Annotated in this window: 48 protein-coding genes (2 of these 48 running past the window's edge); 22 read left to right on the top strand and 26 right to left on the bottom strand. The window is 72.6% G+C overall.

Annotated features, from left to right (window positions below):
- The 3 genes from UIS43_RS25150 to aceB all read right to left on the bottom strand — a co-directional run.
- Positions 1–179: the 5' end (the start) of an FAD-binding oxidoreductase gene (locus UIS43_RS25150; protein WP_013151733.1), read on the bottom strand. Its footprint begins 1,021 nt before the window's first position; the window shows 179 of its 1,200 coding nt (coding positions 1–179); the start codon lies at positions 177–179; its stop codon lies off the left edge, out of view.
- A gap of 35 nt (positions 180–214) precedes the next feature.
- Positions 215–1,696 (bottom strand): FAD-linked oxidase C-terminal domain-containing protein, encoded by a 1,482-nt coding sequence (locus tag UIS43_RS25155; RefSeq protein WP_117199036.1) that lies wholly within the window; start codon positions 1,694–1,696, stop codon positions 215–217.
- A 147-nt stretch (positions 1,697–1,843) separates the two neighbouring features.
- The gene (aceB, locus tag UIS43_RS25160; protein WP_370011928.1) at positions 1,844–3,448 is read right to left on the bottom strand and encodes a malate synthase A; all 1,605 of its coding nucleotides are present in this window, start codon (positions 3,446–3,448) and stop codon (positions 1,844–1,846) included.
- A gap of 330 nt (positions 3,449–3,778) precedes the next feature.
- On the opposite strand from aceB, the gene hflX reads away from it, so the two are divergent.
- The gene (gene hflX / locus UIS43_RS25165) at positions 3,779–5,317 is read left to right on the top strand and encodes a GTPase HflX (RefSeq protein WP_013151736.1); all 1,539 of its coding nucleotides are present in this window, start codon (positions 3,779–3,781) and stop codon (positions 5,315–5,317) included.
- Between the two features lie 447 nt (positions 5,318–5,764).
- The gene (locus UIS43_RS25170) at positions 5,765–6,973 is read left to right on the top strand and encodes an amidohydrolase family protein (RefSeq protein WP_013151737.1); all 1,209 of its coding nucleotides are present in this window, start codon (positions 5,765–5,767) and stop codon (positions 6,971–6,973) included.
- 42 nt (positions 6,974–7,015) lie between these two features.
- On the opposite strand, the gene holA is transcribed toward UIS43_RS25170, so the two are convergent.
- The 5 genes from holA to UIS43_RS25195 all read right to left on the bottom strand — a co-directional run bounded on the left by holA (position 7,016) and on the right by UIS43_RS25195 (position 13,993).
- A complete protein-coding gene (gene holA, locus UIS43_RS25175; RefSeq protein ID WP_013151738.1) occupies positions 7,016–7,978 on the bottom strand; it encodes a DNA polymerase III subunit delta in 963 nt (320 codons plus the stop codon).
- A gap of 172 nt (positions 7,979–8,150) precedes the next feature.
- Complete coding sequence (locus tag UIS43_RS25180) at positions 8,151–10,496, bottom strand: ComEC/Rec2 family competence protein (protein WP_370011930.1); 2,346 nt, start codon at positions 10,494–10,496, stop codon at positions 8,151–8,153.
- 6 nt (positions 10,497–10,502) lie between these two features.
- Positions 10,503–11,429, bottom strand: coding sequence for a helix-hairpin-helix domain-containing protein (locus tag UIS43_RS25185; RefSeq protein ID WP_370011931.1), 927 nt, complete (start codon positions 11,427–11,429; stop codon positions 10,503–10,505).
- 993 nt (positions 11,430–12,422) lie between these two features.
- Positions 12,423–12,692, bottom strand: a complete 270-nt coding sequence (rpsT, locus tag UIS43_RS25190; protein ID WP_013151741.1) for a 30S ribosomal protein S20 — start codon at positions 12,690–12,692, stop codon at positions 12,423–12,425.
- Positions 12,693–13,018: 326 nt separating this feature from the next.
- Positions 13,019–13,993 carry a hypothetical protein gene (locus tag UIS43_RS25195; RefSeq protein WP_117199089.1) on the bottom strand — a complete coding sequence of 325 codons (975 nt, stop codon included), beginning with the start codon at positions 13,991–13,993 and terminating at the stop codon, positions 13,019–13,021.
- A 265-nt stretch (positions 13,994–14,258) separates the two neighbouring features.
- On the opposite strand from UIS43_RS25195, the gene lepA reads away from it, so the two are divergent.
- Positions 14,259–16,100, top strand: a complete 1,842-nt coding sequence (gene lepA / locus UIS43_RS25200; RefSeq protein ID WP_013151743.1) for a translation elongation factor 4 — start codon at positions 14,259–14,261, stop codon at positions 16,098–16,100.
- Between the two features lie 99 nt (positions 16,101–16,199).
- Here lepA and UIS43_RS25205 read toward each other — a convergent pair whose 3' ends face one another.
- From UIS43_RS25205 to UIS43_RS25220, 4 genes are all read right to left on the bottom strand, one after another.
- Positions 16,200–17,105 (bottom strand): sugar ABC transporter permease, encoded by a 906-nt coding sequence (locus UIS43_RS25205; RefSeq protein ID WP_013151744.1) that lies wholly within the window; start codon positions 17,103–17,105, stop codon positions 16,200–16,202.
- On the bottom strand, positions 17,105–18,712 hold the full coding sequence (locus UIS43_RS25210; RefSeq protein ID WP_358168771.1) for an ABC transporter permease subunit: 1,608 nt from the start codon (positions 18,710–18,712) through the stop codon (positions 17,105–17,107). The genes UIS43_RS25205 and UIS43_RS25210 overlap by 1 nt, the downstream gene beginning before the upstream one ends.
- A gap of 2 nt (positions 18,713–18,714) precedes the next feature.
- Complete coding sequence (locus UIS43_RS25215; protein ID WP_071623148.1) at positions 18,715–19,956, bottom strand: maltose ABC transporter substrate-binding protein; 1,242 nt, start codon at positions 19,954–19,956, stop codon at positions 18,715–18,717.
- A gap of 683 nt (positions 19,957–20,639) precedes the next feature.
- Positions 20,640–22,241: a glycoside hydrolase family 13 protein gene (locus tag UIS43_RS25220; RefSeq protein WP_013151747.1), complete on the bottom strand. Its 1,602-nt coding sequence runs from the start codon at positions 22,239–22,241 to the stop codon at positions 20,640–20,642.
- A 96-nt stretch (positions 22,242–22,337) separates the two neighbouring features.
- Between UIS43_RS25220 and UIS43_RS25225 the strand changes: the two genes are divergently transcribed.
- Both UIS43_RS25225 and hemW read left to right on the top strand, forming a co-directional pair.
- The gene (locus UIS43_RS25225) at positions 22,338–23,411 is read left to right on the top strand and encodes a LacI family DNA-binding transcriptional regulator (protein ID WP_071621567.1); all 1,074 of its coding nucleotides are present in this window, start codon (positions 22,338–22,340) and stop codon (positions 23,409–23,411) included.
- Positions 23,412–23,601: 190 nt separating this feature from the next.
- Positions 23,602–24,834, top strand: a complete 1,233-nt coding sequence (hemW, locus tag UIS43_RS25230; protein WP_370011932.1) for a radical SAM family heme chaperone HemW — start codon at positions 23,602–23,604, stop codon at positions 24,832–24,834.
- Between the two features lie 78 nt (positions 24,835–24,912).
- Here the strand turns inward: hemW and UIS43_RS25235 are convergent, their stop codons facing one another.
- The 3 genes from UIS43_RS25235 to UIS43_RS25245 form a co-directional block, all read right to left on the bottom strand.
- Positions 24,913–25,545, bottom strand: a complete 633-nt coding sequence (locus UIS43_RS25235) for a DUF4870 domain-containing protein (RefSeq protein WP_013151750.1) — start codon at positions 25,543–25,545, stop codon at positions 24,913–24,915.
- Between the two features lie 47 nt (positions 25,546–25,592).
- Positions 25,593–25,922, bottom strand: coding sequence for a DUF4870 domain-containing protein (locus UIS43_RS25240; RefSeq protein ID WP_041553046.1), 330 nt, complete (start codon positions 25,920–25,922; stop codon positions 25,593–25,595).
- 1,161 nt (positions 25,923–27,083) lie between these two features.
- Positions 27,084–27,923: a DUF3097 domain-containing protein gene (locus tag UIS43_RS25245; protein ID WP_370011933.1), complete on the bottom strand. Its 840-nt coding sequence runs from the start codon at positions 27,921–27,923 to the stop codon at positions 27,084–27,086.
- A 181-nt stretch (positions 27,924–28,104) separates the two neighbouring features.
- On the opposite strand from UIS43_RS25245, the gene hrcA reads away from it, so the two are divergent.
- The 3 genes from hrcA to UIS43_RS25260 are packed head-to-tail and all read left to right on the top strand — an operon-like array spanning position 28,105 to position 30,996.
- Positions 28,105–29,118, top strand: a complete 1,014-nt coding sequence (gene hrcA, locus UIS43_RS25250) for a heat-inducible transcriptional repressor HrcA (RefSeq protein WP_013151753.1) — start codon at positions 28,105–28,107, stop codon at positions 29,116–29,118.
- Positions 29,119–29,122: 4 nt separating this feature from the next.
- Complete coding sequence (gene dnaJ, locus UIS43_RS25255) at positions 29,123–30,262, top strand: molecular chaperone DnaJ (protein WP_013151754.1); 1,140 nt, start codon at positions 29,123–29,125, stop codon at positions 30,260–30,262.
- Positions 30,259–30,996 (top strand): 16S rRNA (uracil(1498)-N(3))-methyltransferase, encoded by a 738-nt coding sequence (locus UIS43_RS25260; protein ID WP_370011934.1) that lies wholly within the window; start codon positions 30,259–30,261, stop codon positions 30,994–30,996. The genes dnaJ and UIS43_RS25260 overlap by 4 nt, the downstream gene beginning before the upstream one ends.
- Positions 30,997–31,134: 138 nt before the next feature.
- Here the strand turns inward: UIS43_RS25260 and UIS43_RS25265 are convergent, their stop codons facing one another.
- Positions 31,135–31,887 carry a hypothetical protein gene (locus UIS43_RS25265; RefSeq protein WP_370011935.1) on the bottom strand — a complete coding sequence of 251 codons (753 nt, stop codon included), beginning with the start codon at positions 31,885–31,887 and terminating at the stop codon, positions 31,135–31,137.
- Positions 31,884–32,414 carry a SigE family RNA polymerase sigma factor gene (locus UIS43_RS25270; RefSeq protein ID WP_013151757.1) on the bottom strand — a complete coding sequence of 177 codons (531 nt, stop codon included), beginning with the start codon at positions 32,412–32,414 and terminating at the stop codon, positions 31,884–31,886. The genes UIS43_RS25265 and UIS43_RS25270 overlap by 4 nt, the downstream gene beginning before the upstream one ends.
- 325 nt (positions 32,415–32,739) lie before the next feature.
- On the opposite strand from UIS43_RS25270, the gene UIS43_RS25275 reads away from it, so the two are divergent.
- The 6 genes from UIS43_RS25275 to era all read left to right on the top strand — a co-directional run bounded on the left by UIS43_RS25275 (position 32,740) and on the right by era (position 37,878).
- The gene (locus UIS43_RS25275; RefSeq protein ID WP_013151758.1) at positions 32,740–33,090 is read left to right on the top strand and encodes a histidine triad nucleotide-binding protein; all 351 of its coding nucleotides are present in this window, start codon (positions 32,740–32,742) and stop codon (positions 33,088–33,090) included.
- A gap of 282 nt (positions 33,091–33,372) precedes the next feature.
- Complete coding sequence (locus UIS43_RS25280) at positions 33,373–34,482, top strand: PhoH family protein (RefSeq protein ID WP_013151759.1); 1,110 nt, start codon at positions 33,373–33,375, stop codon at positions 34,480–34,482.
- A gap of 194 nt (positions 34,483–34,676) precedes the next feature.
- On the top strand, positions 34,677–35,165 hold the full coding sequence (ybeY, locus tag UIS43_RS25285; RefSeq protein WP_013151760.1) for an rRNA maturation RNase YbeY: 489 nt from the start codon (positions 34,677–34,679) through the stop codon (positions 35,163–35,165).
- Complete coding sequence (locus UIS43_RS25290) at positions 35,162–36,559, top strand: hemolysin family protein (protein WP_013151761.1); 1,398 nt, start codon at positions 35,162–35,164, stop codon at positions 36,557–36,559. Before ybeY ends, UIS43_RS25290 begins: the two co-directional genes overlap by 4 nt.
- On the top strand, positions 36,556–36,900 hold the full coding sequence (locus tag UIS43_RS25295; protein ID WP_013151762.1) for a hypothetical protein: 345 nt from the start codon (positions 36,556–36,558) through the stop codon (positions 36,898–36,900). The genes UIS43_RS25290 and UIS43_RS25295 overlap by 4 nt, the downstream gene beginning before the upstream one ends.
- A gap of 9 nt (positions 36,901–36,909) precedes the next feature.
- A complete protein-coding gene (era, locus tag UIS43_RS25300; protein WP_013151763.1) occupies positions 36,910–37,878 on the top strand; it encodes a GTPase Era in 969 nt (322 codons plus the stop codon).
- Positions 37,879–38,013: 135 nt separating this feature from the next.
- On the opposite strand, the gene UIS43_RS25305 is transcribed toward era, so the two are convergent.
- Positions 38,014–38,748, bottom strand: a complete 735-nt coding sequence (locus UIS43_RS25305; protein ID WP_019606907.1) for an IclR family transcriptional regulator — start codon at positions 38,746–38,748, stop codon at positions 38,014–38,016.
- 285 nt (positions 38,749–39,033) lie between these two features.
- Here UIS43_RS25305 and UIS43_RS25310 point away from each other — a divergent pair, with 285 nt between their 5' ends.
- Together UIS43_RS25310 and allB are read left to right on the top strand one after the other, a co-directional pair.
- Positions 39,034–40,338 (top strand): aldolase, encoded by a 1,305-nt coding sequence (locus tag UIS43_RS25310; RefSeq protein WP_013151765.1) that lies wholly within the window; start codon positions 39,034–39,036, stop codon positions 40,336–40,338.
- A 5-nt stretch (positions 40,339–40,343) separates the two neighbouring features.
- The gene (allB, locus tag UIS43_RS25315) at positions 40,344–41,693 is read left to right on the top strand and encodes an allantoinase AllB (protein WP_071621570.1); all 1,350 of its coding nucleotides are present in this window, start codon (positions 40,344–40,346) and stop codon (positions 41,691–41,693) included.
- 60 nt (positions 41,694–41,753) lie between these two features.
- Here allB and alc read toward each other — a convergent pair whose 3' ends face one another.
- The 6 genes from alc to uraD form a co-directional block, all read right to left on the bottom strand.
- Positions 41,754–42,881 carry an allantoicase gene (gene alc / locus UIS43_RS25320; protein ID WP_013151767.1) on the bottom strand — a complete coding sequence of 376 codons (1,128 nt, stop codon included), beginning with the start codon at positions 42,879–42,881 and terminating at the stop codon, positions 41,754–41,756.
- Between the two features lie 88 nt (positions 42,882–42,969).
- Positions 42,970–43,896, bottom strand: coding sequence for a LysR family transcriptional regulator (locus UIS43_RS25325; RefSeq protein WP_013151768.1), 927 nt, complete (start codon positions 43,894–43,896; stop codon positions 42,970–42,972).
- A gap of 108 nt (positions 43,897–44,004) precedes the next feature.
- Complete coding sequence (locus UIS43_RS25330; RefSeq protein WP_013151769.1) at positions 44,005–45,513, bottom strand: nucleobase:cation symporter-2 family protein; 1,509 nt, start codon at positions 45,511–45,513, stop codon at positions 44,005–44,007.
- A gap of 428 nt (positions 45,514–45,941) precedes the next feature.
- A complete protein-coding gene (gene pucL, locus UIS43_RS25335) occupies positions 45,942–46,838 on the bottom strand; it encodes a factor-independent urate hydroxylase (RefSeq protein WP_013151770.1) in 897 nt (298 codons plus the stop codon).
- Between the two features lie 234 nt (positions 46,839–47,072).
- Positions 47,073–47,411, bottom strand: coding sequence for a hydroxyisourate hydrolase (gene uraH, locus UIS43_RS25340; RefSeq protein WP_013151771.1), 339 nt, complete (start codon positions 47,409–47,411; stop codon positions 47,073–47,075).
- The gene (uraD, locus tag UIS43_RS25345; protein WP_013151772.1) at positions 47,408–47,956 is read right to left on the bottom strand and encodes a 2-oxo-4-hydroxy-4-carboxy-5-ureidoimidazoline decarboxylase; all 549 of its coding nucleotides are present in this window, start codon (positions 47,954–47,956) and stop codon (positions 47,408–47,410) included. The genes uraH and uraD overlap by 4 nt, the downstream gene beginning before the upstream one ends.
- A gap of 411 nt (positions 47,957–48,367) precedes the next feature.
- Here uraD and UIS43_RS25350 point away from each other — a divergent pair, with 411 nt between their 5' ends.
- The 6 genes from UIS43_RS25350 (at position 48,368) to leuA (ending at position 56,163) form a co-directional block, all read left to right on the top strand.
- Positions 48,368–49,165: a hydroxypyruvate isomerase family protein gene (locus tag UIS43_RS25350; protein ID WP_013151773.1), complete on the top strand. Its 798-nt coding sequence runs from the start codon at positions 48,368–48,370 to the stop codon at positions 49,163–49,165.
- A gap of 68 nt (positions 49,166–49,233) precedes the next feature.
- Positions 49,234–50,124 carry a 2-hydroxy-3-oxopropionate reductase gene (locus UIS43_RS25355; RefSeq protein ID WP_013151774.1) on the top strand — a complete coding sequence of 297 codons (891 nt, stop codon included), beginning with the start codon at positions 49,234–49,236 and terminating at the stop codon, positions 50,122–50,124.
- A gap of 202 nt (positions 50,125–50,326) precedes the next feature.
- Positions 50,327–52,042: a glyoxylate carboligase gene (gene gcl, locus UIS43_RS25360; protein ID WP_071621574.1), complete on the top strand. Its 1,716-nt coding sequence runs from the start codon at positions 50,327–50,329 to the stop codon at positions 52,040–52,042.
- Positions 52,043–52,269: 227 nt separating this feature from the next.
- Positions 52,270–52,620 carry a hypothetical protein gene (locus UIS43_RS25365; protein ID WP_013151776.1) on the top strand — a complete coding sequence of 117 codons (351 nt, stop codon included), beginning with the start codon at positions 52,270–52,272 and terminating at the stop codon, positions 52,618–52,620.
- 337 nt (positions 52,621–52,957) lie between these two features.
- Positions 52,958–54,019, top strand: a complete 1,062-nt coding sequence (locus UIS43_RS25370; RefSeq protein ID WP_041552305.1) for an alkene reductase — start codon at positions 52,958–52,960, stop codon at positions 54,017–54,019.
- A gap of 443 nt (positions 54,020–54,462) precedes the next feature.
- Positions 54,463–56,163 carry a 2-isopropylmalate synthase gene (gene leuA, locus UIS43_RS25375; protein WP_013151778.1) on the top strand — a complete coding sequence of 567 codons (1,701 nt, stop codon included), beginning with the start codon at positions 54,463–54,465 and terminating at the stop codon, positions 56,161–56,163.
- Positions 56,164–56,230: 67 nt separating this feature from the next.
- Here the strand turns inward: leuA and UIS43_RS25380 are convergent, their stop codons facing one another.
- On the bottom strand, positions 56,231–56,941 hold the full coding sequence (locus tag UIS43_RS25380) for a DUF2625 domain-containing protein (protein WP_358455250.1): 711 nt from the start codon (positions 56,939–56,941) through the stop codon (positions 56,231–56,233).
- A 234-nt stretch (positions 56,942–57,175) separates the two neighbouring features.
- Positions 57,176–57,671: the 3' portion of a CAP domain-containing protein gene (locus tag UIS43_RS25385; RefSeq protein ID WP_071621577.1), read on the bottom strand. 371 nt of this gene lie beyond the right edge of the window; 496 of the gene's 867 nt are visible here — the last part of the coding sequence; its start codon lies beyond the right edge, outside the window — the gene reads right to left on this strand; its stop codon occupies positions 57,176–57,178.

The raw sequence follows: 57,671 nt of genomic DNA on the forward strand, positions 1-57,671 counted from the left end.
CCCCCGCCGCGCGCGACGACGGTCAGCCCCTCCCGGGCGGCGGACGCCATGACCCGGGCCAGGCCCCGGGTGTCGGCGGGACGCGCCACGCGTGCGGGGACCAGGCCGCCCACCGCGTCGGCGTCGGTCCCCTCCCGCAGGGCCCCGTCCCGGGCGTTCGGCCCCTCGACGAGCGTCACGCGTTCTCCCCCCGTGTTCGTGGTCCGTCCGCGCCTCAGAACTGCTCGGCCCTTCCCGCCTCCACCAGCGGGTGCACCCCCGTGCGCACCCCGGGCCGCTCACCGCACAGGCGCGGGGTGGGCAGCAGCTTGTCCGGGTTGGCGATCCCGTCCGGGTCCAGGGCCCGGCGGAACAGGTCGAAGGTGGCCAGGTCGTCGGGGCCGTACATGCGCGGCATCTTGCACGCCTTGTCCACGCCCACCCCGTGCTCGCCGGTGATGGAGCCGCCGTGCTCGATGCACAGGTCGAGGATGGCGCCGGAGACCTCCTCGGCCCGCTCCGCCGCGCCCGGCTCGGCGTCGTCGAAGAGCACGAGCGGGTGCAGGTTGCCGTCCCCGGCGTGGAAGACGTTGGCGACGCGGATGCCCGAGGCGGCCGACAGTTCGGTGATGCGCCGCAGCACCTCGGGCAGGGCCGTGCGCGGGACGACGCCGTCCTGGACGATGTAGGCGGGGCTGATCCGGCCGACGGCGGCGAAGGCCGACTTGCGGCCCTTCCAGATCCGGGCGCGTTCGTCGGCGTCGCTGGCGGTGCGGGTCTCGAAGGCGCCCGCCTCCGCGCACAGCCGGACGACCTCGGCGAGCTGGGCCTCGACCTCCGCGGCGGGCCCGTCCAGCTCCACGACCAGCACGGCCGCGGCGCCCGCGGGGTAGTCGCAGGCCACGGCCCTCTCGGCGGCCTCGATGGCCAGCGCGTCCATCATCTCCACGGCCGAGGGCAGCACCCCGGCGGAGATGATGGAGCTGACCGCACGGCCTCCCGCGTCCATCGAGGCGAACGCCGACAGCAGGGTGACGGTGCGTTCCGGCGACCGGGTGAGGCCGACGGTGATCCGGGTGGCCACGCCCAGGGTGCCCTCGGAGCCGACGAAGGCCCCGACGAGGTCGTAGCCGTGCGCGCCGGGGTTCTTGCCGCCCAGGCTCACCTGCTCGCCGGAGGGGGTGACGATGTCCAGGCCGCGCACGTGGTTGACGGTGAACCCGTACTTGAGGCAGTGGGCGCCGCCGGAGTTCTCGGCGACGTTGCCGCCCACGGAGCACACCTGCTGGCTGGAGGGGTCGGGCGCGTAGTAGTAGCCGTGGGGCGCGGCGGCGCGGGTGACGTCCAGGTTGGCCACACCGGGTTCGACGACCGCGCACTCGTTCTCGACGTCGATCTCCAGGACGCGGCGCATGCGCGAGGTGACCAGCAGGACGCCCTCGGTGTGGGGGAGCGCTCCCGCGGACAGGCCGGTGCCCGCGCCGCGCGGGACGAAGGGCACGCCGTTCTCGGCGCACAGGCGCACGACGGCGGCGACCTGGTCGGCTGTGGTGGGCAGCACCACGACGCCGGGAAGGGCGCGGTGGTGGGGCAGCCCGTCGCTCTCGTAGGTGCGGCGCTGGGCCGCGTCGGTGAGGACACCGTCCTCGCCGCAGATCCGGCGCAGCCGCGGGACGAGCCCGGCCACGGCCGCCTGCGCCGTATCGGTCTCGGACATGGGCGCCTCCCGGTTCCACCTGCGCGGACACGGACGGTCCCGCCCGCTGGCGGACGCGACCTCGCAAGGTGAACGTACGACTGCACCCCTCGCCTAGGCAAGGGGTGCAGTGGAAGTTGCCTTCCGTCTTATGAAATCAATGCCGGGCTACGGCATGCGCTCGTAGGCGGGCAGCGTCAGGAAGTCGACGTACTCGTCGGCCAGGGCCACCTCGGTGAACAGCTCGCCGGCCTGCTGGTACAGGTCCTCGTCGAAGTCCGCGCCCAGCTGTTCGCGGATGGCGGCGAGCTCCTCGTCGATGATCCCCCGGACCAGGTCGGCGGTGACCTTGGGGCCGTTGTCGAGCGTGATGTCGTTGTGCAGCCACTGCCAGACCTGGGAGCGCGAGATCTCGGCGGTCGCGGCGTCCTCCATGAGGTTGTGGATGGCCACCGCGCCGTTGCCGCCCATCCACGTCGCCAGGTACTGCAGGGCGACGTTGACGTTGCCGCGCAGGCCCGCGAGGGTGACGCCGCCCGGGGTCCTGTCCACGGCCAGCAGGTCCTCGGCCGAGACCTCGACCTCGGGGCGCTGCTTGTCGATCTGGTGGGGGCGCTCGCCCAGGACGCCGTCGAAGACCTCCATGGCCACCGGGACCAGACCCGGGTGGGCGACCCAGGAGCCGTCGAAGCCGTCGCCGGACTCGCGGGACTTGTCGTCGCGGACCTTGGCGAAGGCGGTCCTGTTGACCTCCTCGTCCCTGCGGGAGGGGATGAAGGCCGCCATGCCGCCGATGGCGTGGGCACCGCGCTTGTGGCAGGTCTTGACCAGCAGTTCGGTGTAGGCGCGCATCATCGGCGCGGTCATCGTGACGGCGTTGCGCTCGGGCAGCAGGAACCTGCGGCCGCGGGTGCGGTGCGTCTTGATGATGCTGAACAGGTAGTCCCAGCGGCCCGCGTTGAGGCCCGCGGAGTGCTCGCGCAGCTCGTAGAGGATCTCCTCCATCTCGAACGCGGCCGGGATGGTCTCGATGAGGCAGGTCGCGCGGATGGTGCCGCGCGGGATGCCCAGGCGCTCCTGGGCCAGGACGAAGACGTCGTTCCACAGGCGCGCCTCGAGGTGGCTCTGCATCTTGGGCAGGTAGAAGTAGGGTCCCCTGCCCTTGGCGATCTGGCGCTGGGCGCAGTGGAAGAAGTAGAGGGCGAAGTCCAGCAGGCCGCCGCTGACGCGCTGGCCGTCCACGAGGACGTGCTTCTCGTCCAGGTGCCAGCCGCGCGGGCGCACGACGACGGTGGCGAGCTCGCCGTCCTCCTTCAGGGCGTAGGTCTTGCCCTGGGGGGAGGTGAAGTCGATGGTGCGGTCGAGGGCGTCGCGCAGGTTGAGCTGGCCCCCGATCATGTTCTCCCACAGCGGGGTGTTGGCGTCCTCGAAGTCGGCCAGCCACACCTTGGCGCCGGAGTTGAGCGCGTTGATGGTCATCTTGCGGTCGGTGGGGCCGGTGATCTCCACGCGGCGGTCCGTGATGCCCGGGGCGGGAGGGGCGACCCGCCAGCTGTCGTCCTCACGGATGTGCTTGGTCTCGGGGAGGAAGTCGAGGTCGGCCCCGGCCGAGATCTGCTCCTGCCTGGCCGCCCGGGCTTCGAGGAGCTCCTGGCGGCGCGCCTCGAAGGCGCGGTGCAGCTCGGCGACGAGGGCGAGGGCGTCCTCGGTGAGGATCTCGTCGAACCGTTCGTGGAGGGGGCCGGTGATCTCGACCCCGTGCGTGGCGCCCATGGAAAACCTTCCGCAATACGAAATAAGCTTTTGGTATGTGGAAAACGAAGCTACCGTCCGGTTCGCGGACGGTCAACGTCGCGCGTGTCTCACTGACCGGGGAGTTTCCCTGGTTGGGAAGGTCGCAAAAACTTCTCCCGCGACTTCGGCGCCCGTCGTCGGGACGGACACGGGATCCGGCCCCGATCCCGTGGAGTGTCGTGCCCGCCGTGCCCTGCGATAATTCAGGTGCCCTCGCGAAGGTGAGATGCCACCATCGTCAGGGCGCCCGCCACCGCCCGGTCGCGGGAAGAATCGCGGCGGCGGCCACGTTGACCCACCTGGAGGGATATGAATACAGCTGACACCCGCGGAAGCGTCCACGACGGCCACGAGGCCGAGGACGCGTTCCGCGAGGCGATCACCGTCGGGGACGGGGTCGACGCACACGACGCGTCCCGCGAGGCCAAGGCCACCGGCGGCGACCGCTACGACGACCCGGACAACGCCCCCGACCAGGGCGAGATGGAACTCGCCGAGCGCCACGCGCTGCGCCGGGTTCCGGGACTGTCCACCGAACTCACCGACGTCACCGAGGTCGAGTACCGCTCCCTGAGGCTGGAGCGCGTCATCCTCATCGGCGTGTGGACCAGCGGCTCACAGGCCGACGCGGACAACTCGCTCACCGAGCTCGCCGCCCTGTCCGAGACCGCGGGCGCGCTCGTGCTGGAGGGGGTCACCCAGCGTCGGTCCAAGCCCGACCCCGCCACCTACGTCGGCAAGGGCAAGGCCGCCGAGCTGCGCGACATCGTGGAGGCCACCGGCGCCGACACCGTGATCTGCGACGGGGAACTCACCCCCGGCCAGCTGCGCCAGCTGGAGGACGTGGTCAAGGTCAAGGTGATCGACCGCACGGCCCTGATCCTGGACATCTTCGCCCAGCACGCGCGCAGCAGCGAGGGCAAGGCCCAGGTCGAACTCGCCCAGCTCAGCTACCTGCTGCCGCGACTGCGCGGCTGGGGTGACGCCCTGTCCCGTCAGGCGGGCGGCTCCGGCGGCGGTGGCGCGGGCGGCGGCGTGGGCCTGCGCGGCCCGGGTGAGACCAAGATCGAGACCGACCGCCGGCGCATCAACGACAAGATGGCCAAGCTGCGCCGCCAGCTCGCCCACATGCGCACCGCCCGCGACGTCAAGCGCGACGTCCGGCGCACCCGCTCGGTGCCGTCCGTGGCCATCGCCGGGTACACCAACGCGGGCAAGTCGAGCCTGCTCAACCGGCTGACCGGCGCCGGAGTCCTGGTCGAGAACGCCCTGTTCGCCACCCTGGACCCGACCGTGCGCCAGGCCCGCACGCCCGACGGCCGCGGGTTCACGCTCAGCGACACCGTCGGCTTCGTCCGGCACCTGCCGCACCAGCTCGTGGAGGCCTTCCGCTCCACCCTGGAGGAGGTCGCCGACTCCGACCTGGTCCTGCACGTGGTCGACGGGTCCCACCCCGACCCCGAGAGCCAGATCAGCGCGGTCCGGCACGTCTTCGCCGACATCGACGCCGGTGACGTGCCCGAGCTCATCGTGGTCAACAAGGTGGACGCCGCCGACCCCGACGTGCTCAAGGCGCTGCGTACCCGCTACCCGGACATGGTCGAGGTGTCGGCCCGTACCGGCGAGGGCGTTCCCGCGCTGGTGGAGGCGGTCGCCGCGGCGCTGCCCGAGCTGGCGCACGAGGTGCGGGCGCTCGTCCCGTACTCGCGGGGCGACCTCATCGCCCGGATCCACGAGGAGGGGCGCATCCTCAGCGAGGAGCACACCGCCGAGGGCACGGCGATCCACGCCTTCGTGCCGGCCCTGCTCGCAGGCAGACTCGACGAGTACACGCCCAGCACGGCCTGAGGCACGCGCGGTCCGCCGCGCACGGCCGGGGCGCTCCCCACGGGGCGCCCCGGCCTCGCCGTGTCCGGGGGGCGGGTCCCGACGGCGCACGAACGCGCCCCGGTGAGGCGGGCATACGCGAACACCCAGCTCACCGAGGTCGCCGGTGGCACCGATCACCCGGTGTGCCCGTGACCTTTGTTGGGAGGGCGTCCTATTAGTCCTCCCGGGGAGGTGTACACGGAGTCCGCGGATGGACTACGGTTTTGGAGCACTGGCCGACAGTGGCCGCTGTCCCGCGACAGCCGACCCCTCTGCCACTGTCACGGCACCGCGGCGGCCGCAGGCCGCTCCCCACCGGCTCTGTCGGACCGCTCCAGATACGAGGTCGCCATGTCCGCCCGTGTATCCCACGACCGTGTCCCGCAGCCGCACCGGCGGACCTGACCGGCGAGGGCGGACGACCCCATGACGGCGGTACTCCTCAGCAACATCGGTCGGCTGTGGACCGGGAGCGAGCTGATCACCAAGGCCGCGCTCCTGATGGACGACGACCGGGTGGCCTGGGTCGGGCCCGCCGCCGAGCTCCCCCAGAGCATTCCGGGCGTGGTGGACGACCTCACCGACGTCGACGACGTCGTCAACATCGGCGGCGGCATGATCACCCCGGGGCTGATCGACGCCCACTGCCACCCGGTGTACGCGGGGGACCGCTACGCCGAGGTCAACATGTGGGCCAAGGGCGCCTCCAAGGGGGACATCTTCGCGGCCGGGGGCGGTGTCTCCACCACCGTCACCATCACCCGGGGTACCGATCCCTGGACCCTGTGCAATGCGGTCCGCGAACGGCTCCGGCACTGGGTGCTGACCGGCACCACCACCGTGGAGGCCAAGACCGGCTACCACCTGACCAGGGACGGCGAACTGGCCGACGTGCGCCTGCTGCGCTCCCTGGAGGAGGAGCCGGGCATGCCGCGCCTGCACGTCACCTTCTTCCCCGCGCACGGGGTGCCGCCCGAGTTCTTCGGCAGACCCAGGGAGTACGCGGCCACCGCCGCCTCCTGGCTCAGCGACGCCGCGCTGGCCGGTGCCGACGGGGTGGACGTGTACTGCGACAACCAGCAGTTCACCACCGAGGACGCCCGCATGCTGCTGGGGGTGGGCCAGTCCGCGGGGCTGCGCACCACCCTGCACGCCTGCTCGCGCCCCCGGCACGGCGCCGTGCGCATGGCCGCCGAGATCGGCTGCTCCTCGGTGGACCTGCTGCACGAGACCGACGAGCAGGACGTCCTGGCGCTGGCCGCCACCCGCACACCGGTGGTGGCCTGCCCGACGACCTCGCTGCACGAGCGCCGCACCCCGCCGGTGCGGGCGCTGCTCGACCACGGCGTGCCCATCGGGCTGGGCACCGACCACAACCCCGGCCAGTCGGGCACGATGTCGATGCCGCTGGTGATCTCGCTGGCCATCTCCATGTTCGAGATGACCGTGCAGGAGGCCCTGTACGCCGCCACGGTGGGCAGCGCACGCGCCCTGGGCCTGACCGACCGGGGCGTGCTCGCGCCCGGGAGCCTGGCCGACCTCGTCCAGTGGGACGCCGACCACGAGGGCGCCTTCGCCTGGTCGATGGGCCTCAACACCCTGCGGGTGTGGCAGGGCGGCAGGACCATCCGCTGAGGCGTCGCCGCCGGCGCCCGAAGCGGCCCTTCGAGCCTGCCGCTAACGCGTGCCGCGGGCCCGGGCGATCTCGATGACGGCCCGCTCCAGCGCGTACTCGGGGTCGCGTCCGGCGCCCTTGATGAGGGCGTCGGTCTCGGCGACCACCGCCATGGCCCGGGTGACCCCCGCCGGGCTCCACCCCCGCGCCTGCTGACGCAGGGTCCGCAGCTTCCACGGCGGGACCTTGGCGCGCTTGGCCAGATCCGCCTCGGACATGCCGCGCGGCGGCTGGGCGGCCACGGCTATGCCGCGCACCGCACCGGCCAGCGCGCTGTTGATGAGCACCGGGGCGGTACCCACCGCCAGCGACCAGCGCAACTGCTCCAGCGCCTCGGGCAGGCGCCCCTCCACGGCGCGGTCGGCCACGGTGAACCCCGAGGCCTCCGCCCTGCCGGAGTGGTACCTGGCCACCGCCGCGGCGTCCACCCGGCCCTCGGTGTCGGCGATCAGCTGGGTGCAGGCCGCCGCGATCTCGCGCAGCTCACTGCCGACCGCGTCCACCAGCGCCTGCGCGGCGTCGGCGGTGATCTGGCGCCCCGCCTGGGAGAACTCGCCCTTGACGAAGGCCACCCGTTCGGCGGGCTTGCTCGGCCCCTTGCAGTCCACACGGTGGGCGCCCGCCTTGACCGCGGCCTGGAGCAGTGCCTTGCCCTTGTTGCCGCCCGCGTGGGTGAGCACGAGGTTGACGTCGTCGGCAGGGTCCCCGAGGTAGTCGGTGACGGTCGCCGCCAGGTCCTTGGTCAGGTCCTGGGACGAGCGCAGTACCACCACCCGCCGGTCGCCGAACAGCGAGGGCGAGGTCACCTCGACGAGTGTGGACATCCCCACCTGGGCGGGCACCAGGTCGTGGACGTCCACGCCGGGATCGGCCTCGCGGACCGCCGCGACGACGGAGGCGACGGCACGGTCGACGAGGAGTTCCTCGTCCCCGACGATGATCGTGAGCAGGGCGGGTGCAGGCATACACAGAGGATGCCACGCCCCACCGACCAGCCGTGCGCCCGTCGCGCGGTCGGCGGACGCGCTACCGCCCCCTCGTCCGCACCGCCCGTGACCGGTGAGCCCCGTACCCGGCTCCTCCCGTGGCCCCCTACCGTGCTGTCCTCCGCCGCGCTGCTTTCCACGGCTCCGTCTCCTACCGTGCGGGGTCGGGCCCGCGCACCACGGCCTGCCCGGGCCCGGAACCGCCGCCGTCCAACACGGCCACGTCCCCGTCCCGGTCGGTGCGCAGGTTCACCCGCGCCACCCGTTCCAGGATGTTCCACGTGAACGGCGCCGGATGCCCGTAGGTGTTGTCCGCGCCCACCGAGGTCACCGACACCACCGGGTCGGTGGCCTCCAGAAAGGCCGGTTCCTGGCTCCCCGCCCCGTGGTGGGGCACGGCCAGCACGGTCACCCGCAACAGGTCGGCGTCCGGTCCCTCCAGCAGCCTTCCCTGCGCCTCCTCCTCGATGTCACCGGTCAGTAGCACCGTCAGCGCCGTCCCGTCCGCCCGGACCACCACCGAGGAGTCGTTCACCGAACCCGTGAAGCCGGGCTCGGGCCACAGCACGCGCAGCAGCCACGGCCCCACCCGCAGCCGCTGACCCCGCGCGGCCTCCAACAACCGCACCCCGGCCTCGGCCAGCAGCCGCCCCGTGCCGCTCTCCCCGAACCCCGGCGGCGCCAGCGCGGCCCCCACGCTCCGGTGCCGCAGCACCCCGGGCGTTCCGTCCACGTGGTCGGCGTGGTCGTGGCTCAGGATCAGCAGCGCGACCTCGCGCACTCCCAGCCGCCCCAGGCAGTCGTCCACCCGGTCCGGGTCCTCGCCGGTGTCGGCGACCACCGCCGAGCCCGGGCCCGCCGACAGCACGAACGCGGTGCCCTGGCCCACGTCGCACGCCACCAGGGCCCACCCCGGGGGCGGCCATCCGCCCGGCACGCACCGCGCGGCCAGGGCCAGCAGCAGCACGGCCGCCACCACGGCGGCCACGACACGGCGCAACCGCCCGTGCGTGAACACCAGCGCCGCCAGCACGGCGGCCAGGACCAGCCCTCCCACCAGGTCCGACCGCCACGCCAGCGCGCCGTGCGGCACCCGCGCGCCCGCACCGGCCACCGCCGCGATCCACGACACCCCCAGCCCGGGCAGGTGCGCGGCCACCGCCGCCGCCCCCGGCCACACCACCGCCAGTGCCGCCACCGCCGTCCCCGCCACCGTCACCGCCGCGACCACCGGAGCGGCCAGTACGTTGGCCGGAACCGCGATCCACGACAGCTCGCCCGAGAGCAGGACCAGCACGGGCGAGACCGCCACCTGCGCGGCCAGGGCCACCGCCAACGCCTCCGCCACCGGACGCGGCAGGCGCGCCGACCACGCCCGCGTCCACGGCGGCACCAGCAGCAGGATGCCCGCGGTCGCCAGCACCGACAGCGCGAACCCGAAGGAGGCGGCCAGCCCCGGCGCGACGAACAGCACCCCGACGACCGTGACGGCCAGCGCACCGAGCCCCGCGTGGGCGCGCCCCGTGGCCAGCGCCAGCAGACCCAGCGACCCCATGAACGCCGCGCGTACCACGCTCGGCTCCGGGCGGCACACCAGGACGAACACCCAGATCACCGCCGCGCCGCCCGCCACCGAGCACCACGGGGGCGTCCGCAGCAGCCGGGTGAGCGCCAGCACGAAGCCGGTCAGCACCGCCAGGTTGGCCCCCGAGACGGTCAGCAGGTGCGTCATCCCGGTCTCCCGGAAGTCCTCGGCGGTCTCCGGCGGCACCCCGGACGCGTCGCCGACGATCAGCGCGGGAAGGAGCCCGGCCTCGGGCTGGGACAGCCCCGAGGAGGCCTCCCGCAGCCGCTCCCGCACCAGACCGGCGAAGCTCTGCAGACCCCCGGGCCGCCCCACCTCCTCCGGCGGCCCGCGCACCAGGACCAGGGCGGCGGTGAGGGGATCGTCCTCCGTGCCGAGGAAGACGCCCCGCGCCCGGAAGGTCTGCCCGGGCAGCAGTTCGCGCCACTCCTCCTCCGAGGCCAGGACCACCACCGGCGCCGCGGACGCCCGCTCGGTCCCCCCGGACCGCACCCACGCGGTACGGGCGTCGATCACCCAGCCCGCCCTGCCCGGCCGGGGAGTCCCCGACCGCGGGCGCGGATCGGACGTCACCACGGCCTCGAACTCCGCCTCGCGCCCCTGCTCCGCCGCCTCCCCGGCCGCGCTCCGCTCCACCCGGTGCACCTGCACACCGGCCACCGCCGCCACCGTGGCCGCACAGGCCAGCGACGCCGCGGCGGTGAGCGCCACCGCCTCCAGCGGCGGACGCGCCGCCGCCAGGAGCACCACCGCCGCACCGGCCCCCGCGACCCCGGCCAGGGACCACGCGGCCCACGGCGGGGCGGAGAGCGCCGCCAGCGCGGCCAGCCAGGCCGTCGCCGCGGGCGCCAGCAGGCGCAGGTCGGGCGGCTCGTCCAGCCCGTAGGCGTCCGTCCCCAGCCATGTCGTCACCGCCGCTCACCCCACCGTCACGTGGGGTTGGAGGTCGGCGAGGGTCTTGTCGCCGATCCGGTCCACGTTGAGCAGGTCGTCGACGCTCCGGAAGGGGCCGTGCTCCTCGCGGTAGGAGACGATGTTGTCGGCGATCACCGCGCCGATCCCGGGCAGGGTCTCCAGTAGGGCCCGGTCCGCCCGGTTGATGTCCACCAGCCCTCCGGCCCCCTGGGGACCGCTCCCGGTGACGCCCGCGCCCGCGGGCACGGGGACGCCCACCAGGACCTGTTCACCGTCCACCAGCGGACGGGCCAGGTTGAGCAGGTCGAGGTCGGCGTCGGGCAGCGCGCCACCGGCCTCCTCCACGGCGTCGGCCACCCGCGACCCCGACGGGAGCGTGTACAGCCCGGGGTCGGACACCTCACCGCCCACGTGCACCACGAGGTCATCCTTCGGCGCCGCGTCCCCGGCCGCTCCGGTGTCCGCGTCCCCGGCCTGCGCCCCCGCCTCCAGCGCAGGGGACCGAGCGCCGTCGCCCTCCGCCGCGGGCACGGGCGCGGCACGGGTGACCATCTCGGGTGCGGGCACCGTGGTCGGCCGGTGGTACAGCGTCAGCACCAGCACGACGGCCAGGGCGCCCAGCACGGCCAGGACGATCACCGCCCGACGGGACAGCGCCGCCCGCGGCGGCCATCGCAGTGCCAGCCGTTCCAGGAGCGAGCCGGACGGCTCGGGGTCGAACTCCGCGTACCCCGACGGCGGGCGCTCCGGGCGCCGGTGCCGTCCTTCTGCCGGGTCGGGCCACGGCTCCGGACCGGGTGCGCCCTCCGACGTGCCGGCACGTCGGGCGGACAGGGCGGTCCCGGGGGCCGGCTCCTCCCCGGTGTCCCGCTTGACGGGCCCTGCGGTCCTCGCGCCCCGGTTCTCCCCCGAGGTCCGCGGTGCGGGCACGGTCGCCTCCCCCTCCCGGTTCACCACGCAGGGCCGGGGCGCGGTCGCCGTGGCCTTCCCGTTCCGGTTCCCTTCCGAGGTCCATGGGCCGGGCAGGGCCGCCTGTCCGCCCCGGTTCTCCCCCGAGGTCCGCGGGACGGGTACCGTCGCCTCTCCAGTCCGGCTCCCCTCGGACGGACCCCGCACGGCCGCAGACCTGCCCGGGGCGGAACGAGGGGGAGCGGTCACGCCGAGCAGGTCGTCGGGGTGGCGCTCGGGCCAGGCCTTCGAGGGCACGGGACCCGTGCCGGGAGCGGGCGGCGCGTCCGGAGGCCGATGGGTATCGGCCTCGGCGCTTCCCGGGGGCCGACGCCTTCCAGCCTGATCCGGGGCGGACCGGGCCGAGAACCGGCCTTCTTCCCCGGCGGCGGTCGTCCCCGGGGCGACCGGCCTGGCCTGCCTCCGGCCCGGGCGGTCACCGGAGGCGCTCCCGCCCCGCTGGCCCGGGCTCGGAGACCAGGTCACGGCGCCCTCGTGGGCCTCCGGCCGCTGGGGGCCGGTGACCGGACCTCGGCGGGGCGCGGCCTCGGAACGGCCTGTGCCCTCCGGGCAGGGTGCGCCGCCAGACGCCGCCGGACGGTACGGGGCGTGCGTCCCGGCCACCGCGTACGGCGCGCTCGGGATCGCCGGGACACCACGGGGAGGCGGCGCGGGCTGCGCGTGCGAGCGGGGGATACGCGCGCGCAGGCGCCGGGCGGCCGGTGAGGCGTCCAGGGTGAGCGCGCGGAGTCGGTCCTGCTGGTCGGTCGAGGGGGAGTGGCGCCGGTTGCGGCGCTGAACAGTCATAAGACCACGTTAGGAAGCCGGAAACGCTGTGTCAGCAGCCGATTCCAAGCTGTGGACAACTCCCGCCCGGGCCTCCTCGACCTGCGCGGACGGCGGTGGGCGGCATCGTCCGGCGCACGAAAAAACCCGGCCCGGTGCGTGCGCACCGGGCCGGGTCGAGCCTCAGTCTCAGGCGGACTGCAGGGAGTGCAGACGCTTGGCGATCGCGCTCTTGCGGTTCGCGGCCTGGTTCTGGTGGATGACGCCCTTGCTGGTGGCCTTGTCCAGCGCGCGAGCGGCGGCGCGCTGGGCGACGGTGGCCTTCTCGACGTCCCCGGCCTCGGCAGCCTCACGGAACTTGCGGACGGCCGTCTTCAGCGAGGAGCGCACCGCCTGGTTGCGGACACGAGCCTTCTCGTTCTGCCGAATGCGCTTCTTCTGCGACTTGATGTTCGCCATGCGAAAACGTGCTCCAGTTGATCTTGGTCATCGCGCCGACCGGACCAGGCGGCCCGACCCGCGGGCAGCCGTTCCGCGAGGGGCCGGCGTGGGCGCCGACGCAGGGTGTGTGAGTCCACAGGGCCCGAGGCCAATGTGGAAGTCCGAGACACGGACTTCCAGTATGCCTCACACGGGATACCGCTCGTGCCCTCAAGTGCCCTCAAATGCCCTCGGAGGACCTCACCAGCCCCGGGCTTTCGCGGCAGGGGCCTGCAAGCTTTACCTGTGGTCACTCCCGCGGCCTCTTGTTCTCAGCGGCCCTCAAGCCCCGCCGTCGTCTTTCCCTAGGACAGCAGCCACCCCTCCGTGTAGGCCGTCACGTCCTCCTCGGTCGCCTCGTCCCCCAGGTAGAAGGCCACCCCCAGGGTCATCCCCTCCGGCGGATCGGCCTCGGTCACGCCCAGCCGGACGGCCTCCAGCGCGGTCGCCAACGATTCGTCCGCCTCCTCCGGCGCCCACTCGCCACCGCCGTACGTGGGCAGCCCGAACCGCACCGCCACGCCCTCACGCGCGCGCAGGGCGGTCACCGCCTCGGTCACCTGCCGCACCATGAACCCGCCGTACAGCGCGTCGCCGGGCATTCCCGCCCCCACACCCGGCAGCACGACCTCGTCGGCGTGCTCGGTCACCCGGTCCAGGTAGCCCTTGGACCAGTACCTCTCCTCGCGCTCCATGACGAAGGAGGGCACCCGACCGCCCGGCACCAGCTCCACGTGGTGGGCCTGCACCGACAGCACGGGTTCCCCGCCCAGCTCCTCGCGCACCATCGACATGAGCGCGGGGATCGACGGGTCGTTGACGGTCACCGGGCGGATCTCCAGGTGCACGCCCGCGAACCCGTCCGAAGCCACCCCGGCGACCGCCGGGGCGAGCGCCGCGCGGGCCTGTTCGTCGAGCCGGTCCCGCAGCAGCGAGGACCCGCTCTCCACGTGCCGCAGCCACGCCAGCGCGCGCACGTCGGGGTACTCCCGCTCCAGCCAGGACAGCAGGGAACCGGTGTCCTCCACCCGCTCGACCGCGCCCTCGGCGTCGATCTCGCCCGCGTACACGTACACCGTGTCCACCCCGCCGGTGTCGAGCACCCGCGCCAGGGGACCGGTGTCCTCCCAGGAGCCCACCCAGGCCGCGTCGGAGCCCCGGGAGACCGCCCACGGCGCCGGTTCACCCGAGAACTGGAAGGCCAGCAGGGCCCCCGCGCCGGCCACCACGACCGCGATCGCGGCCACACCCGCCAGCAACCGTGTCAACAGCCACTTCAACCGCCCGCTCCTCCCACGTCCCCGACCGCGGGCGCTCCCCGCCCGCCCGGTGCCTGCCAGCACGGCCCGTTCCCGGTCCCGGGTCACATAATCTGGACACCAGACCCGCGCCCGCGCCCCATACTGCCCCACGGGCCGCTGCCGTCACCGAGAGAGGGCACCCGGCCGCCGTGGGATGATGGACGACGCCGTCGGCCTCCGCCGCGGCGGGGCGACACCGCCGCGAGGCGCACACGACCCGGACCCGACCTGTGAACGGAGCACGGTGGCACAGCCGAACTGGACCGATCCCGCGCTGATCCGCAACTTCTGCATCATCGCGCACATCGACCATGGCAAGTCGACGCTGGCCGACCGGATGCTCCAGATCACCGGTGTCGTCGAGGACCGCCAGATGCGCGCCCAGTACCTGGACCGCATGGACATCGAGCGCGAGCGCGGCATCACCATCAAGTCGCAGGCGGTGCGCATCCCCTTCACCGCCGTCGACGACAAGACCTACACGCTCGACCTCATCGACACCCCCGGGCACGTCGACTTCACCTACGAGGTCTCGCGCTCCCTGGCCGCCTGCGAGGGCGCGGTCCTGCTGGTGGACGCCGCGCAGGGCATCGAGGCGCAGACCCTGGCCAACCTGTACATGGCCCTGGAGAACGACCTCACCATCATCCCGGTGCTCAACAAGATCGACCTCCCGGCCGCGCAGCCGGAGAAGTACGCCGAGGAGCTGGCCGGGATCATCGGCTGCGAGCCCTCCGACGTGCTCAGGGTCAGCGCCAAGACGGGCGAGGGCGTCGAGGAGCTCCTCAACGAGATCGTCAACCAGATCCCGCAGCCCGTCGGCGACGCCGACGCCCCGGCCCGCGCGATGATCTTCGACTCGGTGTACGACACCTACCGCGGCGTGGTCACCTACGTCCGGGTCATCGACGGCAAGCTCAGCCCGCGCGAGCGCATCCAGATGATGTCCACCCGCGCCTCGCACGAGATCCTGGAGATCGGCGTCAGCTCGCCCGAGCCCACCAAGTGCGACGGGCTGGGGGTGGGAGAGGTCGGCTACATCATCACCGGCGTCAAGGACGTGCGCCAGTCCAAGGTCGGTGACACCATCACCGCCCTCAACCGGCCCGCGACCGAGATGCTGTCCGGGTACCGCGAGCCCAAGCCCATGGTGTTCTCGGGTCTGTACCCGATCGAGGGCACCGACTACCCGGTGCTGCGCGACGCCCTGGAGAAGCTCCAGCTCAACGACGCCGCCCTGGTCTTCGAGCCGGAGACCTCCGCCGCCCTGGGCTTCGGCTTCCGCTGCGGCTTCCTGGGCCTGCTGCACCTGGAGATCACCAGGGCCCGCCTGGAGCGCGAGTTCAACCTCGACCTCATCTCCACCGCGCCCAACGTCGTCTACCGGGTGGACATGGAGGACGGCACCGAGCACGTGGTGACCAACCCCAGCGAGTTCCCCGCCGGAAAGATCGACTCCATCTACGAGCCGATGGTCAAGGCCACCGTGCTCAGCCCCGCCGACCACATCGGCCAGATCATGGAGCTGTGCCAGGAGCGGCGCGGCGACCTCCAGGGCATGGACTACCTGTCCGAGGACCGCGTGGAGATGCGCTACACGCTTCCCCTGGCCGAGATCGTCTTCGACTTCTTCGACCACCTCAAGTCCCGCACCAAGGGCTACGCGTCACTGGACTACGAGCCCACCGGGGAGAAGGCCTCCGACCTGGTCAAGGTGGACATCCTGCTCCAGGGCGAGGCCGTCGACGCCTTCTCCGCCATCGTGCACAAGGACAAGGCCTACGCCTACGGCGTGGAGATGACCAAGAAGCTGCGCGAGCTCATCCCCCGGCAGCAGTTCGAGGTGCCCATCCAGGCCGCCATCGGCGCCCGGGTGATCGCCCGCGAGAACATCCGCGCCATCCGCAAGGACGTGCTCTCCAAGTGCTACGGCGGCGACATCAGCCGTAAGCGCAAGCTGCTGGAGAAGCAGAAGGAGGGCAAGAAGCGGATGAAGATGGTCGGCCGGGTCGAGGTGCCCCAGGAGGCCTTCATCTCCGCGCTGTCCACCGACACCGGCGGCTCCGACGACAAGAAGAAGAAGTAGTAGCAGCAGCCCCGCCCCCACGTGCTCGCACGTAGGGGAAGCGGAAGGGGGGCGCCCCGAGCCGGGGCGCCCCCCTTCCGCGTTCTCCCCGGTACCGCCTCAGCCCTTGACCGCTCCCGCGGTCAGGCCCTCGGTGATGTAGCGCTGGAGGAACCAGAACACCGCCAGGGTGGGCAGGGACAGCATGATGGCGCCCACCGCGAACATCCCGAAGTTCGCGTTGCGCTGCGAGGCCACCAGCTGGTACAGCCCCAGGCCCAGCGTCTTGGCGTCGGTGTCGCGCAGGAACACGCTCGCCATCAGGAACTCGTTGATGGTGGAGATGAACACCAGCAGGCCCACGATCGCCAGCACCGGTGTGACCAGCGGCAGCATGATCCGGAAGAACACCTGCGCGTGCGAGGCCCCGTCCATCTGCGCGGACTCGTCCAGCTCCTTCGGCACGGTGTCGAAGAAGCCCTTCATCAGCCACGTGTTGATGCTCAGCGCGCCGCCCAGGTAGACCAGCAGCAGCCCCCACCGGGTGTCGAAGCCGATCGCCGGGTAGTACTCGCCGATCGTGGAGAACATCAGGTAGATCGCCACGATCGCCAGGAACTGCGGGAACATCTGGATCACCAGCAGCCCGATCAGCCCCACCCGGCGGCCCCGGAAGCGCATGCGGCTGAACGCGTACGCGGCCAGTGCCGACAGCAGCACCGTCACGGCGGCGTTGGTGAAGGCGAAGAACAGCGAGTTCGCGTACCAGGTGGTGAACGGGGTGTTGCTGAACAGGTCGACGGCGTTGTCCAGACTGGCCCCGGTCGGCCACAGCTGCGCGCTGGACAGCGTGCCCAGCGGGTTGAGCGCCGCCGACACCACGAACAGCACAGGGAAGAGCGCGAACGCCACGACCACCAGCATCACCACGTGGCGCCAGCCGTACCTGCGGGCCCACAGGCCCAGACGGACTCCGGTACCGCGCCGGTGGGGGGCGCGTACCGCGTCCGGGGTTGCGACCGCCATCAGTCCACCTCCTTGAGGGCCTTGCTCCTGCTGAGGCTGACCACCGACATCACCGACACGATCAGGAAGATCATCACCGACAGCGCCGCCGCGTACCCGTACTGGGCGGTGGCCTCGTTGAAGGCGAGCCGGTAGGTGTAGGTGATGAGCAGGTCCGTGGCACCGGCCGTCGGGCTCTCCGGGGAGAAGGGGCCGCCCTGGGTGATCAGCCACACCGCGTTGAAGTTGTTGAAGTTGAACGCGAACGTCGAGACCAGGATCGGCGTCATCGCCACCATCAGGAGCGGCAGGGTGACGTTGCGGAAGGCCTGCCAGGGGCCCGCGCCGTCGATCTGCGCGGCCTGGCCCAGCTCGCGCGGGACGGCCTGGAGGGCTCCCGTGGCCACCAGGAACATGTACGGGTAGCCCAGCCAGACGTTGGCCAGGATCACCGCCGCCCGGGCCGACCAGGCGTCGCCCAGCCAGTCCACATCCAGGCCGAGCACCCGGTTGAACAGGCCGAAGTCGGTGTTGAACATGTCCCGCCACAGCAGGAACATCGCCAGCGAGCTCATCGCGTACGGCAGGACCACCAGGATCCGGTACACGACCCTGCCGCGCAGCCTGGGCACGTGCAGGGTGAGCGCGATCGCCAGGCCCACCACGAACACCAGGAAGGTGACGGAGGCGGCGAAGGCGATGTTCCACACCAGGATGCTGAAGAACGACGACGCGAAGGTCGGGTTGAACAGGAAGCGGGCGAAGTTGTCGAAGCCCACGCCGACCTGCCAGCCCTGGGCGAGCCGCTCCCCGTCCTCGTCGTAGAACGCGCCGCGCTCGTTGTCCGCGTGGTAGACGATCCCGGTCCCGGCGTCGGTGACGCAGTCGCACCCGGCGTCGTAGGCGCGGGTCGCGGTCCCCTCGAAGGCGGTGGACAGGCCGCTGGAGCGGATGCCCGTGCCGCTGCCGGTGGGCACCGCGAACGCCTGGAGCTCGTCGCTGCGGGCGTTGACCTGGGTGGGGGACAGGATCGTGTACCCGAAGGCCTCGGCGACCTTGCCCGAGGGCTCCACGGTCGCGCCGTCGAGCTCGGTGAGTCCCTCCTCGGTTCCGGCGTAGGCCCGGCCCTCGGGGTCGGTGAGCAGGAAGACCAGCTCACCGGTCTCGGGCGAGCCGGTGACCGCCACGGTCAGGGTGTACTCCTGGGCCCCGTCCGGGCTGCTCACCGAGTAGGCCTCGATGGAGGCGATGGCCTGTTCCTTGTCGCCCCGGTGGCCGTCGCTGAGGTTGGTCACCGAGGTGCTCATCGTGTAGAGCACCGGCAGGATCTGGAAGGTGAGCAGGAACAGCACGCCCGGGACCAGGTACTTGACCGGGACGGTGCGCTTGGACAGGTAGACCCAGTAGACGAGGCCGACCACGGCCACGACCAGGCCGATGCCCCACCAGCTGCCCGCCACGTACAGGGGCAGCACCGCCCACACGCCCAGGGCGGTGAACAGGCCCAGCAGGGCGATCTTGACCAGCTGCCCGGCCAGTGAACCGCTCCCGGCGAACCGGCCGCCCGGCAGGGGCGTGCGGGCGGGCGCCCCCGGTGAGGGAGCGCCCGCTGTCTTCTTGGACGCCACCGCTACTCGCCGATCTGCGAGGCGATCGTTTCGTGGGCGGCCTCCATGGCCTCGCGCACGTCCTCACCGGCGATGACGGCGGCCTGGGCGATGCCCAGCGGCTCCCACGTCTCGCCCATCTCCGGGATGGAGGGCATCGGCATGCCCTCGGCCCCGGCCTCGGAGATCGCGGCGATGGTGGGGTCGTCGGCCGAGACGCTCTCCAGGGCCTCGGTCTGCACCGGCATGCGGGGGTCGGCCTCGTAGAGGCTGAGGACGAAGTCGGTGTCGGTGACGTAGTTGGTCACGAACTCCTGGGCCAGGGCGCTGTTGGCGCTGCCCTCGGTGACGAAGAACGCCTGGTAGCCGATGTAGGGGCTGGCGGGCTCCTCGCCCTCGAAGCCGGGGATGGGGCTGATCTCGTAGTTGACGCCCGCCTCGTTGGCGTCGGCGACGTTCCACGGACCCGCGACGAAGAAGGGGGCCTCGCCCTCGTAGAACAGGGAGGCGTCGTTCTCCAGGGTGATGGAGCGGCGCAGCACGCCCTCCCCGGCCTCGCCGTACTCGGCGACCTTCTCCATGGCCGCGATGGACTCGTCGGTGCCCACGCCCAGGTCGGTCGGGTCCCAGTTGCCCTCCTCGTCCTGGCCGAAGAGGTAGCCGCCCGCGGAGGTGAACAGGGCGTTCATCCGGTAGGGGTCGCCCTCCTGGCCCACGGCCATGGACAGGACCTCGCTGGTCTCACCGGAGTCCTTGAGCTCGGTGCCGACCTCGACCATCTCCTCGAAGGTCGCGGGGGCGTCCGGCGCCAGGTCGGTGTTGCGCATGAGGAAGATGTTCTCCTGGGAGTAGGGAACACCGAAGAGCTGGCCGTCGTAGTTGAGGGCCTGCAACGAGGTCTCGTCCAGGCCGGAGGCGCGGTCCTGGGGCAGCTCGATGGGCTGGACGGCGCCGTTGCGCACGAGGTTGCCCGTCCAGTCGTGGGCGCCGATGAAGACGTCGGGGGCGTTTCCGGCCTGGTGGGCGTTGAGCACGTCGCCCTGGATGTCGCCGAAGGTCAGGCCCTGGACCTCGACCTCGATGCCGTTGGCCTCGGCGAACTCCTGGGCGGCCGCCTTGATGGCGTCGGCGCGCTCGGGGTCGGACCAGATGACGAGGCTGCCCTCGGCGGCGGCCTCCCCGCCCTCGTCGCCACCACTGCACGCGGTCGCCATCAGTGCGATCGCGGCGATGCCCGTGACCGCTCGTGCGCTGCGGAATCTCATGCTGTCTTCCTTCCGGGAGGCCGTGCTGAGGAGGTCGCGCATGCGTTCCGGCCGTCGAGGGCATGCGTGGTGATGTGACGCTAGCAATAACTTGCAAGCTTTGAAAGAGTTTGCGGATCTCCCGCATAAAGATGTGGAAACGCCACGGAAACGGGCGCGTGACATCGTGCGCTGGGTAGCGGTGCGGTGACCGTTCGCTGATAGATCCTGTGATGGGCAGCGATTTCGTAACACCATTGAACACGCCGTCGCGGACCACTCGAACCCGGTTCGGGTCCGGCCCGCCGCAGGGTGTCGGCGGGGAGCCTCCTCTGGAGGCGCGCCGCAGGGGGTGGGGCGGAGCGTGCCGGCGACGGCGTCCGGGCACCCGTGGGGCGCGGGCTGGTGGCGCGCCGCAGGGGGCGGGCCCTCAGGGCGACCTCAGCCAGGCACCGGTAAAGCGTGCGGGTTCCACGCCAGCCCCGGGGGAGCGGGCGGTCGTGGTGGGCACGGGCGGCGACGGTCAGCGCTGGGAGGCGGTGGCCGGCTGGGAGCACGTTCGCCCAGCGAGCTTGCCGAAGGAGATCCCCGCGCCAGCAGGACGGTGCTGACCGGCACCGGCCCGCACCGCGCGCGGTGCCGGACCCCGTGTCCGGCACCGCACGCGCGGGCTCAGCCGCTCAGCCCTTCAGCCGCTCAACCGCTCAGCCGCGCAGCCACACCGCCGTCTCGGCGGGCAGGCTCAGGGTGCCTCCGGCGGGCTCGCCGACCGGACCGCTGGCCACGAGCACCTCGCCGTCGGCAGCCAGCTCCACGGCCTCCCCGGTGAGGTTCACCGCGACGCGCACACCCGGCTCGCGCTCGAAGTACAGCACGCCGCCGGGCGCGTCCAGCCAGGCCATCGAGCCGTCGCCGAGCGCGTCCAGCTCACGGCGCAGGCGCAGCGCCTTCGTGTACAGCTCCAGCGTGGAGCCCTCCACCCCGCGCTGGGCGGCGCGCGACAGGGCGCCCCAGCCCTCGGGCATCGGCAGCCACGGAACGCTGCCCTCGGGGCCGAACCCGTACGGCGCCTGGTCGCCGCCCCACGGCAGCGGCACCCGGCAGCCGTCCCGGCCGCGGTCGGTGCGGCCCGAACGCTCCCAGGTCGGGTCCTGCAGCGAGTCCTCGGGCAGGTCGGTGACCTCGGGCAGTCCCAGCTCCTCGCCCTGGTACAGGTACACCGAACCCGGCAGGCCCAGCATCAGCAGCGTCGCCGCGCGCGCACGGCGCAGCCCCTGCTCACCGCCGCCGAAGCGGGTCACGTGGCGGGTCACGTCGTGGTTGGACAGCACCCACGTGGTGGTCGCGCCCACCGCGGTGTTGGCGGCCAGGGACACGTCGATGACCTCGCGCAGGCGCCCGGCGTCCCACGGCGCGGTCAGGTACTCGAAGTTGAACGCCTGGTGCAGTTCGTCCGGGCGCAGGTAGCGGGCCACCCGCTGGGCGTCCTCCACCCACGCCTCGGCCACCAGGGCGCGGTCGCCCGGGTACTCCGCGGCGATCCGCGCCCAGCGGCGGTAGATCTCGTGCACGCCGTCCTGGTCGAAGTAGGGCAGCGAGGTGCTGCCGTCGAGCATGTCGGCCTTGGCGTCCTCGGCGATGTCGGGCATCGCCGGGTCCTTGACCATGCCGTGCGCGACGTCGATGCGGAACCCGTCCACGCCCCGGTCCAGCCAGAAGCGCAGCACGTCGTCGAACTCGTCGTGCACTTCCTGGTTGGTCCAGTCGAAGTCGGGCTGCTCGGGGTCGAACAGGTGCAGGTACCACTGCTCGGGGGTGCCGTCGGGCCGCTTGAGGCGGGTCCAGGCCGGGCCGCCGAAGATCGACTTCCAGTTGTTCGGCGGCTCCTCCCCGTCGGGTCCCCTGCCGTCCCGGAAGACGTACCGCGAGCGGGCGTGCTCGCCGGGCTCGGCGGCCGCGGCCTCCTTGAACCACCGGTGGGCGGAGGAGGAGTGGTTGGGCACCACGTCGATGATCAGGCGGATGCCCATCCCGTGGGCGGTCTCCAGGAGGGCGTCGAAGTCCTCCAGGGTCCCGAAACGGGGATCGACGTCGCGGTAGTCGGCGACGTCGTAACCGCCGTCGGCGAGGGGGGAGACGTAGAACGGCGTCAGCCAGATCGCGTCCACGCCGAGTTCGGCCAGGTGGGGGAGGCGCTCGCGGATGCCGGCGAGGTCGCCCTCACCGTCACCGTTGGAGTCGGCGAAGCTGCGGACGTAGATCTGGTAGATCGCCGCGTCACGCCACCAGTGCGACTGAGGCTCCATCAGCGGGGGTCCTTCCCTGTGACGAGTGCAATTTCTTGCGCAAGATTACCGCCAATTTTCGGCCATGTGACGACGATCTCGACTAGAGTTGCGCCCATGGGTCCACGACTTGCCGACATCGCGCGGCACGCAGGCGTCAGCGAGGCCACCGTCTCGCGGGTGCTCAACGACAAGCCGGGCGTCGGCAGCGACACCCGCAAGGCCGTCCTGACGGCGCTGGACGTCCTCGGCTACGAGCGCCCCGCCCGGCTGCGGCAGCGCTCCGCCGGACTGGTCGGCATGGTCATACCCGAACTGGAGAACCCCGTCTTCCCGATGTTCGCCCAGGCGGCCGAGGGGGCGCTCGCCCAGCGCGGGTACACGCCGGTGCTGTGCACCCAGACCCCCGGCGGGATAACGGAGGACGAGTACGTGGAGCTGCTGCTGGAGCGCAACGTCTCCGGCATCCTCTTCGTCTCCGGGCGCCACGCCGACACCACCGCCCCCCACGAGCGCTACCACGCCCTGGTCTCGCGCAGACTCCCGATCGTGCTGGTCAACGGGTACGCCGACGCCATCCCCGCCGCCTTCATCTCCTGCGACGACCGGGAGGCCGGGCACCTGGCCGTCAACCACCTGGTCGCCCTCGGTCACACCCGCATCGGTTTCACCAGCGGCCCCGAGCGCTACGTTCCGGTCCGCCGCAAGCTCGACGGGTACCACCGGGCCCTGGCGCAGCACGGCCTGGACGGCGAGGACCTCGTGGAACTGTCGCTGTTCGGCGTGGAGGGCGGCCACGCCGCCGCCACCCGGCTGATCGAACGCGGCGTCACCGCCATGGTCTGCGGCTCGGACATGATGGCCCTGGGCGCCATCCGCGCCGCCCGCCAGCGCGGCCTGAGCGTCCCCCGGGACTTCTCGGTGGTGGGCTTCGACGACTCCCAGCTCATCGCCTTCACCGACCCCCCGCTGACCACCGTCCGGCAGCCGGTCAACGCCATGGCGCTGGCCGCCGTGCGCGCCCTGTGCGACGAGATCGCCGGACACCCCGTCTCCCACACCGAGTACGTCTTCGACCCCGAGCTGGTCGTCCGCGGCTCCACCGCCATCGCCCCCGCCAGGAACCACGCTCCCCTCACCCGGGTCGACGCCGCCCCCGCGCACGCCCGGGCGGAGCGCCCCCGGGTCTGACCGGGCCGTCCTCCCCACAGCCCTCCCCGCCTGATCCCCACACCCCGCGTCCCGTTCCGATCTCCAACCCCTGCTCCCCGATCCCGTAACCCCCGCTTCCCGGCCTCCGATCCCGCACCGCCGTACCCGGGCCCCCGCGTGCCCGACGCGGGGGACCAGGGCACACCGGCCGGTCGGCGACACTGGAGGCATGCCTTCCGTTGCCCTCGACGGCGATCCCGTACCGAGCACCGGCGAACTGCCCGGGCCGTCCCTCGCCGAACTCGGCGGGCGTCCCCTCGGGTTCTACGTCCACGTGCCCTTCTGCGTCACCCGCTGCGGTTACTGCGACTTCAACACCTACACGGCCGAGGAACTGGTCTCCCGCGACGGCACCGCCACCGCCTCCCGCGAGACCTACGCCGACCAGGCGATCGCGGAGGTCGCGCTGGCCGACCGGGTCCTGACGGGGGAGCGCCCGCCGGTCAGCACGCTGTTCGTCGGCGGCGGTACGCCCACCCTGCTGTCGGCCGAGGACCTGGGCCGCGTCGTCACCGCCGTGCGCGAGCGCTTCGGGTTCACGCCCGACGCCGAGCTGACCACCGAGGCCAACCCCGAGACGGTCACCCCCGACTACCTCGCGCGGCTGCGCGAGGCCGGGTTCACCCGTGTGTCCTTCGGCATGCAGAGCGCCCGCGAGCACGTGCTGCGGGTGCTGGAGCGCGGCCACACGCCCGGACGCCCCGAGCAGTGCGCGGAGTGGGCGCGGCGGGCAGGGTTCGAGCACGTCAACCTCGACCTGATCTACGGCACTCCCGGGGAGGGCGACGAGGACTGGCGGGCCTCCCTGGAGGCCGCGGTCTCCGCCGGACCCGACCACGTCTCGGCCTACTCCCTCATCGTCGAGGAGGGCACCCGCCTGGCCGCCCGCGTGCGCCGGGGCGAACTCGCCGAGCCCGACGACGACACGATGGCCGACCGCTACCTCATGGCCGAGGAGGTCCTCACCGCGGCCGGGTTCAGCGCCTACGAGGTGTCCAACTGGGCGCGCACCGAGCAGGGCCGCAGCAGGCACAACCTCCTGTACTGGACCGGCGGCCACTGGTGGGGCGTGGGCCCGGGCGCCCACAGCCACGTGGGCGGCACCCGCTGGTGGAACGTCAAGCACCCGGCCGCCTACGCCGCCCGCCTGGCCGCCGGGCACAGCCCCGGCCTGGCCCGCGAGGTGCTCACCGAGGAGGAGCGCCGCTTCGAACGCGTCCTGCTGGAACTGCGTGTGGAGGGCGGGTGCCCGCTGGACCTGCTCGAACCGCACGGCCGCGACGCGGCCAAGCAGGCCGTAGCCGAGGGCCTGCTGGACGCGGACGCCCACGAGGAGGGCCGCGCGGCCCTCACCCTGCGCGGGCGCCTGCTCGCCGACGCCGTGGTGCGCGACCTCACCTGAGCCACTCCGGCCGGGGCCGGACACGGCGAGGGGGCCCGGCCGACGGCCGGGCCCCCTCGCGTCCGCCGAAGCGCCGGACTACTTGATCCAGCTGACGTTGAACGGGTAGCGGTACCACTCGCCCCGGTTGGCGGCCACACCGCCGATGATGCCGAGGGCGACGGCCGCGATCCAGCAGATGAACCAGGTCAGGAACCCGATGATGACGATCATCAGGACGCTGGAGATCAGGTAGCCGATCAGGATCAGGAGCTGGAAGTTCAGCGCCTGCGCGGCCTGGTTGCGGACGAACGGCGACTCGTCCTTCTTGACGAAGAAGATGATCAGCGGCACGAGCCAGCCGATGACGCCGCCGCCCACGTGGGCGAACATCGCCATCTGGCGCTCGTCCGGACTGGGCTGGCCGGTCGTGGCCGAGGAGGGGCCGTAGGCGCCGTGCGGGGGCTGGCCGTAACCGCCCTGCTGGTAGTGGGACTGGTAGCCGCCGGTCTGCTCGTACCCGGGCTGGCCGGGGTAGCCACCGGGCTGGTTCGGATATCCGCCGGTCTGCTCGTACCCGGGCTGGCCGGGCGGGGGCGGGTAGCCGCCCTGCTGGTAGCCGGGCTGGCCACCGGTGGGGTAACCGTGCTGGGAGGGGTAGCCGCCGGAGTCCTGGCCGGGCTGCTGGCCCTGACCGTAGGGGCCCTCGGGAGGGTTGCTGGGATAGGACATGTTGGGTTCCTTCGTGCGGATGCGCTCGGACTGCGTGCGGGAGCGGATCACTTCAACAGGCGGATGCTCACCGGGTAGCGGTACCACGTCCCCTTGTTGGCGCCGTTGGCGCCCAGGACGCCGAACACGATAGCGACGATCCAGATCAGGGCGACCAGGAGGGATCCGATCCAGGACAGCTCCGGGAAGAAGATACCCAGGCCGATGAAGGCCACCCACGCGAAGAGGTAGGGGATCAGCAGGGTGAGCTGGAAGTTGGCCGCCTCGGCCGCGTGGTGGCGGACGAACGGCGACTGGTTGCGCTTGGCGAAGTAGACGGCCAGAGGCGGAATCCAACCCAGGCAGGCGATCACGAAGCCCGACAGGTGGGCGAGCATGGCCACGAGCGTGCTGTTGTCGCCGCCCGGCGCGCCCTGCTGGGGCTGGCCAGGAACGCCCGGCTGCCCGTACGCCGCGGGGGCGCCCGGGTAGGGCTGCTGCTGGCCCGGGGCGGGCTGGCCGTAGACGCCCTGCTGGGGCTGGCCGTACTCGCCCTGCTGGGGCTGCTGGGGCTGGCCGTAGGGCTGCTGACCGTACTCGGGCTGCGGGGCGTAGCCGGGCTGGGCGCCGGAGGGCTGGGCTCCCGGCGCCTGGGCGTAGCCCTGCTGTCCCTGGTCGGGCTGCGGGGCGTACGGGGACTGGGCGCCGGAGGGCTGGCCGTAGGCGGGCTGCGCCCCCGGGGTCTGGCCGTAGGCCGCCTGCTGCCCGTAGCCGGGCTGCTCGGGGGCGCCTTCCGGCGGTGCGAAACCGGGCTGCTGCTGTCCGGCCGGGGGCTGGCCGTACTCGCCCTGCTGGGGCTGGCCGTAGGGCTGCTGACCGTATTCGGGCTGCGGGGCGTAGCCGGGCTGGGCTCCAGGGGCCTGGCCGTACCCGGGCTGGGCGCCGGAGGGCTGCCCGTAACCCGGCTGGGCCCCCGAGGCCTGGCCGTAGCCCTGCTGCCCCTGCTCGAACTGCGGGGCGTACGGCGACTGCGCGCCCGAGGACTGACCGTAGGCGGGCTGGCCCTGACCGGGCTGGGGCGCGTACGGCGACGGGGCGCCGGGGGGCGGTGCGAAGTCGGGCTGCGCCCCCGGGGTCTGGCCGTAGCCCTGGTAGCCCTGGTCGGGCTGCGGGGCGTACGGGGACTGCGCACCCGAGGGCGGCTGGCCGTGGTCCTGGTCGGGCTGCGGAGCGTAGGGCGGCTGCGCCCCGGACGGCTGCCCGTAGGAGGGCTGCTGGCCGGGTTCCGGCTGCGGGGGCCGCTGTCCGTACTCCTGCTGACCGTCCTGCCCGTGCTCCGGCTGCTGTCCCCGGTGGGGATCCTCCGGGGGCGGGGGGTTCGTCGGGGTCTGGCTCATGCTCTTCCTTGGCTCCGCTGATGAGAGGGAGGTTCTGTACTACCGTGCTGTACCGACGACCGCGCGGGCCGGAGGCGGGCGACCTCGGCACCGGACACGGGGACCGGCGCCTCGCCCAGGTCAAATCCTAGGTCCTACCGCTCCTCCCGCGCGCAGCGCTCGCTAGGGAGCGTCCGGGTGCGGCCCGGTGACGAAGTCGATCAGCTCCTCCACCCGGCCGAGCAGAGCCGGCTCCAGATCAGCATAGGTACGGACCGACCCCAGGATCCGGCGCCACGCCTCTCCCGTCTCCATCCGCCAGCCCAGGGCGCTCACGACCCCCTCCTTCCAGGGCACGTCGCGCGGCACCTCGGGCCATGCCCCGATCCCCACGGAACCCGGCCGCACCGCCTGCCAGACGTCGACGTAGGGGTGCCCGGCCACCAGCACGTGCTCGCCGCGCACCCGCTCGGCGATCCGCGTCTCCTTGGACCCCGGCACCAGGTGGTCCACCAGGACGCCCAGCCTCCTGCCGGGCCCGGGTGAGAACTCCGCCACGATCGAGGGCAGGTCGTCGACCCCCTCCAGGAACTCGACGGCCACCCCCTCCACGCGCAGGTCGTGGCCCCAGACCTTCTCCACCAGTTCGGCGTCGTGGACGCCCTCCACGTAGATCCGGCTCTCCCGGGCCGTGCGCGCCCGCGCGCCCGGTACCGCCACCGACCCGGAGGCGCTGCGCAGCGGCCCCCGTGGAGCGGCGGAGGGGCGCACGAGGGTCACCGGCTCGCCGTCGACCAGGAACGCGGCGGGGGCGAGGTCGAACACGCGGCGGCGGCCGTGCCGGTCCTCCAGCGTGACGGTGGCCTTGTCCCAGGCCATCACCGCCCCGCAGAACGCCTCCTCGGCGTCCTCCACGACCAGTTCCCTTTCCAGGGGCACCTCGCGGACCGCCTTCTTCTTCGGGCGGCGCCAGTCCCCGGCGAGCACGTCGCGGCCGTAACGGCCGGTTCCCTTGGTAGCCACGGTCGTGCAGTCTACTGGTGGCGCGCGCCGGCGCCCCGTCGGCCGCGGCGCGTGCCGCGTGCCCGGCGGGAGCAGGGGCGGCACGGCCGCGCCGCGGCTTCACCACCCGCGGGTAACCGTCAGGGTTTGCGGCCGGGCGTAGACTTAGCACTGAGGACCATGGAGTGCCAGGAGGTGGCGAGTGCTGGATGAGCGCAAGCTCGCGGTCCTGCGTGCCGTCGTCGAGGACTTCGTCAACACCAACGAGCCCGTGGGTTCCAAGGCCCTGGCCGACCGGCACCGGCTCGGAGTCTCCCCGGCGACCATCCGCAACGACATGGTCGCCCTCGAGGAGGACGGCTACATCGCGCAGCCGCACACCAGTGCCGGACGCGTTCCCACGGACAAGGGGTACCGGCTCTTCGTCGACCGGCTCTCCTCGGTCAAACCGCTCTCCAGCGCGGAGCGGCGCGCCATCGAGTCCTTCCTCACCGGCGCCGTGGACCTCGACGAGATCGTCGCCCGGACCGTGCGGCTCCTCGCGCAGCTCACCCGCCAGGTCGCGATCGTCCAGTACCCGTCGCTGACCCGCTCGTCGGTGCAGCACGTGGAACTGGTCCCCCTCGGGGGTCAGCGGATCATGATGGTCGTGATCACCAACACGGGCCGGGTCGAGCAGCGCGTCATCGACGGCCTGGGAGAGGTCCACGAGGCCGCCGTCAACGACCTGCGCGCGATGTTGAACCGGGCCATCGCCGGACGCCACCTCGGCGACGTGCCCGACGCGGTGGAGGACCTGCCTCCGCAGGTGGCGCCCGAACACCGCCAGATGGCGGTGTCGGTCCTCTCCGTCCTGCTGGAGAGCCTCGTCGAGCGGCACGAGGAGAAGATCGTCCTCGCGGGGACGGCCAACCTCGCCGCCGTCGACTTCGCCGCCAGCCTCAGGGACGTCCTGGAGGCACTGGAAGAGAACATGGTCCTCATCCGTTTGCTGGGAGAGGCCAAGGACCCGTCGATGCTCACGGTGCGCATCGGCGCGGAGAACTTCCACGAGGGCCTGAGGTCCACCTCCATCGTGTCGGCGGACTACGGTGTGGGAAACCAGTCGCTCGCCAAGATCGGTGTGGTGGGACCCACCCGGATGGACTATCCGGGGACGATGGGAGCAGTACGCGCCGTGGCTCGCTATGTCGGACAGATTTTGGCAGGACAGTAACCCAGTGGCCAGAGACTATTACCAGGTTCTCGGAGTGCGTCGCGACGCGTCCAAGGACGAGATCAAGAAGGCCTACCGGCGGCTCGCGCGCGAACTCCACCCGGACATCAATCCGGACCCCGCAACCCAGGAGCGCTTCAAGGAGGTGACCCAGGCCTACGAGGTCCTCTCCGACGAGAACAAGCGCCGGATGTTCGACATGGGCCAGGACCCCTACGCGCCCGGCGGCGGCGGGGCCGGGGGCTTCGGCGGCGCGGGCGGGTTCGCCTTCGACGACATCATGAACGCCTTCTTCGGCGGCGGCCAGCCCGGCGGGCGCGGCCCCCGGGAACGGGTCCGCCGCGGGCGCAGCATCAAGATCCGCGTCGAACTCGACCTGGTGGAGACCGCGTTCGGGGTCAGCAAGGAGATCACCTTCCCCACCGCCATCCTGTGCGAGACCTGCCAGGGCGAGGGGACGGCGGCCGGTTCGCACCGCACCACCTGTGAGATGTGCCACGGACAGGGCGAGGTCTCCCAGGTCACGCGGTCCTTCCTCGGCCAGGTCATGACCTCCCGCCCCTGCCCCCAGTGCTCGGGCCAGGGCTCGGTCATCACCAACCCCTGCGGCGACTGCGCGGGCGAGGGCCGGGTGCGCGAGAAGGTCACCCGCACCGTCAAGATCCCCGCGGGCGTCGACGACGGCACCCGCATCCAGCTCGCCGGGGAGGGCGAGGTCGGCCCCAACGGCGGACCGCGCGGCGACATCATCCTGGAGATCATCCAGCGCCCGCACCCCACCTTCGAACGTCGCGGCGACGACCTGCACTGCACGGTGACCGTCCCCATGACGGCCGCCGCGCTGGGCGCCTCCTTCGCCTTCGACACCCTCGACGGCACCGAGAACATCGACCTGCGCCCGGGCACCAACTCCGGCCACGTCATCACCCTCCCCAACAAGGGCGTCAGCCACCTCGACGGCGGCGGCCGGGGCGACCTGCGCATCCGCGTCGACGTGGAGACCCCGAGCAGGCTGGACGAGGAGCAGGAGGCCCTCCTGCGCAAGTTCGCCGAACTGCGCGGCGAGGACCAGACCCCGGGACGCTTCAGTCCCGGACACGGCGGGTTCTTCTCCAAGATCCGCGACGCCTTCGGCGCCAAGTGACGCCGCCGGTCTTCCTGGTCGAGGCCGCCGACCTGGCGGCCGACCGGGTGACGGTGGACGGCGCCGAGGGCCGCCACGCCGCCGTGGTGCGCCGCATCCGGGAGGGCGAGACCGTCGACCTCTCCGACGGACGCGGTCTGCGCGCCCGCTGCACGGTGACCGCCGTGGGCGGGGACCACATCGTCTGCGCGGTGGTGGAGCGCCGGGAGGAACCGGCGCCCCGCCCCCGCCTGACCGTGGTCCAGGCACTGCCCAAGGGCGACCGGGGCGAACTGGCCGTGGAGATGATGACCGAGGCCGGAGCGGACGCGGTCGTGCCCTGGGCGGCGGAGCGCTGCGTCACCCGCTGGAAGGGCAACCGCGCCGCCAAGGCGCTGGCCAAGTGGCGTGCGACCGCCCGCGAGGCGGCCAAGCAGGCCCGGCGTGCGCGGCTGCCCGAGGTGGCCGACCTCGCCGACCGCACCGCCGTGGTCGAACTGCTGGCGGGGGCGGACCTGGGCGTCGTGCTGCACGAGGACGGCGCCAGCCGCCTGTCACAGCTGGAACCGCCTGTCGGACAGGACGCCGACGTCGTCGTGGTGGTCGGTCCCGAGGGCGGCTTCTCCGACGCCGAGCTGGAGGCGTTCGACGCCGCGGGCGCGGTCCGGGCGCTGCTGGGGCCGAGCGTGCTGCGCACCTCCACCGCCGGGGTCGCCGCCCTGTCGGTGCTCCAGGCCCGCACCGGCCGCTGGTAGGGCGCACGGACCGACGCTGAACACACGGGAGGCGCCCGAACGCGTCCGGGCGCCTCCCGTGTGTCTGTGTCCAGCGGGTGACTCCTGCGCGGGACCGGCCCCGGCGTGTACGGGGACGGACCCTCCGTGAGGGGCGTGTCAGCTGCTGGGAGCCGTCTTGGCGCCGTTGTCGCCTCCGGTGGTGCCGGTGCCGCCCGTGCCGGTTCCGTCGCCTCCGGTCTCGCCGCCGGTGCCGTCGCCGCCGGACGGCTCCTCACCACCGGTTCCGCCGCCGTCGCCGCCGCCCTCCTCGCCGGTGGACCCGTCGCCGGTGCCGCTGCTCGGCTCGTCGCTGGGCTCGCACTCCTCCTCGGAGGCGGCCTTCTCGCCCTTCTCCCCCTCGGAGCTGGACGGGGCCGGGGAGGCGGGCTCCTCGGGCGTCGGACACGTGGTGGCGGCCGTGACGCCCTCCTCGGAGGGAGCGGGCTCCTCCTCGTCGTCCTCCGGGGTGGGGGAGGAGGCCGGGTCGCGCGGCGGCTCCTCCTCCTGCTGGGTGGTGCCGTCCACGGAGCCGGTGGAGGGGTCCGGAGCGATCACACCGCCGCCCTCGCCCTCCTCCTCGGCGGGCGCGCCCTCGCGGTCGGCGCCCGCGGGGACGATCTCCAGCACGTGGTCGCGGACCTGGGGGCTGGAGATGACCACGGACCCGGCGATCAGGGCGGCTCCCGCCACCGCCACCGCCGGACGTAGCCAGGGCATACCGAACCAGGCCGAACCGCGGCTGCGCTCAGTGCGCTCACGGATCAGGTTCAACGCCTCGGGAGAGGTCGTGACCGTGTCGGCCTCGGCCTTGAGCAGGTGGCGCAGCTGCTCCTCGAACGGATCGTTCGTGGGGTTCGTGGGGCTGGTCATGTCGTTTGCTCCAGAACAGAGCGGAGCGCGGAGATACCGCGGGACGTGTGGCTCTTCACCGCGCCCCGGCTGATCCCCATGGCGTCCGCGATCTGTGCCTCGGACAGGTCGCCGTAGTACCGGAGCACGATGGCCTCTCGCTGACGGGTGGGTAGTTTGCGCAGGGCGCGGATGACGGCTTCGCGCTCCAACAGGCTCAGCGCGCCGTGTTCCGCGCTGGGGGCGTCGGGCAGGGCCTTGGGCGCGTGCTTCTCCACGACCGCCCTGTGGCGGAGTACGGACCGGGCCTTGTTCACCACGGCCTGGCGCAGGTAGGACAGGGCCTTGTTCGGGTCGCGCAGGCGGCGCCACGCTCCGTGCATGGCGACGAACGAGTCCTGGACGACCTCTTCCGCGGTCGCGTGGTCGCGGACCAGCAGGGCGGCGAGCCGAACGAGCGGACGGTAGTGCTCCCGGTAGAGCTCCGTCACGGCGTGGTCGGCGTCCCACTCCACCGAGAGCGGTGCCGTGGTGGCACCGGCCACCATGGTTTCTGTCGTCACATCAGTTCGACGCACACCCTTGTCGCGGGGTTTACGAAAGGGCATACCTCTTCTTTTCCAGGTAGACGTGCGTTTCAATCCGAACACGCGGGAATATGGCCGGGGCCGGACGGAGCCGACGACCTGACGCGCACGGGTGGAAAGCCTATCGCGCCCGGGGCGCCGGGCGTCGCCGAATCCGCTCGCCCACAGTGCCTCCCAAGCCCTCCGCCGCGGGCCCGCCCGACGGCGACCTGCGGCATCATGGTCCCGGACGAACCCGATACGGCGGCCCTTTCGGCGGTCGCGCAGACGCAAAAAAAGGTGAGCGATGGCCCAGGACGACTGTCTTTTCTGCAAGATCGTGAAGGGGGAGGTGCCCGCCGAGATCGTGCGCGAGAGCGAGCGCGCGGTCGCCTTCCGCGACATCAACCCCCAGGCGCCCACGCACGTGCTGGTCATCCCGCGCGAGCACCACCCCAACGCCGCCGAGGCCGCGGCGGCGGACACCGGCCTGCTCGACGAGATCGTCCGGGTGGCGCACGAGGTGGCCGTGGACGAGGGCGTCGCCGACCAGGGCTACCGGCTGGTGTTCAACACCGGCAGCGGCGCCGGGCAGACGGTCTTCCACCTCCACGGGCACCTGCTCGGCGGCCGCGGGCTCAACTGGCCCCCCGGGTAGGAGGCGCGCGAACCGGTCCCGCGCGCGGACGCCGACGCCCCCGACCCCACTCCTCCCGCACGTTGTCCACAGGCGGAAATAACGGATCGAGTCGGGCGGAGGCGCCTTGGTAGACTCGTCGCTGTGGGCTTCGAGGGTTCGGTGTGACCATGGGGAACACCGGCGCGCAAGCTCCGACCGGGCGCCGTCCGCGGCGCCGGGACCGTCCACCAGGTGCGCCTCCCGCAGGGGTCGGGAAGGCGCCCGACCGAAGGGTAGGGACAGCGGCCGCACGGCCTCACCATGTCCGAGACAACGCACACGCACCCGCCACGGGACACCCAGGTCAAGGTCGTGGTGCCCGACGAGCACACGATGGTCAGCCTGCTGGGCTCCAGGGACGAACTCCTCAGGGCGTTGGAGCGGGCCTTCGACAGCGACATCCACGTGCGCGGCAACGAGTTCACCATCAGCGGCTCCCCGGAGGAGACCGCCGTCGTGGTCCGCCTCGTCGAGGAGCTGATCGAACTCGCCAAGAGCGGCACCCACGTCACCCCCGACACCATCGAACGCATGGTCCACATGCTGCGCTCGCCCGGTGCCGAGCGCCCCGCGGACGTGCTGACCACCAACATCCTGTCCAACCGCGGCAAGACCATCCGTCCCAAGACGCTCAACCAGAAGCGCTACGTCGACACCATCGACCAGCGCACGGTGGTGTTCGGCATCGGCCCCGCCGGTACCGGCAAGACGTACCTGGCCATGGCCAAGGCGGTCAAGGCGCTCCAGGACAAGGAAGTCAACCGGATCATCCTCACCCGCCCCGCGGTGGAGGCCGGTGAGCGGCTGGGCTTCCTGCCCGGCACCCTCTACGACAAGATCGACCCCTACCTGCGCCCGCTCTACGACGCCCTGCACGACATGCTCGACCCCGACTCCATCCCCAAGCTCATGGCGGCGGGGACCATCGAGGTCGCGCCGCTGGCGTACATGCGCGGCCGTACCCTGAACGACTCCTTCATCATCCTGGACGAGGCCCAGAACACCTCGCCCGAGCAGATGAAGATGTTCCTCACCAGGCTCGGGTTCGGCTCCAAGATCGTGGTCACCGGTGACGTGACCCAGGTCGACCTGCCCGGCGGGCAGACCAGCGGTCTGCGCACCATCGAGTCCATCCTGAGTGACATCGACGACATCGCCTTCTGCCGCCTGAGCAGTGAGGACGTCGTCCGGCACAAGCTGGTCGGCAAGATCGTGGACGCCTACGGGCGCTACGACGCCGCCCAGGGCGACGCCCGGGACGGCAGGGGGTCCGCCGGGGGCGGCCGCTCCCGCCGCGGGTCCGCGCGCCGCGTCGCCCCCGACACCCCGGCGGAGCCGGGGAGCGCCGGCGACGGGGAACAGGCAGACTGAGACAGGGGTGTTCCGCCGAGGGCCTTCGGACCCGACACGGCCCGAGGAACACGACCTCACGGCGTTCGAACCGGTGGGCCCGCCGCAGGCGGGTCCACCGGTTCGGTTGCCGAGGGCGCGCCGGACCGGCGCGCCGCACCACCGGCCGGGCACTCCGCCCGGCCCCGCGATCCCTAGGTAAGGCAGCCGCAACCATGAGTATCGACGTCGCCAACGAGTCCGGCGTCACCACCGTGGACGAGGAGAGGCTCTCCCGTCTGGCCCGTCACGTGCTCGACGCCATGCGCGTCCATCCGCTGGCCGAGCTGTCCGTCGTGCTCGTGGACGAGGAGCCGATGGCCGACCTGCACGTGCGGTGGATGGACGAGCCGGGCCCCACCGACGTGCTCTCCTTCCCGATGGACGAACTGCGCCCCGGCGGCCCCGGCCGCACGAGCGAGCCGGGCGTCCTGGGGGACGTGATCATCTGTCCGCAGGTCGCCGAGCGCCAGGCGGAGAAGGCCGGGCACGGCACCGAGGCGGAGATCGACCTGCTGTGCACGCACGGCATCCTGCACCTGCTGGGCTACGACCACGCCGAGCCCGAGGAGCACAAGGAGATGTTCGGTCTCCAGGGCGAGATCCTCGCGGCCTGGCGCGAGCGCGAGGCGGCCGGGGCCGAAGGGGATGAGAGCGCCCGATGACTCCGTCGGCCTGGCCTGACATCGCCCCGTTGACCACCGGTGAGCCCGTGGAGTGGATCAGCGCGTTCGCGGTGGCCCTGGTGCTGACCGCCGTCGCGGGCTTCCTGGTGGCCGCGGAGGTCGCCGTCACCCGTGTGATGTCGGTGGGCCTGCCCGAGGCGAGTTCCGGTGAGCGCGTGGCCAAGTCCGGGCGCCGCTGGGAGCGGGTGTCGGCGGACCCCACCCGCCACCTCAACGTGCTGCTGTTCCTGCGCGTGGTGTGCGAGGTGTGCGCGGTGCTGGCCGCCGCCGTGGGCATGGTGTTCCTGCTGGGGCTCGGCTGGCCCGCACTCGGGTTGACCGCCGCGGCGATGGTCGTGGTGGAGTCGGTGCTGATCGCGATCGCGCCGCGCATCCTCGGCCGCCAGTTCTCCGGGGCCTTCGCGCGCGCCAGCGCGGCGGTGGTCTACCCGGTCCAGGTCGTGGTGGGCCCCATCGCCCAGCTGTTCGTGGGGGCGGGTCGCGCGCTCACCCCGCGCGCCAAGGGCGACCGCGAGGGCCCCTTCAGCACCGAGGTGGAGCTGCGCCAGCTCGTGGACCTGGCCGAGCGGGGGGAGGTCATCGACCCCGAGGAGAGCCAGATGATCCACTCGGTGTTCAAGCTCGACGACACGCCCGTGCGCGAGGTGATGGTGCCCCGCCCCGACATCGTGTTCACCAGCCGCGAGGCCGACGCCGACGCGGTGCTGACCCTGGCGCTGGCCAGCGGTTACTCGCGCATCCCGGTGACGGGTGAGGACGAGGACGACGTGGTCGGCATCGTCTACCTCAAGGACCTGGTGTACCAGCTGCGCGACCGCTGGGCGGCGGCCGCGGGCACCGACGACGAGGTGCCGCTCACCGCGGGCGACGTGATGCGCCAGGCGAACTACGTCCCCGACACCAAGCCCATCGACGAGCTGCTGCGCGAGATGCAGCAGCAGCGCAACCACGTCGCGGTGGCCATCGACGAGTACGGCGGCACGGCGGGCCTGGTGACCCTGGAGGACATCGTGGAGGAGATCGTCGGTGAGATCACCGACGAGTACGACCACGAGATCCCGCCGGTGGCCTGGCTCGACGCGGACCGGGTGCGGGTGACCGCCCGCCTGCCGCTGGGCGAGCTGGACGAGCTGTTCCCGGACCGGGACCTGGACGTGGCGGACGTGGAGACCGTCGGCGGACTCGTGGCGTTCGTCCTGGGCCGGGTGCCCGTGGGAGGGGACCGGGCCGAATACGCTGGTCTCCGACTGACCCTCGAGGGCAAGAGCAGCCGCCGGAGCCGGATGACCACGGTCCTGGTGGAGCGCCTGCCCGCCGACGCCGAAGGGGCGCCGGAGGAGGACAACGACGACGTGAGGAGCACGGAGCAGTGACGGAGACGACGGGGCTCGGCCCCGAGGACGGCAAGCTCATCACGCTCGCGCGGGCCTCCCGGGCCCGCAACGCGGCGGCGGAGGGCGCGGCGGTGCGCGACGAGACCGGGCGCACGTACGTGGCCACGACGGTGTCACTGCCCTCGCTCCGGCTGTCCGCGCTCCAGGCGGCCGTGGCCGCGGCGGTCTCCGGTGAGGCCACCGCGCTTGAGGCCGCCGTGGTGGTCACCGAGGCCGCGGAGCTGACCGAGGACGACCGCGCGGTGGCGGAAGACCTGAAGACCCAGGTGGTGGTGATCGCGGCCCCCGACGGGGTGCCCGCGAGCATCACCCGGAGCTGAGAAGGACCCATGAACGAGCTCGACCTGGAGAAGCTGCGCCTACCGCTGGAGATGCCCTCCCACCCCGAGGGCTTCCGCAGCGGTTTCGCGTGCTTCGTGGGCCGCCCCAACGTGGGCAAGTCCACCCTGATGAACGCGCTGGTCGGGCAGAAGGTGGCGATCACCAGCAACCGGCCCCAGACCACGCGGCGCACGGTGCGCGGGATCGTGCACCGGCCCGACGCGCAGCTGATCATCGTGGACACGCCCGGCCTGCACAAGCCGCGCACCCTGCTGGGTGAGCGGTTGGACTCGCTGGTGCGGTCCACCCTGGTCGAGGTGGACGTGATCGCGTTCTGCCTGCCCGCCAACGAGCCGATCGGGCGGGGCGACACCTACATCGCCAAGGAGCTGGCGGAGCAGACCAACACCCCCGTGGTCGCCCTGGTCACCAAGACCGACCTGGTGGACCGGGACGCCGTGGGCCGTCACCTGATGGCGGTGAACGAGCTGGGCGACTGGGCCGACATCGTCCCGGTCTCGGCCCAGGGGGGCTTCCAGCTGGAGACCGTCACCGACGTGCTGTGCTCGCACCTGCCGGAGGGGCCGCCGCTGTACCCGGACGGCGACCTCACCGACGAGCCGGACGAGATGCTGGTGGCGGAGCTGGTGCGCGAGGCCGCCCTGGAGGGTGTGCGCGACGAGCTGCCGCACTCCATCGCGGTGGTCGTGGACGAGATGTACGAGCGCGAGAACACCCGCCCGGGCAAGGAGCTGGTGGACATCTACGCGTCGCTGTACGTGGAGCGCTCCAGCCAGAAGGCGATCGTGATCGGGTCCAAGGGCTCGCGCCTGCGCGACGTGGGTTCGCGGGCCCGCAAGCAGATCGAGGCCCTGTTGGGCCGACGGGTGTTCCTGGACCTGCGGGTGCGGGTGGCCAAGGACTGGCAGCGCGACCCCAAGCAGCTGCGCAAGCTGGGCTTCGACCAGCCCACCTGACGGGCTGACCTCGGGGGCCGCCGGTGCCGTGCGCGGGCCCCGACACGCGGCGGCCTCGCGGGGTGCGGGCGCCGCCGGCTGTGGGCACGGGAGCGCGGTGAACAGACCGGGCCGGGGCGACCCCGGCCCGGTTCGTCATGTCTGGTTGTTGAGGTCGGTGGCCAACAGGGTGGCGCAGCGCCGCACGATGGGGGCGGCGCGGTCCACGAACTCCCAGCTCACCCGGGCCTCGGGGCCCGACACCGACACGGCCATCCCCGAGGGCGCGCCCGCGACGGGGACCGCCACGCAGCGCACGCCGACCTCCTGCTCGCCGTCGTCCACGGCGAAGCCCTGTGAGCGGACCCGGCGCAGCTCCGCGAGGAAGGCGTCGGGATCGGTGATGGTGCGGTCGGTGGCGGCGGGCATGCCGGTGCGGCGGACCGTGGCCAGCACCTCCTCGTCGTCGAGCTGGGACAGCAGCGCCTTGCCCACGCCCGCCGAGTGCGGCAGCACGCGGCGCCCCACCTCGGTGAACATGCGCATGGAGTGCTGTGAGGGCACCTGCGCGACGTAGACGACCTTGTCGCCGTCGAGCATGGCGAGGTTGGCGGTCTCGCCCAGGTCCTCCACCAGCTGCGCCAGATGCGGTCGGGCCCAGGTGCCCAGCATCTGCGAGGCCTTGTCGCCCAGGCCGATCAGCCGGGGCCCCAGCGCGTAGCGGCGGGAGGGCAGCTGGCGCACGTAACCGTTGCCGACCAGGGTGCGGATGATGCGGTGGATGGTCGGCAGGGGGAGCCCCGAGGAGTCGGCCAGCTGGCTCAGCGAGGTCTCGCCGCCCGCCTCGGCCATGATCTCCAGCAGTGAGAAGGCGCGGTCGAGGGACTGCACGCCGCCGGAGCGTCCGCGTTTGCCCTGTTCGTCAGGGTGGAGAGAGGTCTGTGGGGCTGACAAGGATCGTGCTCCCATGCTGAGGGCCGTGGGTTCGGGGTCCTGCCTCCGCGCGGGGAGGACGGTTTCCGGCTCACTGTCTTCTATAGCACGTGCAACGACGGTGTTCCGGTGGTCCGGGAACCTGCGCCCCGGGATCTTGGACACCCCGGGCTCCCTTGTTATTCCGTATAGCAAAAGTTAATATCCACGATAGGAAAAACTAGCCTGGGAGGGGACATACACGTGCAACAGGACCGGTCCGAGAACCGCCGCAGGGAACCCGATCTCGGCCTGGACGTGCTCACCGCCGGACTGAACGCCCGCCTGGCCGACGCCGACGCCCGGCTCGTCCGCGACTACCCGGGCTCCTCCGGCGCACGCCAGCCGGTGCACACCGTCTACGTTCCGGCGGACCGCGTCCGGGCCGGACTGGTCAGGGAGTGGGGCGAGGCGGCCCTGCGCAGTCTGGACGAGTACGCGCCCGACGCCGCGGCCCTGGCCGCCGCCACCGGCGTGGACGAGGACGCCGTGGCCGGGGTCCTGCCCCGCCTGCGCGACAAGCTCGTCCGCGAGCCGGTCGAGGACCTGCGCGTGGACCTGGAGGACGGCTACGGCGACCGCGGCGACGCCCAGGAGGACAGCGACACCGTCGCCGCCGCCCGCGCCCTGTGCTCCGACATGGAAGCCGGACAGGCACCGCCCGTCCTGGGCGTGCGGATGAAGGGCATGGAGGCCGCCGGACGCGCCCGCGGCGCCCGCAGCCTCGCGCTGTTCCTGCACACCCTCCTGGAGGAGCGGGGCGGGCTGCCGGACGGGCTCGCGCTCACCCTGCCCAAGATCACCTCCGTGGAGCAGGTCGAGGCGATGGTCTGGCTCACCGAGGAGCTGGAGCGGCGCCTGGAGCTGCCCGAGGGGCGGCTGCGCTTCGAGTTGCAGATCGAGACCCCGCAGTCGGTCCTGCTCCCCGACGGCACGGTGGCCGTCGCCCGCATGATCGGCGCCGGCCAGGGCAGGGTCAGCGCACTGCACTACGGCACCTACGACTACAGCGCCGCCTGCGGGATCACCGCCGCCTACCAGAGCATGGCCCACCCGGTCGCCGACCACGCCAAGGCCGTCATGCAGGTGGCCGCCGCCGGAACGGGGGTGTGGCTCTCCGACGGCTCCACCAACGTGCTGCCCGTGGGCTCGGCCGAGGAGGTGCGCGCCGCCTGGCGTCTGCACGCCTCCCTGGTCCGACGCTCCCTGGAGCGCGGCTTCTACCAGGGCTGGGACCTGCATCCGCACCAGCTGCCCACCCGCTACCTGGCCACCTACGCCTTCTACCGCGAGGCCTTCGCGCCCGCCGCCGCGCGCCTGCGCGCCTACCTCGGCGCCGTCGCCGGGGGCGTGCTGGACGAGCCCGCCACCGCCCAGGCGTTGGCCGCCGCCCTGGTGAGCGGGGTACGCTGCGGGGCGCTGGACGAGGCCGAGGTGGCCGACGCCGCCGGAACCGACACCCGCACACTCGTCGGCCTGGCCAGCCGGCGGGTGGGACAGGAGCAGTGAAACCGATGACCCAGCACGATCTCGCCGTCCGCGCCCGCCGCGCCCTCACCCCCGAGGGGGAGAGGCCCGTCACCGTCGGGGTGCGCGACGGGCGCGTGGTCAACGTCCTGGAGGGGGAGTCCGCGCCGCTCATCGCCCGCCGCGAGATCACCCTGGCCGGGGACGAGGTGCTGCTGCCGGGCCTGGTCGACACCCATGTGCACGTCAACGAGCCCGGGCGCACCGAGTGGGAGGGCTTCGCCACCGCCACGCGGGCCGCCGCCCTGGGCGGGATCACGACCCTGGTGGACATGCCGCTCAACAGCGTGCCGCCGACCACCACCGTCGCCGGGCTCGACGCCAAGCAGGCCGCCGCCGAGGGCAAGCTCGCCGTGGACGTGGGCTTCTGGGGCGGGGCGGTCCCCGAGAACAGCCGCTCCGGCGCCACCAAGGAGCTCGCCGCGCTCTGGGAGCGCGGGGTGTTCGGGTTCAAGGCGTTCCTGTCCCCGTCGGGGGTGGAGGAGTTCGGCCACCTGTCCCAGGAGGAGCTGTACTCGGCCGCGGAGGCGATCGGGGAGTTCGGCGGACGGCTCATCGTGCACGCCGAGGACCCCGGCGTCCTGGACGGGGCGCCGCCCGCGGCCGGGCGCGACTACGCCTCCTTCCTGGCCTCGCGGCCCGACACCGCCGAGAACGAGGCGATCGCCCGGGTGATCGACGTGGCCAGGGCCACCGGCACCCACGCGCACGTGCTGCACCTGTCCAGCGCCTCCGCCCTGCCGCTGATCGCCCGGGCCAGGGCCGAGGGCGTGCCGCTGACGGTGGAGACCTGCCCGCACTACCTCACCCTGGAGGCCGAGGGCGTGCCCGCGGGGGCCACCCAGTACAAGTGCTGCCCGCCCATCCGGGACGCGGCCAACCGCGACCTGCTGTGGCGCGCGCTGGCCGACGGGCTGATCGACTGCGTGGTCAGCGACCACTCGCCCAGCACCCCCGACCTCAAGGATCTGGACACCGGCGACTTCGGCACCGCGTGGGGCGGGGTGTCCGGCCTCCAGGTGGGCTTCTCCGCGGTGTGGACCGAGGCCCGCCGCCGTGGCGGATCCCTGGCGGACGTGGTGCGGTGGATGTCGTCCGGGCCCGCGCGGGTGGCCGGACTGCGCGGCAAGGGCGCCATCGCCGAGGGCGCCGACGCCGACTTCGCCGTGGTCGCCCCGGAGGAGTCCTTCCGGGTGGACGTGCGCGCGCTGGAGCACCGCAACCCGGTGAGCCCCTACGACGGGGCCGAACTGCTCGGGCGGGTGCGCCGCACCGTCCTGCGCGGTCGGGACGTGGGGCCCGGGGACAGGGCCGGGCGGATGCTCGTCCGCGGGTAGGAACGGCGACGGGCCGCCGCCGGGGTGATCCCGGCGGCGGCCCGGTCGTTCGCGAGGGGGTCAGCCCCGCAGCTCGCTCCAGCGGTCGCGGAGGTGGTCGGCCCCGGCCCCGGTCAGGGAGCCGAAGACGTTGAGGCGCGCGATGCCGCCGTCGGGGTACACGTCGGTGCGCACGTGGGTGGCGGTGACCGGGGTGTCCAGGACGAAACGGTGGGCGCTGTCGGGCTCCAGCCGTGTGCGGGGGACGATCTCGAACCACGCGTCGGGGGCGTCGGAGTGCGCGTCGCGTCCCAGGACCGCCACCCAGCCCGCCGCGTTGCCCTTGAGGTAGGCGGTGTCCAGCTCCAGGGCGCGGACGGTGGCCTGGGCGGTGAGGCGGAAGCGCACCCAGTCGTGCTCGCTGTCGCGGCGGCGCCGGTTCTCCCAGCCGTCGTCCATCTTCTGCGAGCGGCCGGGGGCGATGATGTTGTCCGGCGAGGAGTAGAAGCGGTCCGAGGCGTCCTCGACCATGCCGCCGTTGACCAGGGCGGCCACGTCGAAGCCGCCCAGGGCGGTGAGCCAGTCGGGGTCGGGCACGGGCTCTCCGTACACGCGCAGGCGGGCCACGCCGCCGTCGGGGAACTGCTTGAGGCGCAGGTGGGTCCACCGGCGCCGTGCCTCCACCTCGAAGGCGTTGGCGGCGTGCCCGTACACGAAGGCGCGGGGGACGATCTCGGTCCACTCCGCCTTGAGCAGCTCGTCCGTGGTGGGGGTGCCCTCCAGGTGGACGGCCTCGACGCTGACCTCGCGGGGGTGGTTGCCGCGGAAGTGCGCGGTGTCCACCACCACGCCGCGCACCAGGCCGGGCAGGCCGAGGCGGACCAGGGCCCAGTCGTGGTCGTCGGCCGCGGGGTGGGGCTGGTCGCCGCTCACGCCGCGGCGTCTGCGGGTCTCCCAGCCGTCCATCACCTTGCCCTTGTGCCCGAAGGCGTGCGGGTCGAACACGGCCGGTCCGGGCAGCAGCAGGTTCTCGCGCTGGGCGAAGAACTCGTCGTTGGCCGCCACGACCCCGGCGCCCAGGCGCCGGTCGGCCAGGTCGACCAGGGCCGAGAAGTCGAGGTCGGTGTCCCGGTAGTCGGCGTAGGGGTCGCCGCCCGCGTAGGGCCGGGCGTTGTAGGCACGTGGATCGGTGGGCTGGGCCCCGCTCATGTTTCTCCCGAAAAAGTGGACGTGTCGGACATGTCCAGAGTCCCAAGAGAAAACGATTACTTCCAGCGAAAGTTTCTGATCATTCTGTTCAGTTGAACTGAACAGAAGGGCCGCCCAGGTCCGCGGCGGTGTCGGCCAGGGCGCGCAGCACCACCGCGACCTGGGGGCGCCCGCCCGCCCCGGAGCGCACGGCGGAGACCACGTGGCGGCGGGGCTGGTCGGAGCGCAGCACCCGCAGGCTGACCCCGGGGGTGTCGTCCGCGGCGGCCAGCCGGGGGACCAGCGCGACGCCCATGCCCGCCGCCACCATGTCCAGGATGGCCCTCCAGTCGGAGGCCACGTGCGCCTGCTCGGGGACGAACCCCGCCTGCGCGCACGAGGCGACGGTGATGTCGCGCCAGGGGCCCGAGGCCCCGTAGATCCACGGTTCCCCGGCCAGGTCGCGCAGGCGCAGGGCGCGGGCGTCGGCCAGGCGGTGGTGGGCGGGCAGGGCCGCGTCCAGGGGGTCGGTGAGCAGCTCGCGCCGGTCGTAGCGGCCGTCGTGGCCGGTGGGGGCCTGGGCGGCCAGGGACAGGCCGACGTCGATCTCGCCCGCCGACAACAGGTCGTAGACCTCGGCCGCCTCGGCCTGGTGCACCCGCGTGGTCAGGCCGGGGTGGGCGCGCCGCAGGGCGCCCAGCGCGGGCACCACGAGGCTGGGGATGGCGGTGGCGAAGGCGCCCACGCGCACGTGCCCGGCCTCGCCCCGGGCGAAGCCCTCCAGTTCGGCCTCGGCCCGCTCCAGCTGGGCCAGGACGATGTCGGTGTGGCGCAGCAGGGCGTGCGCGGCGTCGGTGAGGCGGACCCGCCGCCCGTGCGCCTCCAGCAGGGCGACCCCCACCTGCTGGGAGAGGGAGGACAGCTGCTGGGACACGGCGGAGGGGGTCATGCACAGGGCCTCCGCCGTGGCCCGGACGGTCCCGAACTCCTCCAGGGCGCGCAGGACGCGGAGTTTGCGAAGATCCCAGTCGGTCATCCTGTCAGGGATACCATTCAGCCGCCCTGAACGGAACGCCGGTGTCCGCGGGGATTCCGCGGACACCGGCTCCGGGGGCGGGAGGCGGGGCCCCCGCCCCGTCGGCGGTCACGCCCGGGGCTTGTCCAGGGGCTCGGCGCCCCCGTCGCGGTAGGCCTCCCGGGCCTGGTCGGTGTACTTGGCCTCCCCGGGACCGGCGCTGCCGATCTCCTCGGCGTCGATCTCGGCCGGGGCGGCGGAGCTCCCGCGTCCGATCACGTTGAAGCACACGTTGAGCACGATCGCCACGACGGCCGCGCCGATGATGCCCGAGTGCGCGACCAGCTCCACCGACTCGGGCAGGAACGCGTAGAAGGTCGGGTAGGCCAGCGGGATGACCGCCACGCCCACGGAGGCGGCCACCAGCACCAGGTTGAGGTTGTTGGTGAAGTCCACCTTGGCCAGGGTCTTGACGCCGCTGGCGGCCACGCTGCCGAACAGCACCAGGCCCGCGCCGCCGAGCACGGGCGTGGGGATGGCCGCCATGGCGCCGCCCAGCACCGGGAACATCCCCAGCGCGACGAGGATGCCCGCGCCGGTGGCCACCACGTAGCGGCTGCGCACCTTGGTCAGGGCCAGCAGTCCGATGTTCTGCGCGAAGGAGCTGGTGGGGGTGGCGCTGAAGACCGGCCCGATGATCGACCCGCTCACGTCGGCGCGCAGGCCCGCCGAGATGCGCTTGGCGTCCACCTTCGAGCCGGTGATCTCCCCGACCGCGATGATGTGCGAGGCCCCCTCGGTCAGGACCACGAGCATGATGACGCACATGGTGACGACCGCGGCGACCTCGAACCGGGGCGCGCCGAAGTAGAACAGCGAGGTCGGGTCGAACACGATGTCGGCCTCGCCCACCCGGCTGAAGTCGGCCATGCCCAGGGGGACGGCGACCAGGGTGCCCACGACCAGGCCCAGGAGGATGGACAGCCGCCCCCAGATGCCGGGGAGGACCCGGGAGCCGAGCACGATCACCCCGAGGGTGAGCCCGGCCAGTCCGAGGTTGGCCAGGGGCGCGGCCGGGACCGTGGAGCCGTCCTCCAGGGTGCGGGCGCCGCCGTCCATGATCCACCGCGCCGCCACCGGCATGAGGCTGACGCCGATGACGGTGATGATGGTGCCCGTGACGATCGGGGGGAAGAAGCGGATCAGCTGCCCGAAGAACGGCGTCAGCGCCAGGGCGAAGACTCCGGCGGCGAGCGAGGCGCCGAAGGCCACGGGCAGGTTCTCGCCGTCCTGCCCCGCGGCCAGGGAGGTGATGGCGCTGACGGGGACGAAGGAGCAGGCCACCACGATCGGCATCTGCGCGCCGACGCGCCGGTGGCCCACGGTCTGCATGAGGGTGGCGAACCCCGCCACGAGGAGCGCGCCGCTGACGAGGATGCCCATGGCGGCGGGGTCGTTCGCGAGCCCGGCGGCGGCGCCGATGACGAGGGCCGGCGCCACCGCGCCGGCGTACATGGTGAGGATGTGCTGGAGCCCGTAGACCAGGAGCAGCCGCGCGGGCAGCTTCTCGTCCTCGGGGCGGGGGGAGGAGGCGGCGTTCGTTGTGGCCGAGTCCTTCGCGGACGGACTGTTCGACATGGCCAGTTTCCAGCCTTTGCGATCGGCGGCCACCCCGGAGGGGGCCGAACTCTCGGGCACGGGGCCCGGTGGTGTCGCACCGGCCCGACACCCCCGTCAGGGGGCGCCGGGGCCGGGGGAGGGCCCGCCGCGGCGGGCCAGGGCCCGTGGCACGGCTGTGCGCGCGGGTCACGGGGGTGTCGGTGCGCGTGCCCGGCGGGAAGCCGGGGCCGCGGACGGGACCGCGAGGAGAGGGCGGTCCCGCCCGCGGGGCACCTGCCGGAGCGCCCACCGGGGAGCGCCCGGACACGGGGCGGGGCAGGGCTTGTCCGTAGGGGGCGCCGTCCGGGCACCGAGGTCCTCTCGGCGCGTCCGGACGCGCGGGACGGTCGCGGGCCGCCCGGGGACGGGAGGGCGGGGTGCGGCGGCGTCCCGGGGAGGGGAGGCCTCTAGACGAAGCCGGGGACGGTCTTCCAGGCGTCGCCGGGCCCGGGGGCGTCGTCGCGCTCCACGGTGGCCTCGATCTTGCCGTAGGGGCGGTCGGCGGCGAAGAAGACCTCGTTCGGGTTGTCCAGGCCGAACGGGGACAGGTCCACCAGGAAGTGGTGGTTGTTGGGCATGGAGAAGCGGATCTCGGCGATCTCCGGGTGCGCCTCCAGGACGGCCCTGCCCATCTCGTAGAGGGTCTGCTGCAGCGCCAGGCTGTGGGTCCGGGCGAAGGCGTCCAGGCACAGGGCGCGGACCGAGGAGTAGGTGCTGTCGAAGTCGTGCTCCACGCCCACGTAGCGCCAGCGGGCGGTGACGTCGGTGGCCAGGATCCGGTCGGTGGTCTCGGGCAGCGTCGTGTACCTGGTCTTGGGGTAGCCGTGGAACTCCGAGCCGGTGGACTTGAGCACGGACAGGCCCTCGAAGCCGGAGACCACCCACTCCCGGTCGCCCGTCTTGGTGACGACGGTGGTGCGGGTCTCGGCGCCCTTGCGCGAGAACGCGTGGTCGTGCGGGCCGGAGGAGGTCTGGATCCGCTCCCAGGAGTACTCGTGCACCTCCTGGCGGGCCCCGTGCACGTACTCGTGCTCGTCCACGAAGTGGCGGGCCAGACGCAGGGCGAAGTCCTCGACGGCGCCGACGCCGCCCCACTCGCGGGCCTTGGCGTAGACGGTGTTCTTCTGGGTGTCGGTCGGCAGGCAGGTGCTGTTGTCGCCGAGGGTGTGCACCGTCTCCAGCTCTCCGCGCAGCTGGGAGGTGACGTTGACGTCCTTGATCCGGTGGACGTCGGTGTCGCGGTTGACGTGGACGAGGCGGACCTCGGCCTTGCCGTACTGGTTGTCTCCGAGTCGGATGCCCATCAGGGTGAACTCCATCCGTGTGATGCGTGAAGTCGTCATCGTTCGCGCCGTGGCGCAAGTGCTACGAGGGAGGACCGCTGTGGTCGTGCGGAAGGACCTGTCGCGCACTCGAAGATTCAGGTTTGCCCTGGCCAGCGAGGATCTCCTGCCCGCCGCTCCCTTCCCGGTCGGCCGTGCCGCCGCGGTGGTCTGTGTGGGTGGTGCCCAGGGGGAGGGCGCGTGGCGCCCGCCCGGCTAGGAGCCCCGGTAGGTCGAGTAGGCGAACGGGCTCAGCAGCAGCGGGACGTGGTAGTGGGCGTCCTCGTCGGCGAGGTCGAACACGATGGCGACCTCGGGGTAGAAGCCGCGCTGGCCGGTGGCCCCGAAGTAGGCGGCGGTGTCGAAGACGATCCGGTGGTAGCCCGCGGGGAGCCGGTCGGGGCCCAGGTCGGGCACGCGCCCGTCGTCGTCGGTGCGCCCCTCGGCGACCGTCCGCCAGGCGCCGGGGCCGTCGGCGGCCTCCAGCCGCACGGGCACGCCGCGGGCGGGACTGCCCAGGGCGGCGTCCAGGACGTGGGTGGTGACGTGGCTCATGCGTCCTCCAGGAGTTTGACGAGGCGGAGCCCGGCGATCCGCCGCAGCTCCCCGCCGACCACGGCCAGTTCGGTGTCGCGGTCGTTGGACAGGCGCGCGACCAGGTCGGCGAGGAGTTCGCGGCTGGAGCGCCCGCTCGCGCAGACGAGGTAGATCTGCCCGAATCTGTCCTCGTACTCGCGCTGGGCGTGGGCGAAGATCCGCTGGACGCGCACGGAGGCGTCGTCGGTGTCGGAGGCGAAGGCGGACTGCTCTCCGCGCGACCATGCGGCCTCGGTGCCGGCGCCCTCGGCCTTCTCCCCGATGCGGGGGTGGCGGGCCAGCGCGGAGGCGACCTCGTCGGCCGTGACGGCGCGGGCGTGCCCGTCGGCCGAGGCCAGCAGGGCCGCTCGGTCGGAGAAGGGCGCCTCGGACGCGACTGCCGCGACCCAGCGGTCCACGTCCAGGCACTGCGCGAGCGCGGCGCGCAGCTCCTGTTGGGGCAGGGCGTTCAGGCGGGCCAGGCCGGGGTCGGGCCCGCTCTCCGGCTCCTCCGGGGTGCTCATGTGGTCTCCCGTGACTTGGCGCGAACCCCGGGTCCCCGTCCGTGGGACGGCGCACCGCCGCAGCCCCCGCCAAGAATTTTCGTAGTGCAGATAGCTAATTCCGTATTACGGATTGGAGGGACTCTAGTTGATGCGAGTGTGACCTTGTCAACACTCGCAAGGGGAGATCTGCGAAAAATAACCCGATCTGTGCCCGAGCACAAAGAAGGCCCGACCTTCTCACCGTCACACAGAGTCCGCGACGGGTTTCGGGGGGTTCGCGGGGTCGGTGCGCCCGGAGTGGCGTCCGCGGTGTGGGGGAGCCGGCTCCCGGAGTGGTTGACAAGCGGGGGTGCCCCGGCACACACTTCAATCATTCCTTAAAGCGAAAACTACTTTCCACATTGTGAAAGTAGATGCTGGAGGCAAGGTATGAGCCACACCCTGGGGTACACGGTGAACTGCTCGCTGCTGTTCACCGAGCTCCCCCTCCACGACCGCCCCCGGGCGGCGCGGGAGGCGGGCTTCGACGCCGTCGAGTTCTGGTGGCCGTTCGAGAGCCCGACCCCGCCCAAGGACGAGATCGACGCCTTCGTCTCCGCCCTCGACCGGGCGGGGGTCCGTCTCAGCGGCCTCAACTTCTTCGCGGGCCAGCTGCCCGGACCCGACCGGGGCGTGCTCTCGCACCCCTCGCGCAGCGCCGAGTTCCGCGCCAACATCGACGTCGTGGTGCGCATCGCCGAGCGCACGGGCGCCACGGGCTTCAACGCCCTCTACGGCCTGCGCCAGCCGGGGGTGGACCCCGGCGAACAGGACCGGACCGCCCTGGAGAACACCGTCGCGGCGGCCGAGGCCGTGGCGGCGGTCGGCGGCACCGTCCTCATCGAGCCCATCAGCGGGGCCGAGAGCTACCCCCTGACCACGGCCGCGGACGGACTCGCGTTCGTCGCCCGGGCCCGGGAGGCGGGCGCGGACAACGTCGCCCTCCTGGCGGACCTGTACCACCTCGCCGTCAACGGCGACGACTTCGCCGCCGCGGTCCGCGACCACGCCGCCGAGTTCGGACACATCCAGATCGCCGACACCCCCGGGCGCGGCGAGCCCGGCACCGGACGGCTGCCCATCGGGGAACTGCTCACCGCCGCCCAGACCGGGGGCTACCGGGGGCTCGTCGGCCTGGAGTACAAGCCGACCGTGCCCAGCGCCCAGAGCTTCGGCTGGCTCAACTGACCCCCGGCCGCGCACCACGCCACCAGCAGCACAGCACCAGCAGCACACCAGTCACGAAGGGGGCCCTCGTGCCCGTCAGGAAGATCGCCTTCATCGGCCTGGGGATCATGGGTCTGCCCATGGCCGTCAACCTCGTCCGCGCCGGGTACACCGTGACCGGCCACAACCGCAGCCCCGAGCGCGTCGACGCGCTGGTCGCCGAGGGCGGCCTGCGCGGGGGCAGCGTCGCCGGGGCCGTCGCCGACGCCGACGCCGTCATCACCATGGTCCCGGACTCCCCGGACGTGGAGGAGCTCATGCTCGGCCGGGGCGGCGTCTTCGAGAACGTCAAGCCCGGCACCCTGCTCATCGACATGAGCACCATCCGCCCGGACGTGTCCCGCGCGGTGGCCGAGGCCGGGGCCGAGCGCGGCCTGCGCGTCCTGGACGCCCCCGTCAGCGGCGGCGAGGCGGGCGCGATCGAGGCCAAGCTCTCCATCATGGTCGGCGGCGCCGAGGAGGACTTCGAGGCGGCCCGGCCGCTCTTCGACGTCCTGGGCACCACCCCGGTCCTGGTCGGACCGAACGGCTCCGGCCAGACCGTCAAGGCCGCCAATCAGCTCATCGTCGCGGGCAACATCCAGCTCCTGGCCGAGGCCCTGGTCTTCCTGGAGGCGCACGGGGTGGACACCGAGTCCGGCCTGGAGGTCCTGGGCGGCGGGCTCGCGGGCAGCACCGTGCTCCAGCGCAAGGGCGCCGCCATGCGCAAGCGCGACTTCACCCCGGGCTTCCGGATCGCGCTGCACGACAAGGACATGCGCATCGTCACCGACTCCGCGCGCGCCGCCGGGGTCGCGATCCCGCTGGGCTCCCAGGTCGCGCAGTACGTCGGCGCGCTCAAGCACCAGGGCCACGGCGGCCTCGACCACTCCGCGCTGCTGAAGATCGTCGAGCAGCTCTCCGACCGCTCCGAGAAGTAACGGACCGGCCCTTCGGAGGCCAGGGTCCGCACCCGGCCCCGCGCCGTCCCTCCCCGGTGTTGGCCGCACCGGCGGACACGGCCCGCACGCGCCGTCCGGACCCACCCGCGGGCCCTCCCGCACCCCAGCAGCGCCACCCCTAGCACACGGCGTCATCACCACACAGCCACCAGCATCCCCAGCACTGAAGGGTTCGCTTCCCATGCCACAGATGCCCGCGATGAACGCGGTCGTGGAGGTCCTCAAGGACGAGGGCGTCGACACGGCCTTCGGCTGCCCCGGCGCGGCCATCCTGCCCCTCTACAAGGCGATGGAACAGGTCGGCGGCATCGAGCACCTGACCGTCCGCCACGAGGAGGGCGCCACCCACATGGCCGACGGCTGGTCCCGGACCACCGGCAAGGTCGGCGTGGCCATCGGCACCTCCGGCCCCGCCGGAACCAACATGATCACCGGCCTGTACACGGCCATCGCGGACTCGGTCCCGATCGTGTGCATCACCGGCCAGCAGCGCACCGACCTGCTGGACAAGGAGGGCTTCCAGGCGGTCGACATCGTCGAGATCGCCAAGCCCGTGACCAAGTGGGCCGTCCAGATCAAGGAGGCCGCCACCGCGCCCTGGATCTTCCGCGAGGCGTTCCGGATCGCCCGGGAGGGACGCCCCGGCCCCGTCCTGGTGGACATCCCCGTGGACGTCGCCCAGCAGCTGATCGACTACGACCCCGCCATCGACGCCCCGCTCAAGGTCAACGCCGTCGAGCCGCACCAGCCCCGGGTGGAGCGCGCGCTGGACATGCTGCTGGAGGCCGAGCGCCCCCTGATCCTGGCCGGAGGCGGCGTGATCACCGCCGAGGCCTCCGACGACCTGCGCGCGCTGGCCGAGCACCTCCAGGTCCCGGTGCAGGTCACCCTCATGGGCAAGGGCTCCTTCGACGAGGACTCCCCGCTGTACTCGGGCATGACCGGCGTGCAGACCTCCCAGCGCTACGGCAACGCCTCCTTCCTGGAGTCGGACCTGGTCCTGGCCGTGGGCGCGCGCTTCGCCGACCGCCACACCGGGCAGATCGACGTCTACCGGGGCGAGCGCAGATTCATCCACGTCGACATCGAGGCCACCCAGATCGGCCGGGTCTTCGAACCCGACCTGGGCGTGGTCTCCGACGCGCGGCTGTTCCTGCGCGAGCTGCTCGCCGCCGCGCGCGCCCGCGGCGCCAAGGCCGAGGTGCGGCCCTGGATCGACCGCGTCGCCGAGCTCAAGGCCACCCTGACCCGCCGCGAGGACTTCGACACGGTCCCGGTCAAGGCGCCGCGCGTCTACAAGGAGATCAACGAGGTCTTCGGCGAGGACACCTACTTCGTCACCGCGATCGGCCTGTACCAGATCTGGGGAGGCCAGCATCAGAAGGCGTACAAGCCGCGCCACTACCAGATCTGCGGCCAGGCGGGCCCGCTCGGCTGGGAGATCCCCGCCGCCATCGGCGTCAAGAAGGCGCTCAAGCACACCGAGCCGGACGCGGAGGTCGTCGGGATCGTCGGCGACTACGGGTTCCAGTACATGGTCGAGGAACTGGCCGTGGCCGCCCAGTACGACGTGCCCTACGTCATCATCATGCTCAACAACGAGTACCTGGGCCTGATCCGCCAGGCCTCGATCCCGTTCGACATGAACTACCAGGTGGACATCCACTACGACGAGTACGGCACCGACAACGTCAAGCTCATGGAGGCCTACGGCTGCTCCGGGCGCCGCGTCGTGGAGCCCGGGGAGATCCGCGAGTCCCTGGAGTGGGCCCGCAAGCAGGCCCAGGCCACCTCGCGGCCGGTACTCGTGGAGATCATGATCGAGCGCGAGGCCAACACGCCGCACGGGCCCGCGATCGACGCGGTCCGCGAGTTCGAGCCGGTCCCGGGGGCCTGACGGCGGGTGTGCCCCGTGCGGAACGCCTGCCACAGCGGACCAAACGGGGCACACCGGACACAGGTGAACCTGCCGTTACAGGGTTGTGTCCGGAGTGTTTCGCGACGTGCGTTTTCTCCGGCCCGCACCTGCGCAAACGTGGAGTCACCTTGACGACGGAGCCGCCGTGCCAGGGAGCGGGAGAACGCAACGGAGCCGTCGTCGGCACTCTCGGAAGTTGGAAAAGCATGTCCCCCCACGCGCGTTTCCTCTCTGCGGTCGCCGTCGCGGCCGTCGCGCTCACCTCCTCCGCCTGTTCCTCCCAGAACGGCTCCGAGGAGGAGTTCCAGGAACTCCTGGCGGAGAGCGGTCTGCCCGGTGACGAACTCAGGATCACGGCACCGGACTCCGAAGGGTTCTGGTGGGCCACCTACGAGGCCACGGACGACTGCCAGCTCCAGTTCAAGTGGAACGGCACCGACCCGGTGCTGATCTACGGGGCCCAGACGGACGGCTACCTGGAACTGGCCCCGGACGAGACCTACGTGGAGTCCTTCGGCCAGGGCAAGGTCCAGCAGGCCTGCCAGGGGGAGTTCTGACCGCTCCCGGCCCCGGGCGCGCCGCCCGGGGCCGGGGCCTTCTCCGCCCCCGTCAGCCCCCGCCCCTCGGCCCCCCGCCCGTGTGTCCACGGCGGATACGGCGATCTCCGGAGCGCCCCCGTTCTGCCCGCCGTCCCGGTGGGGCGCGTGGTCCGGCGCAGCCGGGTGCACCGGGACCGACACCTGCGGTGACCCGCCCACCCGGGCCGGGACGGCGGCGCGCGTGCGTGACCTGGCCAAGTGCGTACCCGGTCGACGGCCCCGCGGCGGTTCCTCCTAACGTGAGTGCGTTCCCGAGGGCATGACCCCTCTCGACCCGCACACCACGGAGCCCGCCTTGAGCGACCTGTTCGATCCCGTCCGGATCGGCCGCCTGCACCTGCCCAACCGCCTGTTCATGGCCCCGATGACCCGCTCGCGCTGCCGCGGGGGCGTGCCCGGCGACATCACCGTCGAGTACTACGCCCAGCGCGCCTCGGCCGGGCTGATCATCACCGAGGGCATCCAGCCCAGCGTCCGCGGCCAGGGCTACACCGACACCCCGGGCCTGCACAGCGACGAGCAGATCGCGGCGTGGCGGCGCGTCACCGACGCCGTGCACGGGCGCGGCGGGCACATCTTCGCCCAGCTCATGCACGCGGGCCGGGTCGGACACCCCAGCCTCTACCCCGACGGCGGCCTGCCCGTCGGCCCTTCCCCCATCGCCTCGGGCGCGTCCATGTACGACGGCAGGCAGAAGCTCGCGCACCCGGTGCCGCGTGAGATGACCGCCGCCGACATCGACCAGACCCTCGCCGACCACGCCGCGGCCGCGCGCAACGCGATCGCCGCCGGTTTCGACGGGGTGGAGCTGCACGGCGGCAACAGCTACCTCATCGAGCAGTTCCTCTCCGACGGCAGCAACCGGCGCACCGACGGGTACGGCGGCAGCGCCGCCAACCGCGCCCGCTTCGCCCTGGAGGTGGTGGACGCGGTCGTCGAGGCCGTCGGAGCCGACCGCACCGGCCTGCGCGTCTCCCCGGCCAGCAGGCTCAACGGCATCAGCCAGAGCGACCCCCTGGAGCAGTACCTCGCGCTCCTGGACGGGCTGCGCGGCCGTCCCGAACTGGCCTACCTGCACCTGACGGAGTCGGCCTCGGCCGAGTACACCGACGCGCTGCGCAAGGAGTGGCCGGGAACCTTCGTCCTCAACCCCGCCTCCGGCACCGACACCGGACCCGCCATCGCGGCCCTGGCCCGGGAGCGGGCGGACGCCGTGGCGATGGCCGCGGCCTGGATCGCCAACCCGGATCTGCCCGCCAGGATCAGGACCGGCGCCCCCGTCGCGGCCCCCGACCGGGCCACCTACTACGGCGGCGACCACCGCGGCTACACCGACTACCCGGCCCTGGACGCCTGACGCGAAATCCCGTCGACGGGACCGGGCCCGGCCGTCGGCGCGCGGTGACCGCGCTGCCGGCGGCGGCCCCGGGTGTTGGCCGCACCCCGGGCCCCGTCGACGGGATCTGGAACAACCCCCCTAGCACTGAAGGGTTCACCGAAAATGTTACAGACACCCCGCCGGTCTCTTGAGGTCGAGGTACCGGTAAGGGGGTGAATCCCGCCGTGCGCGCCCTCAGTGAGGAGGATCCCCAGGTCATGTGACGCCCGTCCCAACATATGGACACCGGGTACCAGTTCCGGCGGGCCGTCTGCTAGCGTGAGGACCGTTATGCTGCGCGAGCTGCTTCTCCTTAGCGGCCGCGGCGGGGGTCGTTAAAAGGTCGGCTCCCTCGCCGCGGGACTTCGGCTTGTCCTGGTCGACCATGACCAAGCGCCAGATCCACCCGAGGAGCCACCGAGATGGTGCCGCAGCAAAAGCCCAGCCCCATGCCCTTCCACCGCTACAAGCCCTTCGCGCCGGTGGACCTGCCCGACCGCACCTGGCCCTCCAAGAGCATCACCGAGGCCCCGCGCTGGCTGTCCACGGACCTGCGCGACGGCAACCAGGCGCTGATCGAGCCGATGGACCCCGCCCGCAAGCGCGAGATGTTCGAGCTGCTGGTGCGGATGGGCTACAAGGAGATCGAGGTAGGTTTCCCGGCCGCCAGCCAGACCGACTTCGACTTCGTCCGGTCCCTGATCGAGGGCGACGCGATCCCCGACGACGTGCAGATCTCGGTGCTGACCCAGGCCCGTGAGGACCTCATCGAGCGCACCGTGCAGAGCCTGGTCGGGGCGAAGCGCGCCACCGTGCACCTGTACAACGCCACCGCGCCCACCTTCCGCCGTGTCGTCTTCCGCGTGGACCGCGAGGCCTGCAAGGACATCGCCGTCCAGGGCACCCGGCACGTCATGCGCTTCGCCGAGCAGTACCTGGGCGAGACCGAGTACTTCGGCTACGAGTACTCGCCCGAGATCTTCATCGACACCGAGCTGGACTTCGCCCTGGAGGTCTGCGAGGCCGTCATGGACGTCTGGCAGCCCGGCCCGGGCCGCGAGATCATCCTCAACCTGCCCGCGACCGTCGAGCGCTCCACGCCCAACGTCTACGCCGACCAGATCGAGTGGATGAGCCGCAGCCTGTCCCGGCGCGAGCACGTGGTCGTCTCGGTGCACCCGCACAACGACCGCGGCACCGGCGTGGCCTCGGCCGAGCTGGCCGTCATGGCCGGGGCCGACCGCGTCGAGGGCTGCCTGTTCGGGCACGGCGAGCGCACCGGCAACGTCTGCCTGGTCACCCTGGGCATGAACCTGTTCAGCCAGGGCGTGGACCCCCGGATCGACTTCTCCGACATCGACGAGATCCGCCGCACCGTCGAGCACTGCACCCAGCTGCCGGTCGCCCCGCGCCACCCCTACGGCGGCGACCTGGTCTACACCGCCTTCTCCGGCTCCCACCAGGACGCCATCAAGAAGGGCTTCGCCGCCCAGCAGGAGGCCGCCGACGCCGCGGGGACCCCGGTGGAGGAGCACGTCTGGGACGTGCCCTACCTGCCCATCGACCCCAAGGACGTGGGCCGCAACTACGAGGCCGTCATCCGGGTCAACAGCCAGTCCGGCAAGGGCGGCGTCTCCTACATCATGCAGCGCGACCACTCGCTGGACCTGCCGCGCCGCCTCCAGATCGAGTTCTCCCAGGTCATCCAGAAGTTCACCGACGCCGAGGGCGGCGAGTTCGCCGCCGGGCGCATCTGGGAGATCTTCTCGCAGACCTACCTGGCCGAGGGCGGACCGGTCGCGGTGCTGGCGCACCGCTCCACCACCGACAGCGACGGCACCTACCGGATCGAGGCCGACGCCCGGGTCAACGGCGAGATCCGCGAGCTGACCGGCACCGGCAACGGCCCCATCTCCGCGTTCTGCGACGCCCTGACCGACGTCGACGTCAAGGTCCGCGTCATGGACTACGTGGAGCACTCCATGGGCGGGGACGGCGACGCCCGCGCCGCCGCCTACGTGGAGGCCGAGATCGACGGCCGCGTGGTGTGGGGCGTGGGCATCCACAGCAGCATCACCACGGCCTCGCTCAAGGCGCTGTGCAGCGCCATCGCGCGCGTCTGACGCGCGCACGCCCGCGGGCGCGCGGGGCCGCGACCGCCGGGTCGCGGCCCCGGCCCGTTCCGGGACGCTAGAGCAGGCCGAACGGGCCGGGGTCGGGCAGGCCCAGGGCGGCGCACGACTCCCGGTGCGCGCCGGTCAGCTCGCCCAGCGCGATCGGCCTGCGCGAGGTCGCGGCCATGTCCTGGCGCGCCTCGGACGTCCAGGGGAAGGGGCGCAGCGACAACCCCCGCGTCAGGTCCAGCGCCTCTGTCTCCTCGCGCCAGCCCGGCCAGCGCAGGGCGCGGTAGAAGTCCTCCAGGTGGCCGTCCAGCAGCCACAGCATCCAGCCGGAGTAGGCCGTCTCCAGCGGTTCCCACTCCAGGGAGTCAGGCGCGAAGTAGACCATCTCCCCGGGCCTGCCCGGATAGTCCCCGCCCTCGGCCGCGGGCCCGTTGAGGGCGAACACCCCGCCCAGAACGTCGTGGGCGACCACCAGCCGCGGCGGCGGGCCGTACACCACCGCCGCGCTCAGGTCGTTGACCTCGCCCAGACCGGGCAGCTCCGCCCCGCCGCCGCCGTGCACGCGCAGCCACCCCCCGTCGAGGAGCAGGCCGCCGGACTCCAGCGCCATCGCGCCCAGGAAGGAGCGCGCGGTCACCTGGAGGCGGTGCAGGCACGTGCGGCCGCGCTCGGGGTCGACGGGCAGGGCGCGCACGGCGGCCCCGCCCCGCTCCAGGCGTTCGGACAGCAGCGGCCAGGCGGGTTCGTCCACCTCGACCAGTTCACTCAGCTCGCGCACAGGGCCACCTCCCGTCGGGCCGCGAGGGGTCGCGACGGCGGTCCACACTACCGGTCGGCGCCGACGCGTTCGCCGAGGCCTCCGGGAGGGCGAACGGGGCGGCACGCCCTTCGAGCCGCGGACCGCGCGCGTGCGCCCTGCCTCCACCGCGGTCCGGCCGCCGGGCTCCGCCCGCACACGCGGGGCCGCCCCTCCCCCTCCCGGGAGGGGCGGCCCCGCGTGTGCGGGCGGGGGCTACTCCCAGCCGAACATCTGGGTCCAGGCGTTGCCGGACTCGCCGACGCCGATCGCGACCAGGTCGCAGTTGAGGATGTTCCTGCGGTGCCCGTCGCTGTTCATCCAGGCGTCCATCACCTGCTGGGGGCTGGTCTGCCCCTTGGCGACGTTCTCCGCGCCCCAGGCGTCGTAGCCGTGGCGGTCGGCCCGGTCCCCGGGGCCCTCGCCCTCGGGGCTCTCGTGGCTCATGTAGTCGCGCCGGTTCATGTCCTCGCTGTGCTCCTGGGCGGCGGCGGTCAGCCGTGAGTCCACCCGCAGCGGGCCGCAGCCGGCGTCCGCGCGCTGGGCGTTGACCAGGGTCACGACCTGCTCGGTCGCTCCGCCGGCGGGGGCGTCCGGACCGCTGTCGCCGCCACCGCCGCCGTTGCCGCCGCCGCCACCGCCACCGCTGCCAGCGTCACCGGACTCCGAGCCGCCACCGCCGCCACCGCTGCCAGCGCCGCCGGTGTCCTCG

Source organism: Nocardiopsis sp. LDBS0036 (assembly GCF_041228755.1).
Lineage (GTDB): Bacteria > Actinomycetota > Actinomycetes > Streptosporangiales > Streptosporangiaceae > Nocardiopsis > Nocardiopsis dassonvillei.

Coding starts and splice junctions, on each gene's coding strand:
- UIS43_RS25290 (WP_013151761.1), top strand. CDS start 35,162: ATGACTCCGTCGGCCTGGCCTGACATCGCCCCGTTGACCACCGGTGAG.
- hemW (WP_370011932.1), top strand. CDS start 23,602: ATGCCTTCCGTTGCCCTCGACGGCGATCCCGTACCGAGCACCGGCGAA.
- UIS43_RS25365 (WP_013151776.1), top strand. CDS start 52,270: ATGTCCCCCCACGCGCGTTTCCTCTCTGCGGTCGCCGTCGCGGCCGTC.
- uraH (WP_013151771.1), bottom strand. CDS start 47,411: ATGAGCCACGTCACCACCCACGTCCTGGACGCCGCCCTGGGCAGTCCC.
- UIS43_RS25155 (WP_117199036.1), bottom strand. CDS start 1,696: ATGTCCGAGACCGATACGGCGCAGGCGGCCGTGGCCGGGCTCGTCCCG.
- UIS43_RS25215 (WP_071623148.1), bottom strand. CDS start 19,956: ATGAGATTCCGCAGCGCACGAGCGGTCACGGGCATCGCCGCGATCGCA.
- UIS43_RS25350 (WP_013151773.1), top strand. CDS start 48,368: ATGAGCCACACCCTGGGGTACACGGTGAACTGCTCGCTGCTGTTCACC.
- allB (WP_071621570.1), top strand. CDS start 40,344: ATGACCCAGCACGATCTCGCCGTCCGCGCCCGCCGCGCCCTCACCCCC.
- UIS43_RS25205 (WP_013151744.1), bottom strand. CDS start 17,105: ATGGCGGTCGCAACCCCGGACGCGGTACGCGCCCCCCACCGGCGCGGT.
- UIS43_RS25325 (WP_013151768.1), bottom strand. CDS start 43,896: ATGACCGACTGGGATCTTCGCAAACTCCGCGTCCTGCGCGCCCTGGAG.
- UIS43_RS25240 (WP_041553046.1), bottom strand. CDS start 25,922: ATGCTCGCCCACCTGTCGGGCTTCGTGATCGCCTGCCTGGGTTGGATT.
- ybeY (WP_013151760.1), top strand. CDS start 34,677: ATGAGTATCGACGTCGCCAACGAGTCCGGCGTCACCACCGTGGACGAG.
- UIS43_RS25225 (WP_071621567.1), top strand. CDS start 22,338: ATGGGTCCACGACTTGCCGACATCGCGCGGCACGCAGGCGTCAGCGAG.
- pucL (WP_013151770.1), bottom strand. CDS start 46,838: ATGGGCATCCGACTCGGAGACAACCAGTACGGCAAGGCCGAGGTCCGC.
- UIS43_RS25220 (WP_013151747.1), bottom strand. CDS start 22,241: ATGGAGCCTCAGTCGCACTGGTGGCGTGACGCGGCGATCTACCAGATC.
- era (WP_013151763.1), top strand. CDS start 36,910: ATGAACGAGCTCGACCTGGAGAAGCTGCGCCTACCGCTGGAGATGCCC.
- rpsT (WP_013151741.1), bottom strand. CDS start 12,692: ATGGCGAACATCAAGTCGCAGAAGAAGCGCATTCGGCAGAACGAGAAG.
- UIS43_RS25265 (WP_370011935.1), bottom strand. CDS start 31,887: ATGACCAGCCCCACGAACCCCACGAACGATCCGTTCGAGGAGCAGCTG.
- aceB (WP_370011928.1), bottom strand. CDS start 3,448: ATGGGCGCCACGCACGGGGTCGAGATCACCGGCCCCCTCCACGAACGG.
- UIS43_RS25280 (WP_013151759.1), top strand. CDS start 33,373: ATGTCCGAGACAACGCACACGCACCCGCCACGGGACACCCAGGTCAAG.
- UIS43_RS25270 (WP_013151757.1), bottom strand. CDS start 32,414: ATGGTGGCCGGTGCCACCACGGCACCGCTCTCGGTGGAGTGGGACGCC.
- alc (WP_013151767.1), bottom strand. CDS start 42,881: ATGAGCGGGGCCCAGCCCACCGATCCACGTGCCTACAACGCCCGGCCC.
- UIS43_RS25235 (WP_013151750.1), bottom strand. CDS start 25,545: ATGTCCTATCCCAGCAACCCTCCCGAGGGCCCCTACGGTCAGGGCCAG.
- gcl (WP_071621574.1), top strand. CDS start 50,327: ATGCCACAGATGCCCGCGATGAACGCGGTCGTGGAGGTCCTCAAGGAC.
- leuA (WP_013151778.1), top strand. CDS start 54,463: ATGGTGCCGCAGCAAAAGCCCAGCCCCATGCCCTTCCACCGCTACAAG.
- holA (WP_013151738.1), bottom strand. CDS start 7,978: ATGCCTGCACCCGCCCTGCTCACGATCATCGTCGGGGACGAGGAACTC.
- UIS43_RS25275 (WP_013151758.1), top strand. CDS start 32,740: ATGGCCCAGGACGACTGTCTTTTCTGCAAGATCGTGAAGGGGGAGGTG.
- UIS43_RS25170 (WP_013151737.1), top strand. CDS start 5,765: ATGACGGCGGTACTCCTCAGCAACATCGGTCGGCTGTGGACCGGGAGC.
- uraD (WP_013151772.1), bottom strand. CDS start 47,956: ATGAGCACCCCGGAGGAGCCGGAGAGCGGGCCCGACCCCGGCCTGGCC.
- hflX (WP_013151736.1), top strand. CDS start 3,779: ATGAATACAGCTGACACCCGCGGAAGCGTCCACGACGGCCACGAGGCC.
- UIS43_RS25330 (WP_013151769.1), bottom strand. CDS start 45,513: ATGTCGAACAGTCCGTCCGCGAAGGACTCGGCCACAACGAACGCCGCC.